Origin of the sequence: Aequorivita sp. CIP111184 (assembly GCF_900489465.1) — a bacterium.
Taxonomy (GTDB): Bacteria; Bacteroidota; Bacteroidia; order Flavobacteriales; family Flavobacteriaceae; genus Aequorivita.
This window is the reverse complement of record NZ_UEFQ01000024.1, coordinates 230,686-288,356: the sequence shown is the minus strand read 5'-3', so window position 1 is coordinate 288,356 and position 57,671 is coordinate 230,686. Positions and strand designations below refer to the sequence as shown.

The window sequence follows — 57,671 nt, the reverse complement described above, 5'->3', positions numbered from 1 at the left end:
TTACTCAAATTATGCCAATGTACACGATGCGTGCAATTGGAGGAACATTATATATTACAGGAGCTTTTATCTTATTATACAATATTGTAATGACGGCTAGAAGAGGTAGCAAGGTTACTGATGAACTTGCAGAAGCTGCACCTTTAGCACCGGTGACTAAAAAACAGACTTCCGGCGAAGGCTACCATACTTGGTTGGAGCGCCGTCCTGTTAAATTGACAATTTATGCAACCATTGCTATTTTGATTGGAGGGATGGTACAGATTATTCCTTCATTAATGGTAGATGATTATGTGCCTGTAATTTCTAGCGTAAAGCCTTATACACCACTAGAGTTGGAAGGCCGAGACATATATATTCGAGAAGGTTGTGTTTCCTGTCACTCACAGATGATTCGTCCTTTCAGAAGTGAAGTAGAGCGCTATGGTGAATATTCAAAATCTGGCGAATATGTTTACGACCACCCATTCCTTTGGGGAAGTAAACGTACAGGCCCCGACTTGCATCGGGTGGGTGGAAAATATTCAGATAACTGGCATTTGAACCACTTGTATGATCCACAAAGTACGTCTTCCGGTTCCATTATGCCTTCTTATAGATGGTTGGTGAATTCAGAATTGGACAAATCAGACACAGAGGCAAAAATGCGCGTAATGGTTACGCTGGGAGTTCCCTATACTGAAGAAGAAATAGTAAACGCTCAAAAGTGGATGGACGAACAGGGTGCCAAAATAGAGAAGAATCTCTACAGTGATCCTGATTTTGTAAAAACCTACGAGGCAGATATGAAATACGCCAAAGACAATGGTGAGGATTTCATAGAAATGAAAAATCGCGAAGTAGTAGCAGTAATAGCCTATTTGCAACGTCTGGGAACTGATATTAAAGTAGATAACGCTGAAAATACTTCAGCTAAAAACGAATAGTTATGTTAAGATTTATAAAAGGAAACCTCGAGAACATTGATAATGTTCAAATATATCCACTGATTTCACTTTTAATATTCTTCATCTTTTTTGTGGTGCTTTTTTATTGGGTAATCACTGCGAAGAAAGCACATATTACCGAAGTGAGCAATATTCCATTGGAAGACGATACTAATAACCAAAACGAAGAAATACTATGAAAACCACAGCCTCTTATTTAAGAGTCATAGGCTTTATGATTCTCGCCTTTTTTTTACTGGAACTCACCGTTGATTCTGGTGAAGATTGGGCAATAGTGAAATATCCAATAATTTGGGCCGTGTTGGGAATGGTTTTTTTCTTCGCCATTGCTTTGGAAATTGTTGCCTCAGCTCTGCAACGAATTCTTTTTGGTGGGCTTACCGAAGAAGCGAAAGCACGTTACATTGCCGCTGAAACGTTACGTGAACAAAACAGATTTGGATGGTTCAAAAGAAAATACACAGAAATGCTTGGCTCCAAACCAATGGAGAGCGAACAGGAAATTGTTTTGGATCATAATTATGATGGCATACGCGAATTGGATAACAAACTTCCACCTTGGTGGGTATATATGTTTTATGCTTCTATAATTTTTGCAGCTATATACTTGGTACGTTTTGAGATTTTTGATGGTCCCAACCAAATAGATGAATATGAAACTGAAGTTGCACAGGCAAAACTGGATGTTGCGGAATTCAAGAAAAATAACAAAGATTTAATTGATGTAAACACCGTTGAACTCTTAACCGAATCTTCTGACCTAGCAGCAGGAGAAGCAGTATTTACCGCAAATTGTGTGGCCTGTCACAAAGTAGGTGGAGCCGGTGGAATTGGTCCAAACCTAACGGATGATTATTGGATTTTAGGCGGTGGCATCAAGAATGTATTTCACACCATCAGCGAAGGTGGCCGTGCCGGAAAAGGAATGATATCTTGGAAAACAGATCTTAAACCTAGCGAAATGGCACAAGTGGCCAGCTATGTTTTGAGTCTTCACGGCACCAACCCAGTAGATCCAAAAGATCCCGAGGGTGATATTTGGGTAGATGAAAATGCTCCGGTTGATAATGTGCAGGTAAAACAAGTTGATTCTACCGAAATTGAAGTGAAAATAACAAACGATCCTGTAATTGATAATATAGAATCAGGTAAATAATTACAGTTAATATCAAATCAATAACATTTAAAATCTAAAAATTGGATACTCCAGAAAACGAAAGGTTTCGCGACAGTATAGGAACGGTAACGGAAGAAGGTAAAAGGGCATGGGTTTATCCTAAAAAACCCTCGGGCAAATTATACCAATACAGAAAATACGTAAGCTATTTTCTGCTCGCCTTTTTGTTCGCTGCGCCTTTTGTGAAAATTAACGGCAATCAATTTTTGCTGTTCAATGTGTTGGAGAGACGTTTCAATATTTTTGGATTTCCGTTTTGGCCACAGGATTTTTATCTTTTTGTAATAATGATGATCATTGGCGTGGTTTTCATTATCTTTTTCACCGCAGCCTTTGGAAGGATTTTCTGTGGATGGATCTGCCCGCAGACCATTTTTATGGAAATGGTTTTCCGAAGAATAGAATATTGGATTGATGGTGATCGTGGGGCACAGATTCGTTTGGACAAACAGAAGTGGAATGCCGAAAAAATTAGAAAACGTGTATTGAAATGGATCGTTTTCTTTATCATTTCATTCTTGATTGCGAATATATTTCTGGCTTATTTTATAGGTAGCGACAGACTGTTACAATATGTTTTTGAAGGTCCGCTGGAACATATTAGCACCCTTATTTCGCTGTTTGTTTTTACTGCGGTTTTCTATTTCATTTTTGCGTGGTTCCGCGAACAGGTCTGTATTATAGCTTGCCCTTACGGAAGATTGCAGGGCGTTTTGCTCGACAATAAATCCATCATTGTGGCCTATGATCATAAACGGGGCGAAAAGGAAGTTGGCCGTGCTAAATTCAAGAAAAATGAAGACCGCGAATCTTCCGGAAAAGGAGACTGCATCGACTGTTTTCAATGTGTAAATGTTTGTCCAACAGGAATTGATATTCGAAACGGAACGCAGTTGGAATGTGTAAACTGCACAGCCTGCATCGACGAATGCGATAGTATTATGGAAGCCGTGAATCTTCCAAAAGGATTGATTCGCTACGCCAGTGAAGAAAATATTGAAAAGAAAGCACCATTCAAGTTTACGCCACGATTGAAGGGTTATATAGCAGTTCTGGTTATTTTAATTGGTGTGCTTACAGGAATGTTGTTTTTAAGAAGTGATGTAGAAGCAAATATTTTACGTCTCCCCGGCCAGTTATACGAACACAAGGCAGACAACATTATCAGCAATGTTTTTACTTATAAATTACTGAATAAAACCACGAAGAATATTGAAAATATTCACTTTAAACTGAAATCCCCAAAAGGAACAATCCACGCCGTAAAGCAGGGAGAAATTGTAGTTCCCGCGCAAGATTTGGCAGAAGGAACGCTCTTTATTGAAATAAACAATTCAGTTTTAAGCGGCGATAAAAATCGTGCGGTGATTGAAGTCTACAGTGGCAAAGATTTAATTGAAACTACGAGTGTTACCTTTTTGGGACCAAGAAGTTATAAATAATTCAACTATAAAAATTATGAAAATAAATTGGGGCACAGGATTAGTAATTGTAATGGCGCTTTTTATAACATTCATAATGTATTTCGTTATAAAAATAAGTACCGACAAAAAGTATGATTATGATTTGGTAACCGAAGAATATTATAAAAAAGAAATGGTTTACCAAAAAGAAATTGATGACGAAGAAAATTCCAATTCGTTGGAAAGTAACATTTCTGGAGAAAAAACCCAAGAAGGTTGGATGCTTACCTTTCCGAAAAATATAGATTACACAAAAATAGAAGGTACCGTATTCCTTTATAGAACCTCCAACAAAAAACTGGATTTTCAACTTCCTTTGAAACTTTCAGGACAAAACTTATTAATACCGGATGACCGGTTAGTAGCGGGCAGATGGAACACAATAGTTCAATGGACCTATGAAGGAAAAGATTATCTGTATAAAAACGAGATTTTTTATTAAAAGAAAAACCTAAAATTGAATACTAAAAATGCTTGCAACCGCACTTATATTCGGATTATTGGGAAGTTTCCACTGTGTGGGAATGTGCGGGCCTATTGCTTTTTTGTTGCCGGTTGATAGAACCAATAATTTCAAAAAACTTGGGCAGATATTTCTTTATCACTTTGGAAGAATTTTAGCATATAGTTTACTAGGATTGGTTTTTGGATTGGTCGGCAAAAGCTTAAACCTGTTCGGGTTTCAGCAGCAATTATCCATTATCATTGGAGTATTGATGATAGGGGTTATTTTTCTTCCGCAGAAAACTTTCAATAAATACAATTTTTCGAAACCGGTTTTTAAAATTATTTCAAAAGTAAAATCAGCTTTAGGAAAAGAACTCAAAAAGAAAACTCCCGATACTTTTTTAACTATCGGATTTTTGAACGGGTTTCTTCCATGCGGCTTAGTTTATATGGCTGTTTTTGGAGCTATCGCTTCCGGAAATGCACTACAAGGTAGTTTATATATGGCGGTTTTTGGTCTTGGAACTATCCCGCTTATGACTTCTGCCATTTATCTAGGCAATTTTTTAAATGGCCAAGTACGTCAGCGTATTCGCCGTGCGATTCCAGTTCTTGTTGTAGTTATAGGATGTCTATTCATCGTAAGAGGTTTGGGATTGGGTATTCCATATATTTCGCCTAAACCGATGACGGAAAAGATAGATTCTAATTATAATTGCCATACAACAGCTTCAGAAAATAAACCAATCAATAACAATTAAAATAATCAGATTATGACAAATTCAATCTTACCACTTGCTAATTGGGGAATGGGAACTGCAATTATTATTTTCTTCGCAATCCTTTGCGTTGTACTTTCAGCGATGGTGCTTAGCTTTGTTTTTAGCGGAAAAAAGAAGAATGATGATGAAGTAACACCTTCCGAAAAAGATAATTTATAGAACTTCTAAGGCTCTTTTATTTTAAGAAATTATTTCGTCAAATCAATAATGGCCTGTACTGTTTCTTTATTATTCACTCCCAAACCTTCCTGTTGATGTGCAAGTTCGCCAGCTTTGTTAAAAACACTTATAATGTTTGAGTGCGAAAAATCCATTGGTGAAATCTGTTTGTAGTTTACTGCCAAAACAGCTGCAAATTCACGAGTATCATCCTCGCTACCGCGCAGAAAAAGCCATTTGGCATCTTCCATTTCATTTTCTTTTGCAAAGGCAGTCAAACGTTCTGGCGTATCAGTTTTCGGATCAATACTCACAAAAACATATTGAATTCCGTCTTTTTTATTTTCAGGAATTTGTTTTTCAATATTGCGCATATCGGCCACCAATCGCGGGCACGCAGCTTGGCAAGATGTGTAGATCATAACCATTACGAGCACTTTGCCCTGTAACTGTTTCAGTTCAATTTCGTTGCCGTCCTGAGTTGTCCATTGGGAGGGAAGGTTGTAAATGGACATATCTGAAATTTTGTTATCCGTGCTGTTTTCAGAACTGTTTTCTGCTGTTATTTCAGTATCTTTTTTTGAAGTGTCGTTGCAAGAAATTGCGAACAGCGAAAGTGCAATTAATATATATTTGAAATTTTTCATAACAATTTATTTTAGTTTTCTAAATTCTTTGCGCATCGAAAACCCAAATTTTGGGAAGAGTAGCGCGCTTTCATACTTCCGCGGAATGCATAGCGCATAAAGGCGGCATAATTCATTAAATCTGAAGCGCCAATTGCGGCACTTCCGCAGAAAAGATTAGAATCTTTATCTACATCTTTTCGGGATTCGCCGGAGATGAGTACTGTGTTAAAATCCTGCGTCCATTCCCACACCAAGCCGTGCAAGTCATAAATTCCCCAATAATTTTTAAAAGTTGAACCAACCGTTTTATTGAAGGTTTTTGGAGTTTCGTACCAGTTCAAAATATATTGGTTATAGGATTCTACTTTTCTTGCATCGGGTACATTTTCGTTCGCCATTGCAGCATATTCCCATTCGTCCATTTTTGGTAAACGTTTGCCTTGACATTCGCAGTATTTTTTTGCGGCAAACCAAGAAACGTTTGTTGCTGGAGCATTTGGAAGACCGCTGAAATTTTCATCAGTGGTCCATTTTGTTAGATAACTTTCATCTGCAAAGAGTCTCTTTATATTGCTTTTTTTCCATAGCGGATTTTCTTTTACAAATTTTAAAAAGTCAGCATTTGTAACGGGATAGACATCCATCATAAATGAATCTACTTTTACAGTTTTGTCTGCAGTGCCATAAAGCGGAAGATAAACACCGCCCTTTACGGTAGCCATTTCATTATTTTGGGCTGTGACTTTACAAAATAATAGGGTACTGACTAGGAAAAGTGCGGTGTTAAATAATTTCATAGTATACAATATCTATTTATTTCTAACGGCTTGAACCATTTCTGGCGTAACTTCTTTTTTAGAATTACCCCAGCTGTTATAAACGTAAGTAAGTACGTTGGTAACATCTTCGTCAGAAAGTGCTTGGGCAGTCATTACACTGTTGTATTTCTTGCCATTTACTGTTATTTCTCCAGTTTTTCCGTGTAAAACAATATCGATAGCGCGGTTTACATCGGCATTTAAGTAATCAGATTTTGCCAAAGGAGGAAAGGCTCCGGGAATTCCTTGGCCATTTGCTTGATGGCAGGCAACACAAGTAGCTGTAAATTTGTCTTTCCCGAATTTCATTCGTTCTTCAAAAGTAAAAGCTTTCACTTCCTCTTTTTCCTTTTTTACACCATCTGTAGGCATGGATTGAATTGCGCCACCTTCCGGAAGATAAATACCATCACGAATCTCTCCCGAATAAATTGCTTTGTTTTCTTCACCTTCTACTTTAAGCATCGCCAAAGCGCCTTTGTTAAAAGCTCTGAAAATAGAGTGGTCAACCAATATAAATGTTCCGGGAACATCTACGCGAAATTCTACAATTGCAGCACCTCCCGCGGGTATCATTGTTGTTTGAACATTTTCATTAATCATGCTTCCACCTTCAATATGAACTTTATCAAAAATTTCTCCAATTACGTGGAAGGATGAAACAAGACCAGGTCCGCCATTACCAACAAAGAGACGTATTTTTTCACCCACTTTTGCAGTAAGTGCATTATCGCCAGTCATAGCACCAACGTGGCCGTTGAATACTACATAGTCCGGAGTTTCGTTGATTGCTTTCTGCATATCGAAAGCTTGCAGGCCACGTTCGCCATATTTTCCTTCGGTATAAAAATCACCTTGCATAATATAATATTCTTTATCAACTGGTTCCAAACCCCCTTCAGGCTCTACTAAGATAAGACCATACATTCCGTTTGCAATGTGCATTCCCACAGGCGCGGTTGCACAATGGTAAACATAAAGTCCAGGATTAAGTACTTTAAAAGAGAACACTTTTTCGTGCCCCGGAGCAACAAATGAAGATTCTGCACCACCACCTGGACCGTTCACTGCGTGAAGGTCAATGTTGTGGGGAAGCTTGTTGTCTGGGTGATTTTTCAAATGAAATTCCACTTCATCGCCTACACGGGTTCTTATGAAACTACCAGGAACAGTTCCGCCAAACGTCCAATAAACATATTTAACGCCGCCAGTCATTTCGCCTTCACGTTCTTGAATTTCAAGATCGACGATCAGTTTTTTCGCCATACGTTTTCCAACCGGAGTTGGAACAAATGGCGGTGAGGTTAGTTCCGCAATCATTTCTTGATTCACGGGAATATCTACCGTATCATTGTATTTTTTGTCGGATTGGTCGTTTACACAGCCTGAAAGGAAAACCACTCCTCCTAAACAGAGAAGCATTTTTGTTACAAGATTTTTTTTGAAAGTTAATGTCATAGCTTAATGTTTAATGTTGATTTATTGGTTTTGATTGTTAATTTGTTCGTCTTGTTTTTGCCAAGTAAAAAGCACAGGATCAATGGTTAACATTGCCCAAGCCCAATTATTTGAATTACCGTCAAAATTATTTTTTACGGTTTCGATGCCGTTTGACGCAAAAAATTGAGAATATCCGGCTTGAACAGCAACAAATTCACTCAATTTATGTGAAATTACTAAATCTATTTCATAACCCAAATTTTTTGAGTTTTCGTTTAAAATCTCAGCAGCGGCCAAAAACTTGTGAAGCCCTACAGCTAAGTTTGATTTTTTATTGAAGGAGTATTTTAAATTTCCGTAAAAATCCACCAACCCAACATTGTCAATATGATTGCCAACATAGTAGTAATCCATAAATCCATTGAATTTGTGATTTGTTCCATATAGCGGATTGAAAGCTTTATTCTTTCCATTTGAAGGTGCGCCAAAATCATTTCCGCTTTGTAGCTCACCACCTAAAGTGAAATTGAGATTTTCCATTGCAGAATAATTTGCTTCCAACGAAACCAAATAAGCGCTCAAATCATTATTGGCGATATCTTTTCCAAATTGATAATATAAATTTGAAGCAAAACCGAATTTATTTGCCTTCGCCTTTAAGTGAATTCCTGCGGTTTGGCTATAGCGTGTGTCGTTTTTAGATTCATCAATTTCATCAATATATTGCAGGCCATTATTTAAGAATAGAAAACTGGCTGAAAGTTTTTCCCAATCCTTATGAAACCATAGATATTGAAAACTTTTGTAAGTATTTTTAGTTAGCACATTTCCAGTCAAAGCTTCGCCGTTTTGATTGTAGGCTGCTCCAAAATGAAGTTCCATGAAATTTGGCTCAAATTTTAAAATTGCCGCATCATGGCTTCGGCCTTGCTGCGCCCAGTCTACATTTCCGAAGAAACGCTGATCGTCATAAACAATTTCCTGTCGACCTATTTTTAAGTTGAGATCTGAAATTAACTGTATTTCTGCCCAAGCTTGATGAAGGGAAAAACCGTTTTCATCTGCTATGTTAAGTTGCGGTACATCACCCCAAACCCGAACGTCCTGCGGACTTAAATAGAACTGAAGTTTTTCGGTTTTATAGCTAAAATTTAATCTTGTTCTTTGTGAAACAAAAGCAGCTGGATTTACATCATTTGGGAAAAGCGTTTTGTAACCGTGACGAAACTCAAAACGTGGACGTAGCTGAGTCTCTACCGTAAATTGTGAATATGTGATGTTTATTGAAAAAAATAAAATTAAAACTAAAGTACATTTTGCCAGTTTCATTGAACTATAATTAATTTAGGATACAAATGTCTTATTTGCTGTTTTTATAAAATATGACCAAAGTCACAATGTGAAGTTTTCTTGAAACTTTTTACTTTAAATAGTCATTGAAAACAGTTGCGTTTCTGGTTTGCTTCGTTGTAAAAGCACATCAAAAGCCATGCAGACATTACGAACAAAAGGACGCCCTTTTTCGGTTATTTGAAGTTTTTTGGAACCGAATTGTAATATACCATCATCTTCCATTTCTTTTAATTTAAGAAGAACTTCCGGCAACTCATCAAATAGGAGGGAGTCATCTTCCCAAGAAGTTTCCAAACGGCACATCATATTCAGAATATGTTTACGGATAATAAGATCTTCCTCGTTCAACATATGGCCTCGATACACGGGAAGAATTCCTTGTTCCACCAATTCTTGGTATTCCTCCACATTTTTTGAGTTTTGACCAAAACTGTACCAGCTATCTCCAATTGCAGAAACACCTAAGCCGATCATTAATTGAGTTTTGCTATCTGTATACCCCATAAAATTACGGTGCAGTTTTTTTTCTTCTAGCGCATTGTATAAGCTATCGGTTTTTAGGGCGAAATGATCCATCCCAATTTCAATATATCCAGCTTCTTCGAGCATGCTTTTACCAGTTTCGTACATATTGCGCTTTTCTTCGGCACTGGGCAAGTCTTCATCTTTAAAACCACGCTGGCCGTTTCCTTTTATCCACGGAACATGTGCGTAGCTGTAAAAGGCAATACGGTCTGGCATTAGTTCTTTTGTCTTTTCAATTGAATGGATTACGTGCTCCTTTTTTTGAAATGGAAGTCCAAAAATAATATCGTGGCCTACAGAAGTGTAACCAATTTCACGGGCAGTTTCGGTAACGCGTTTTACATTGGCAAATGGTTGCAGTCTGTGTATAGCAATTTGTACCGTAGTATTATAATCCTGCACGCCGTAACTAACCCGGGTAAATCCACAATCAAATAGCGTTTGTAAATGTTCTTCTGAAGTATTGTTTGGATGTCCTTCAAAACTGAAGGAAGGGTTTTCAGCTATGGTTGCATCGTAAAAAATTTCCCGTAAAAGCAATTTTAAATTTTCAGCCGAAAAAAAAGTGGGTGTGCCACCGCCAAGGTGTAATTCTTTTATAATTGGACGTTCAGGAAAGAGTTTCAAATAGAGTCGCCATTCTTTTAGAATAGATTCTAAATAGGGAGTTTCAACACCGTGGTTTTTGGTTATTCGTTTATTGCATCCACAAAAAGTACAGAGACTTTCGCAAAACGGGAGGTGGATGTAAAGACTTATGCCTTCTGTAGAATTACTTTCTGAAAAACTTTGAACTACATTTTTCTTCCATTCACTTAACGAAAATTTTTCGTTGTTCCAGTACGGAACTGTGGGATAGCTTGTATATCGCGGACCGGGAACGTTGTATTTTGAAACTAAACGACTTTGCATGGCTTTAAATTTATGAGCCAAAAGTACCTTTGTTGCGTTTTTTATGAAATGATAAATATCACCTTGTCAATTCTCAAAAAAAAAGACATCAATGAAGCTATCTTTTTAAAAGTCGAGATGAACTTGCTTGGGTAAGTTGAACGGCACAATGAAACCACTTTTATGGTGGTTTCATTGTACCACCCCAAATAAAAAAAAGACACCCGAAAGTGTCTTTTGTAAGTCGGGATGACAAGATTATCTAATTGTATTCAAATAATTGATTGTCAATAGATTGTGCTGTTACATTTATTGAATTAACCGAACTCTAAACTCGGTTCAAATTAGCACATTTAGTTGCAAATTCTATACGTCTTTTACTTTATAAAAATACGAAAATAATTGGATAATATATTCTTTATTCTGTTAGTCAAACTTTTCTCTTCTGTGAAAGAGGAACTATCCAATATTTTAAATTTATAGTATTTAAAGGGCTTCCCAAACTTCTCTAATTTTATACGCACCGAATTACGCACCTCATATCAAAATTTAACATATTTCATTTATTCCATGTTAGATTTTTTGGATTACTCTATAATTTTTTTAACCTTCAATTCTCCTTTTACCTCTTTAAAGAATAAATATTCAATGCGTATGGAAAAATTGGTAATCACACTTCCGTAAGTTATCCTCGTCTCTCTAATTTAGGAATTTCAAATATTATTTTAGTGTTTGACCAAACAGTGTTGTTATGTTTATTTACGATCGGTTGTTTCTAACCATACAGTATCGGGTCGGCACCTTCAATATTCATCGTTCTTTGTAATTATCCTATATGGAATATTTAGGCTTTAGAATTGAGTTAGTTATCAATAAGTGCAACACTTGGTTGGTCTTTTTTATGTTCGTAGGAATTCTTAAGAAAGAACACAAAGCCAATAGCAACCAAGGTTATGCTTCCAGAAATTATGAATGGATAGTAAAAACCACCAGCAAGAAGCCAAGTTCCTAAAACGGGACCTAAAATCTGACCAATACTATTGGTCGAGCTCTGTATGGATATATTTCGACCCGTATTTTTTTTAGAAGTTAATGAAACGGCTGATAATAAATTAGGTATTACCATAGCAATACCAGTAGCAAAAACAACGATTAGTCCATATACGAAAAATTCATTTGTAAAAAATGGAAAGATGATCAAGGAAATTCCAGATATGAATAATCCTAGAGTGATTTGTTTCTTTGTGGATAAAAATTTCTCTCCGTAAGTAGCAAAAACGGGCTGTAGAACAGCCATTATAGCGCCGCATAACATAAAGCCAATACCCACTTGATTGCTGTTAAAACCTAAGTCATCTTTTCCGTAAATTGAAAAAACCGTTTCAAATAAGGTCAATATAAATTGGATTATAAAGGATACTATCAGTAATACGATAAAGTATTTGGAAAATATGAATCGCAAGCTTACTTTCTGTGTCGTGAACTTATGTACACGAGTGGTGTTTTTAAGCCATTTCATCACAATAGATAGAACAATCAATCCGAGTAGGGCAGCGAATAAAAATGGTATTGAAAATCGGTCTAAATGTAGCAAACCCATAGAATATTGTAAATGAAAATCAGTCTGGGAAAGAAAGCTTCCAATAACGGGGCCGAAAATAACTCCTGAACTAATGGCAACACCAGACCAGGCCATTATTTTTGTTCTTCGTTTTTCAGAAGTAATGTCACTTAAATATGCGTTGCTGACAGGAATAACCGAAGAAGTGAATATACCACCAAAAATCCGAGCAACATATAGCATTGTCAGAGATGTGGCTAAGCCCGTCAGTAATTGCATAACTACAAAACCAATGAGTCCACAGATGATAATAGGTTTGCGACCATATTTATCTGAAAGCTTTCCCCAAACTACTACAAAGAGTAGTTGAAAAAAAGGATAAATACTTGTGAGCAATCCTATATGAAAATTGATACGGTCTGGATCGAGATTACCTGCTAATGCTAATCTTTCGGTATAGTAGGGAAGGGTTGGCAGTAATATACCATAGCCCAACATCACTACGAATAAACTCAACAGGATTAAAAATATCCTGTTGATTTTTTCTTTCCTTTTCATTTATTTTTTACCAATTTTCCGCTTTAATAATTGGGCATTAATAGCTACAATTATGGTGCTCAAACTCATTAACACAGCTCCTACCGCTGGTCCTAAAACAAAGCCTGAGGAATATAATACGCCAGCAGCTAAAGGAATGGCCACAACATTATATCCTGTTGCCCATATTAGATTTTGAATCATTTTGTTGTAGGTCGCCTTACCGAATAAAATTAAATTGGCAATATCCTGTGGATTGCTATTTACCAAAATAATATCGGCTGTTTCAGCGGCTACATCTGTACCTGACCCAACGGCAATACCAACGTTTGCTTGTGCCAAGGCAGGCGCATCGTTTACACCATCTCCCGTCATAGCCACAAACTCACCTTTTCCTTGTAATTCTTTAACTAGTTCAACTTTCTGATGAGGTAAAACTTCTGCATAGTAGCCATCTAAACCAAGCTTATCGCTCACTGCTTTGGCTGTTATTTCGTTGTCTCCTGTTGCCATTATGACTTTGATATTGTTCTTCTTGAATATTTTAATAGCTTCAGCAGATTCTGGTCTTATTTCATCAGCAAGAGCAATGTATCCAGCTAGTTGCCCATCAATCAAAACGAAAACAACCGTTTCAGCAGCATCACTAAAAGCATCTTTTGGAATTTCTATTTTTTCATCTCTTAAGAAGCCTGGACTAACCACTTTTACTTGCTTTCCTTCTACATTTGCCTCCACACCTTTACCGGTAATCGCATTAAAGTTTTCAAGTTTTGGGATGTCAATTTTGTCTTCTCTAACTTTTTTAATAATTCCTACAGCAATAGGATGTTCTGAACTTTGTTCCAAGGCACTGGAAAGTCTCAAAATTTCTTCGTTTGAATAAGATTCATTTACAGATTCTATTCTGGTAACGCCGAAATCACCTTTCGTCAATGTTCCTGTTTTGTCAAAAAGCAGCACTGAAATTTTACGTGATTCTTCAAAAGCCGTTCTATTACGAATCAATAATCCATTTTGTGCTGATACTGAGGTAGAAATAGCAACTACTAAAGGAATTGCAAGACCAAGTGCATGTGGACAAGCAATGACCATTACAGTAACCATTCGTTCCAATGCATATACAAATGGGAAGCCTAAAATCAACCAAACTGCCAATGTTCCAAAACCGATCCCCAAAGCAATATATGTCAACCATTTTGCAGCCCTATCCGAAAGGTTTTGCATTTTGGACTTGGTTTTTTGAGCTTCCTCAACCATTGTGATTACTTTGTTGAGATAGCTATCTTTACCTGTATGCTCTACTTTTACCTTTATGCTGCCATTACCGTTTACTGAACCTCCTATTACTTTATCTTTTTCCTCTTTTTTTACTGGTTTCGATTCTCCGGTAAGCATAGATTCATTTAAATAGCTTGAGCCTTCTACAATAATCCCATCGGCAGGAACTTTCTCTCCGGGCTTAACCAATATCACATCATCTTTCAATAAATCTTCGAGAGGAATATCTTCAATAGTATCGCCTTTTACGCGATGTGCTTCAGCTGGCATCATACTTACGAGAAGCTGTAGGGCTTTTGAAGCACCCAAAACACTCTTCATTTCTATCCAATGCCCAATGAGCATAATTGCGATAAGTGTAGCCAGTTCCCAGAAAAAGTCGACACCTTCTAAACCAAATACCGTGGCGGAACTATATACATAAGCTACGGTAATTGCCATAGATATAAGCGTCATCATTCCTGGTGCACCACTCTTTATTTCTGAAACAATACCTTTCAGAAAAGGCCATCCACCATAGAAATACACAATAGTAGAAAGAGCAAAAAGTATATATGGATTACCCGGAAGTAAAAATTCATATCCGAAAAATCCTTGGATCATTGGCGAGAATATCAATATGGGAATTGTAAGTACAAGCGTTACCCAAAAGCGTTTCTTGAAGTCGGCAATCATCATTTTATGATGGTCGTGGCCAGCCATTCCCATGGGTGCATTACCGTCATGATTGGAATGATCTATTCCTGCCCGACCGGCAGGCGGGTTTGAATGGTCCATTTCTTCGTGTTTTTGATTTTCCATTATAGTGTTGTTTAAGTGTTATCGTAATTTTTTCCGCATTGCTTCTGAAATGTTTTCTGCATACACACCGTAGGCATCTACCAAAAGTCCTTTAATTCCATCTTTAGAAGATATTGCATATAAAATACTATTGTCATCAGTGCTGCTCATTCCCTCAAAGCGATAGGTTTTATCTACTTTAAAATCTTCTGGCCGGATTTCAATTTTTAGGGTAGCGCATTCCAAACATTCAGGCGTTAAGTTGAAATCATAGGTGTATTCATTTGCCTGTAGATCGTTAATAGCTTCTGAAAGTGTATCGTAATTTTTCATTTTTCTTTATTTATAGTTCATTGTAAAATAACTACCATCGGCTTCGGTGAATCTCTGAAAGGTCAATAAACCGTTATCGTTTAATTTTTCATTGACAGAATAGTTGAGTTGCTTAATGCGAATTCCCCACGCATTGGCCTTAATATTGATCTTTGATTTGATATTATTTCTATTGCCGTCCAATTTTCTATCATAAATTTTGATACTGCTTTTTGAATCAAAAAAATTTAATAAGCCTGAGTCAAAACTCATTTCAAGTTCAATATCTCTTAAGTTTTCCAAGTCGTATAGTTGTTTGAAATTTTTAGAAGTCGTGCTGATTTCGGTTTCCTTGGACTTTGGGTTGAAAAACGGAAAAGCTATTATCATTATATTTCCATCTTCTGGTTTGCAGCGGTAGGTTGTGGTGTATTTGTCGGTAGATTTTTTGTTTTTGTCAAACAATTCTGTGATTACCTCAATTTCATAATATCCATTTTTAGTGGTAATTTTTCCAGCTTCAAAAGTTTGTTTGTTTAAAAAAGCATCTTTTTCATCAAAATTCTCCCGAACGACAAACCTCCCTGAAACCTGCCCAATGAGCATTTCGTTTTGGGCCATTATACTTGTGATACCTAAAATAAGATAGAATAATATTGCAGATAACATTATAGATTTAGTATATGATCTATGATGTTTTGCATTAAAGTTGATAAATATTTTCATCGTTATTCGAAATAATTTACTTTATAGATTAAATCTAAATACAGGTTCAATTATCTTTATAATCATTGCTATTATATATTATTCAAAATAAATTCTACACGTTCATTTGGCGGTAAAACCGGAACAAGAATAATTGGAAAACCCAAAGACGTGTAAACCTTTATTATTAATTGATGTATTTTCTTTTGATCTTCCTCATCTTCGGTTCTTGCATAGTCTTTGATGAATGGCAATCGGTCTAAAATGAATATTTTTTTATAACAGGTATTTTTAACTGCATTAAGTAATTTCTCATCATAGTCCAGCATTAGAAATTGATAGTATGCCATAGCATCTGGTATGGCCCTGTCCAAAAAAACTAAAGCCTCTGGCTGGATGGCGTTTTCTTGTTCTATTTGCATATCCAAAACACCAAATTGAAATTTTCTTTTATTGTTTTTTATGACTTCGACCGTTTGACCTTCGATACGCATGGTGTCTATATAGTGCCTCGCATGCTCAATAGTTGTATTGTAGCCTCTTTCATCTAACATATTTATTACAGTAGTTTTTCCAGTGCTCGGCCCACCAGTTATAACATGCCAGTTGGTGTATGCTCTCTTTATTTGCATTTTTGTATGATAAAAAAGTTATACATTTTCGATAGTATATAATTGCGGGATTTCAGCATCCCAACCATAGGTTTCTTTGATGCCTTTTTGAACGGCTTCTGCGCCTTCTTTCTCGCCGTGTACAATAAATATCCGTTCGGGTTTATTTTTTATTTTACGCATCCAATCCATAAGTTCAGCATGGTCTGCGTGTGCTGACAGGCCTTGAATTTCAGCTACCTCCATATTAAATGGCACCCATTTTCCATATACCTTTAATTCTTTATCGCCTTCCAATAATTTTCTTCCGCGAGTGCCTTCAGCTTGATAACCCACAAAAAGCAAAGTATTATTAGGATTTTGGGCTTGGGTTTCAAGATAGTTGAGCATTCTTCCACCAGTGAGCATTCCACTTCCTGCAATCACTATTTTTGGTTTATTATCAGCCCGTAGTTCCATAGTTTCACGATAGCTGCTTACGACAGTAAAGTGCGAACACATTTCATCGCATTCATTGTCTTCCAACCTATGCCAATCCCTTGTGCGGTGGAACAGTTCTAATACACTAGCGCCCATTGGGCTATCCATAATCATCTGTACTTTGGGTATTTTGTTCTCCTTGAGTAATTTCCAAAAAATAAGCATCATCAATTGTGCACGCTCTACAGAAAAGCTTGGGACAAATAGGCTGCCACCTCTATCAAAAGTGTCTTTGACTAATTTTTCAATCTGCGGAATAGCTTCCACTTCATCAGGATGAAATCTTCCTCCGTAGGTAGATTCAATGAAAAGAACATCTGCCTTTTTTGGTTTTAGAGGTGGATAGAGCAATAAATCATTTGTTCTTCCGATATCACCTGAAAAAACGAAGCGTTTTCCGTGTACATCTAACTCGATGTAAGTTGCACCCAGAATATGTCCGTTATATTGAAATCGAGCTCTTATACCATCAAACAATGGAATCCATTGTGCTTGCGGAACGCCCTTAAAATGTGGAATGGTTTTTTCCACATCCTTCAAGTCGTAAAGTGGTTCAGCAGGACTGTGTTTGGAATAGCCTTCTTTGTTGGCACGTTCGGCTTCCTGTTCCTGGATTTTGCCACTATCATTAAGTATGATCTTTGCGATGTCCAAGGTTGGATTGGTGCCATAAATAGGGCCTTTAAATCCTTGTTTGACCAGTCTTGGTAAATATCCTGTGTGGTCTAAATGGCCGTGTGTAAGCAAAACCATATCAATTTCTGAAACTTTCACAGGTGGATATTCCCAGTTTTTAAGACGTAATTCTTTCAACCCTTGAAAAAGTCCGCAATCTATCAGTATTTTTTTCTCTCCCGTGTCCACAAGATATTTTGAGCCGGTTACTGTACCTGCTGCACCCAAAAAGTGGATGTTTATTTTATTGTTTTTCATTTTTATAGAATTTATTTAATGGCCACCACAACAAGAGGACGTGTTTCCTTTGTCTTGGCTCGATTGGTTCATTTCCGCTATTTCATTGTATAGATTACGGGAGTCTTCTTTGATAAAAAGCGCTAACTTCTTTATGGATTTAGGTTCAAAATTTACCATCCCCAATAATATTTCAAGGGCCTCTTCAAGTAATTTTGGGTCATCTTCCAAGGCTTGGTAAAATGGTTCGAAATCTATGCTGTTCTGTTGTTTCAATTCTTCAGTTTTCATAAGTTTTGTTTTTAGGATTGTTGCGCTTTTTATCATTATTCATTAAGTGCTTTTACATAGTGCTTCTGAATCATCTAATATCTTTTTGTGTCTCTTTTCACTAATTCCTATTTGGTTTAATAGCATTGGGTTTTCGTGAAGCTCTTTGCAGAGCACAATGCCTTTATCCAATAATTTTATTTTTTCGGCTTTTGTTAGAGTTGTTAAAGCGGTTAGTGGGTGGAAGCCAGACTTATCTATTCGTTCTTTAAGACCATTTCCCTTTGGATAATTCCAACTTGTCAATAACAATCCCACACACTTACCGTATTGTATCGCATCTGTTGTAAATCGTGTATTGGTGTACAAACCTCCTTTATGAATTTTAGCCTCGTGGCCTTTTTGATGTTCCCACTTCGTTTTAACATCCAAAAATCTAGACTGGATATAGAGTGGGATTTTCACATTACAAGTCCTTCTTTGATCGCTATGATATTTACATTCAATCATATAATGTTTGTTATCTTTTTGTGCTATCACATCTATTTCGTGCTGGACACAATTTCCCTGTAGAATCACGCCAACTTTTGTTGTATATCCTTCGTGCGCAAATAATTTTCCCACAAGGTTTTCAAAAGGAAAACCTGTTGGGCCCAGTTCCATCAAGGCTTTTTTGAGTTTGTACTTTGAAGCACTTACTCTGGATTTTCCCTTTAGCATTTTAAATGCCATTTGATAGATTTTTTTGGTGGTCATTCCCTCTTCGAGTTGCTCTTGTACCTTATGGGCTATATCCTGAACAATGTCTTCCTCTGCTTTTGAACGGTGTAAGGAGTTGATGAGTTTGTTGACATCAAAGGCCTGGAGCTCACCGGAATATTTTTTTATTAGGACTGATTCATTCATCGTTATACTTTAATGGTCATCACGGGCAATTCGGAATGATTTGTTACACCTTCAGCTATACTTTTGGAGAACAAGCTTAAAAAACCAGTACGTCCGCTGGTACACATAGCAATCAAATCGGCATTTTTGTACTTTAAGAAGTTGTTTATTCCGGTTTCCACGTCAGGCTCATTATATACATTCATTGAATACTTATCCAAATCGGGGAACTTTTTCAGGAACTCCTTTATGGGGTTTAAACCTTGATCAATACTATTAAAGTCTGTGTCAGTATTGACTCTCAATAAATGGATATTCGCTTCGCATTTATCGGCTATCGAAATGACCTTCTTAAATGCTTCGTTCACATCTTGAAGAAAATCTGAAACAAATACGATATCCTTGAAAGGAAAGGATACTTCTCGGTCCTTAACCACAATTACTGGAACATCAGCTTTTCTTACAATTTTTTCTACGTTGCTTCCAAGTAACTCACGTACTCCTCCTCTGGCACCACTACTTCCGGTAACAATAAAATCGTGATGGAAGTGACCAGAATGTTTTAGGATATTTTCCTGTCCGACATCAAATGTCAAAAAGGTTCTGCATTCAAGCCCTTCACGTTCCGCTTCTTTTTCCAGTTCGCGTAAAGCTGCTTTAGCGCTCCCAATTTGCTTCACTGTTTCGGGGTACTGCATTTCTTTTTGTTTATCCAACTTTACCCATTCAACAGGGGTTTTTATCAAATGAAAAAAATGGATTTCGGAATTATAAAGCTTAGCTAATTTAATTCCGAGTTCTGCTGCTTTATTGCAGTTTTCTGAGAAGTCTGTAGGTACGAGTATGTTTTTCATAGTTTATTGATTTTTAGGTGTTCTGCGATACTTAATTTTTTAGATTATTATTAGGCTACTGTGATGCTATTTTCCAGATATACCTGTTGCACCGTTTGCAATAATTCAATTCCTTTACTAAAAGGTTTTTGAAACGCTTTTCTACCCATAATCAATCCGGATCCTCCAGCTCTTTTATTGATGACGGCCGTTGTCACAGCTTCGGTCAAATCTGATTCCCCTTTAGAACCTCCTCCTGAATTGATCAATCCTATTTTTCCCATATAGCAATTGGCCACTTGTAATCGGCATAGGTCAATGGGATGGTCTGTGGTAAGCGTTTTATACATTGCATCATCGTATTTTCCAAACCCAATTTCTTTGAACCCGAAATTGTTGGTTGGTAATTTTTGTTTGATGATATCTGCCTGAATGGTTACCCCCAAATGATTGGCCTGTCCTGTTAAATCGGCAGCCGCGTGATAATCTATTTTTTCTGTTTTGAAGGCTTCATTACGCAAATAGCACCATAAAATTGTAACCATTCCTAGATTGTGGGCTTCTTCAAAGGCTTCGGCTATTTCCTTAAGCTGTCTGTTGCTTTCAGCTGAACCAAAATAAATAGTGGCACCTACGGCAACGGCTCCCATATCCCAAGCATTTTTTACCTTGCCAAAAAGGGTTTGGTCATATTTATTGGGATAGGTAAGAAGCTCGTTATGGTTAATCTTTACGATAAACGGAATTTTATGGGCATATTTTCGGGCATTGAGCCCCAAAACGCCAAAGGTGGACGCCACACCGTTGCATCCAGCTTCAATAGCGAGTTTTATAATGTTTTCAGGGTCAAAATAATCTGGGTTTTTATAAAATGAAAATGCGGCACTATGCTCAATGCCTTGGTCCACAGGAAGAATACTTAAATAACCACTACCACCCAGATTTCCGTGATTGTATAATTGGGCAAGACTTCGAAGCACCTGTGGATTTCTGTTGCTGTTGGCAAATACCTTTTCAAAACTATTTTTGCTCGGGGTTTGCAGTTCGTCCTTTGTAATTTTTTCACAAACGTGGTCTAAATAGAAGGAAGCCTTGTTCCCTAAATTTTCAACTATATTTTTATAAACATCCATAACATAATTATTTATTAGATTCCTAAACTTTTATTGGTCTTGGCGATGGATTTTTTACCATCGGTCTCGATTCCGGTAAGTGCTCTAATGGCATCGATAGTTTCCGGTATAACAATAGCTTGGTTATCCACCACATAGGCATAGAACAGTTCATCGCCCACTACTTTCAGCATATCTTCCCAAAGGGCAACTTCATACATATCGCCCCAAGGCCTTCCCATATCCAAGAACATTTCCTTAATGGTATTGTTGGAAACCAAACCTTGGTCATATTGAATCAATTTAATACGGCTGGAGGTTTTAAAAGCCTTTAGTACTTCTTCCTTTGTGGTCTGCTTTTTTAATTTTACATTCCAGTAATGCAAATGACTTAAGGTTTCGGGTACTTTTACTGCGGAAGTGATTACATCTAAATCTGGATCGACACTTTGAGCATCAGGACCTTGATGGCTCGGAATATCTCTTTCGGGAACCATTGTGTTCATAATGCCTCCTAAATGACTTTCCCAAGGATCTGTAGCTCTTCTTAGAAGTGTACCTCTGGCATAATCCAATAATTCGGCTCTCTTTAAAGCGGTCAATGTTCTTAGGATAGAGGTGGTGTTGCAGGAAACAACCCTTGTAGCATTTATATTTATTGCTGATTCATAATTGTTTTCGGCACTAAAGGAATGGCCTGTAGTTTCGTGTTTTTCGCCACCCTGAAGAATAAATTTGATGCCTTTTTCTTTATATATTTCTACATTTTGAGCCGCAATTTTTTTAGGCGTACAGTCCACGACGAGATCTGATTTGTTTAAAAGTTCCTGCATATTGCCTTTTACTGAAATACCTTCGGACTTCATTTTATCAGCTGCATCTTCGGTAGCTGCATAGATGTCATACTTCTTTCTTACGGCATTTTGAATGCGCCAATCGCTAATGATATCGCACACTCCCACAAGTTTCATATCGTCTTGTAGATTGATGGCGTCGGCTACTCTTTTTCCTATGACTCCGTAACCTATAACTGCTATATTTTTCATGTATTCTTAATTTTAATTGACTAAAATTTATGTTACTGTTTCAATACGTTTATTCTGATGGGTTTTGATTTTAAGTTATCTATTACGGCCTCCATCAATAAGAGGCCGAAGTTTCCAGAACTGACAATTATCCACAGCATCCACCACCAGATTTTTTTTGTTCATTGGCCGCTTGGGTTCCTTCAATGCTATAATTGCCGGCTTTTGATAATACCGCCTGCAATTGCGCCATACTGATGGCGCTATCTGCTTGTATCACTGCTTGTGGTGGGGACAGGCTTACCGATACTGCTTTTACCCCTTCTATTTGACTCAATGCTTTTTCAACGGTCTTTGCACAACCGCCACAGGTCATTCCTTTAATTGCTACTTGTTGTTTCATAATCTTGATTTTTTAATTGTTATTATTGTTATTATTACTCGTAGTTTCCATTCCCATCGGCATATTACCTTCATCGTCTGTATGTGAAATCATAAATAAACGTTCCGCAACAATTATTAAAATAATCCCAATAGCTGCAACGATAAGAACCAATGGATCGTTCAAGTATTTTAAATATAGAAAGGCAGTGAGCACCGCGATATCCATTACTATGGCTATTAAGGGAATGAGAGGTTGAAATTTCACTTCTTTTTTTAGGTGGCGGAAAAGCCCCCAGTGAATTGCAATGTCCATAATGAGATAGAATATAGCTCCTATGGAAGCAATCCTTGTTAAATCGAGTAGCGCAGTGAGTAAAATGGCAAGTGAAACCGTGAATATGAGGGCAGGATTTTTAAAGTTCCCCATTCTTTTTAAGGAAGGTACTTGCTTCATATTGCTCAACATAGCCAACAGGCGCGATGATGAAAAAACACTGGCAATAACACCAGATACTGTGGCAATTATTGCAATGCCAATGGTAAACCAAGAACCCCATTCCCCAAAAACAGGTTTCGCGGCCGCCGCAAGGGCATAATCTTTTGCAGCAATAATTTCAGGAATGGTTAAGCCTCCGGCCACTGCCAAAGCCAGTGCTACATAAATGATCGTACAGATTAGAATAGAAATAATAATGGATCGTCCCAGGTTTTTATGTGGGTTTTTAATATCCCCACCCTGATTTGTAATGGTTGTAAACCCTTTATAGGCGAGGATTGCTAATGCCAATGCAGCTACAAAGCCTAATCCTTGTGGCAATGCTTCGGTGTTTTGAGGAATGTAATTTCCTGTAATATCTGCAAATCCGGAAGCTATAAGACCTGCAATGGCGAGCAATGCAATACCCAGAACTTTGATAATTGCTGTAAAGGTGGCTGTTGCGCCAATTACTTTATTACCTAAAATATTCACGATATATGCTGTTACCAAAAGCAGAATACCAAGAACCGATGCGTAACCGGCAAAACTCTCTGGAAACAACCGAAGTGTATATGCGCCGAAAGTGCCTGCTACCAAACTTTCTGAAACCACCATAGAGACATACATCAATAAAGAAAAAACTCCTGTTGTTGTTCCTGGCCCGTAAGATTTATTTAAAAATTTGACGACCCCTCCAGAGGAAGGAAAAGCGCTTGAGAACTTTACATAGGAATAGGAACTGAAACCTACCACAATGGCACCAGCTATAAAAGCAATCGGGAATAAATCGCCTACCAACTCTGCTATTTGTCCCATAAGCACGAATATGCCAGCGCCAATCATTACGCCTGTACCAAGAGATATGGAACCTATTAGGGATAGCTTATTATTTTCGCCTTTGCTTTTTTTCATAGTTAAATTATTTCTTCGTGTTCTTAACTGAAGCTTTTGGTTTAAAATTTCTAATAATCACACGGTTGCTCTTTTCGTAACTGAAATAGCTAACTGTCCAATTAAAACCAACCATCAATCTATTTCTAAATCCGCTTATGGACATAAGATGAACGATTGACCATAGCAACCAAGCGAAATAACCAGCAAACTTGAACTTGCCCAAATCAGCTACTGCCTTACGTTTTCCTACTGTTGCCAATGAACCTTTATCTTTATATTCGAAAGGTTTTATGGGCTCATCTTTCATAAGTTTCAATAATGTGTCGCCAAGATATTTCCCTTGTTGAATAGCGGCTTGTGCTACTTGCGGATGCCCTTTTGGCGTTTGCTCTGTAATTATAGCCGCTATGTCCCCTATGGCAAAAATGTTTTCGTAACCTTCTACTTTTAAATTAGCATCAGTCTTGATGCGGTTACCTCTAACCACGTGTTTTTCATCAATCCCTTTTGGGAACTGTCCTTTCACACCAGCAGTCCAGATTAGGTTTTTGGCTAAAATAGTTTTACCACTTTTTGTAGTGACTTGTGTGCCATCGTAATCACTCACTGATTCATTGACTAATACTTGTACATCCAAGTCTTTCAAATATTTTAGGGTCATTGAAGATGCTTTGTCAGACATCGTGCTTAACAATTCATCAATGGCCTCTATTAAATAAATATTCATAATGGAAGAGGGGTACTCTGGATAATCCTTCGGTAGAATGTATTTACGGAATTCAGCCAATGCCCCAGCCATCTCTACGCCAGCAGGACCACCACCGACAATAACAAAATTGGTCAAGGCATCCCGTTCTTTTTCATCGCAGGTAATGGCAGCCTGTTCCAGATTCTGCAACATCAGATGGCGGATGTTGAGGGAATCACGGATATCCTTCATCCCAAGACTGTGGGACTCTACGTTATCCATTCCAAAAAAATTTGTGGTTGTTCCCGTTGCCAATATGAGGTAGTCGTAATGAACCTTTCCCTTATTGGTTATAATGGTGTTCGATGAGGATTGAATTTCTTCAACTTCAGCTAAACGAAACAATACATTTTTGTATCCGTTGATTTGTTTTCTGAAAGGAAAAACAATACTGTCCGGTTGCAGGGCACTTGTTGCCACTTGATAAAGTAAAGGTTGAAATTGATGGAAGTTGTTTTTATCAAACAAAATCACTTGCAATTCTTTGTTCTTCAATTTTTCTACCAATGCCAAACCTGCAAAACCACCACCAATGATAACCACACAGGGCAATGTTGAATCTGGAAGGCAGATTTCATCTGCTATCTTGCAAGTGGATTCTTCTATATTGTTTTTCGCGTGTTTCATTTTTATATACCTTTATCGGACACGTATAGACCTGTCCAAAGAGCAATAATAATTAGCGCCTATATGAACCAGGCATACTGCATAAATGCTAAAAAGCACCTCTATTTTTCAACCTTTATTTGAGCATTGTAAAAAGCTGCAATGCAAGCACCAATCAACCAGCCCAGAATGAAGGTTTGAACGATACCAAAGAAGGCTTCCAATAAGTGAACGTCCATTCTGATGAGATTTGAAGTGTCTAGGCCGTGCAATAGGCTGTTGAAAAAGATGATTGTCCCTTCCTGTCCTGCTGTTGCCATTACTATCATACAGCCTAAATAAATTATAGCACCTGTTAGCCCGAAGGCAAAACCGAGTTTTTTTATGTTTAATCGATACATAGTTTTATGTTTTTGAGTTAGTTTTCTGATTTTAAAATCGTTTTTGATTCTTCAAATTCTTCCTTGGATATTTTGCCTTGCACAAATCGCTTTTTTAAAATATCCAATGGGCTTTCCTTCTTTATTTTTTGATAAGGTATGTCTGTGGGAATGAAAAATATCCAGGCCAAGAAAATGAACCAGACAATCCACCATGTAAAATGCATACCACCGTAGTGATCCATAATATTAGTTTTTAAGAATTAATGTTTTTAGTACTGCCTGAAGTCAAAATCTTTTTTGACACTTCAAATTCTTCCTTGGATATTTCGCCCTTGGCAAAACGCATTTTCAAAATATCCAGTGGGCTTTCTTTCTTTGATTTTTGATAAGGGATGTCTGCTGGGATAAAGAATATCCAAGCGATTAATATGACCCATATAATCCACCATATTAGGTGCATTCCCCAAAAACTTCCGTCGTAATAGTGCATAATTTTTAGTTTTAAATTGTTATTGATTTGTTTCAGTTATTGTATATCCGTCAAGGTCACTGAGCTGTTTTTGTAGCTCAGCTACTGAAAGAACTTCTTTCATTGTGATAAGTGTAGCACCTTTTGGCGCCAGGAAAATCTCGACTTTCTCAATGCTGGGGTGTTCTTCTAAAGTCTTTTTGACCCTAGCGACACAACCGCCACAACCGATTCCGTTTATTTGAAATTTTTGTTTCATTGTTTTGTTTTTAATGATGATGGTCTTTGTGTTCTGGGTCATCCTCTTTTCTTTTTCTGTTCATATTTTCATCAGACAACCCGTGGGTATGGCCGCCGTGTTTCATTGGCATCATTAAGTGAAAGGCAAACATCACTATGAAAAAAGTAAACAGTGCCGTGCCACCTCCAATACCCAATGAAGGGGCAAGGAATATAAATAGGAGTGGTAATCCACAACCCAGAACCATCCATAACCAGTGATTTTTCATAATTTTAGTTTTTTAAGTTGTCATAAATTAATGATGCTCGGTATGATCGTCTTTGGTTGGGCTATTCATATTGTCGCTCATATTCATTCCTTGCATACCTGTCTTGCCGGCAGGCAGGTCCATACCTTTTTCAGCCATCATCTTCTTGCAAGACTTCATGCAATCTTCGCTCATCATGCCTTTTTGGTGCATCATTTTCATCATAGTTCCCATCATTTTTCCGTCATTCATCATTCCGTTCATCATTGAGCGCATCATTGTACTGTCTTTCATCATCATTTGCATTCCTTCTCCCTTCATCATAGAGCCCATCATTTTTTTATTGCCCTGCATCATTTGCATTGTGTGTTGGTTGTCCGGCATACTTTCCATAAACTCGGCCATATAATCGTCATTTTGGGTAATGGTATTAAAAACCTCCGAACGAGTTTCAGGATTATCCATTAATGATTGAGGGTCTGTTTCTTGTTTGCAACTGTTTAAGCTTAAAAGTCCAATTGTCGATAAAATAATTGCTAGTGTTTTCATAGTTGTTTGTTTTAAATTTATTAGTTAAAATTATTTATTTTGAATTTTTATTGTCTGCATAACTTTCGTTGTTATCTATATAATTTCATCATAAAAATTCCGTTTCCAATTTTCCGTATTTTTATAATCGGTCATACTCACTCCAATTATTTCTTTAAACTGTCTGGACAAATGGTTGACACTGCTGTAGTCCAATAAGTATCCTATATCTGAAAATGAATGTTGTTTAAGCTGAATGAGCTCTTTGACTTTCTCTATCTTAAGTTTGATAAAGTATTTTTCGATGGTTGTCTTTTCATTGGCAGAAAATAATTTGCTTAATGCCTTGTAATCCTTATGAAGACTTGATGCCAATAGTTCAGATATTTTTACCTTAATGTGTAGTGGTAACTCTTGTAATTGTTCAATTAGAATAATCTTGATTCTTTCTGTGAGCATTTCTTCTTCATTCTGCACGATTTCGAAATCATTAGCGTGTAGTACAATTGTTACTGCATCGAGGATTTCATTGTTGGTTTTTTCTGGTGCTTCTACCAATAGTCTTCCCAACTCCAACGAAAGTACGGTCACTCCAAGTTCCTGTAATTCCTGTTCAATAACTTTAAGGCAACGATTACAGACCATATTTTTAATCCAAAATTCTATTGATTTGCTCATAGTAATGAATGTGTTGTCATTGGGTTTTAAGCCAATGGTTTAATGTCCGGGTTTGTGATGGAGGTTTGTTGAGAATAGGGTACAACAAATGTTAGCCAGAAGTGATACTTTGGCTATAGAGGTGGTACAGATTAAATTTAACCTGCGATGTAGAATTTTAAATTAAGAAGGTCTCGTTGAGAATAATTATATCTAAAGATAGGAGAGGCGGCCTATAGGTCTGAAAAGAAATTACATTTCTATCTAGTCCCTCAAAGAGATTGATATAGGTATAAAAGAAAGTATTGATGAAAACGAGAGTCTCGTTTTCTAATATGGTATTTGATTTTTTGAAGGTATCATCTCCTTGCTTCAACAAAGTCTGATTATCACAGCATTCTTTTTCTTGCATTGAATTGCATTGCTTGGAGGTATTATCTTTTATATTAACAATGCCCTTACAAGATTCTGCTTTACCAAAAAAAGCCATATCCACCAATTCATTACAACAAAAGTGCATATCTACCGAGAAAGAAGAGGTAGAGAACAGTATGAAAACTGCTAAAAAGAAGGATAATATTCTAGTAAATAAAGGTTTCACGTTTTAAAGATATGGTATTTTATTTAATATTCAGCTTTTTTAAATTTCGTATGATTTTTCAATTAATTAATTTTCAATAGTTTGCGGTTAGTTTATAAAATTAGTGTCTGCTAAGATAATTTTAAAGTTTCGACTAGTATATGACCTTCGTCATATACTTTTTCTTGACAAACCTATAGAAGCCTCACGACGGAATACTTATGTCCTTAAATCCGAAAAAAGTGTTAAACGTACGCTGGTATATTTTTTTTATATACATTTGTAGTATTAATGAAAGAGGTTCTCCATAAAATATTATCTTTTAGTATGGCACTTATAGTGCTGCTATCAACTGTGTCTTTTACTGTTGCTAGTCATTATTGTGGCGATATTTTAGTTGATTCTTCTTTATTTGGACACGTTGAGACCTGCGGAATGGAGCAACAACAATCTGAAAATGATTGTAAAAGTAAAGTTCAGGATGATTCATGCTGTTCAGAAACGCAAGCAGTTATTGAAGGTCAAGATGACTTAAAAATATCTTTTAACACATTAAATTTTGAGCAACAAGTCTTTGTTGCAACTTTTTTCCATTCTTATATTAATCTCTTTGATGTTCTGGATACGAACATCGTTCCTTTTAGAGATTATGCAGCTCCCTTTCTCATACGGGATATACAAAAGCTACACGAGACTTATTTAATTTGATTTTAAACAGTTTCCGATAACTATCGGAAAGATTATCCCAATGGTTATCACCATTCTGGGGTCATTTCGTTGTGTTTAATTTTCTGATTGCATCAGAATGTTACACCAAGTATAACTGTTTAAAAATCAATACCAATGCTAAATAAAAGCATAAAATTTCTCATAGAGAATAAACTTGTAGCCGTTTTACTACTTGTTTTATTTGTGGGTTGGGGTGTTATAAATGCCCCGTTTGAATGGAATACTGGCTCGCTTCCACGTAACCCTGTAGCCGTTGATGCCATCCCTGATATAGGCGAAAATCAACAAATTGTATTTACAAAATGGGATGGTCGTTCCCCACAAGATATTGAGGACCAAATTACTTATCCTTTAACCACTTCGCTTCTTGGGATCCCGGGAGTCAAGACCATACGTAGTTCTTCTATGTTTGGCTTTTCTAGTATCTACATCATTTTTGAAGAAGATATTGAATTTTACTGGAGCCGAAGTCGAATACTAGAGAAGTTAAATTCCTTACCAGCTGGACTCCTACCTGAAGGAGTGAATCCAGCATTAGGGCCAGATGCAACTGGTCTGGGGCAAATTTATTGGTACACCCTTGAAGGTCGTGATAAAGACGGAAATGTAACTGGTGGATGGGATTTACAGGAATTGCGAAGTATTCAAGATTTCTACGTGAAATACGCGTTGTCTTCGGCAAGCGGAGTTTCTGAAGTAGCTTCTATTGGTGGCTATGTTTTGGAATACCAAGTAGATGTCAACCCAGAGTTGATGAAACAGTATAAGATTGGTTTAAACGAAGTTGTTAAAGCAGTTAAACAAAGTAATAAAGATGTTGGGGCGCAAACCCTAGAAATAAATCAAGCAGAATATCTTATACGTGGCTTAGGATACGTCAAATCCATTGCTGATCTAGAAAATGCTGTGGTTACCTCAGAAAATTTCACCTCAATACGCTTAAAGGACATTGCAAAAGTTTCTCACGGACCTGCCACTAGGAGGGGACTTTTGGATAAGGAAGGAGCAGAAGTTGTTGGTGGTGTTGTGGTGGCACGTTATGGGGCAAACCCTATGGAAGTCATCAATAACGTAAAAGAAAAAATTAATGAATTAAGTTCAGGTTTACCCTCTAAAACATTGAGTGATGGTAGAACGTCGCAGCTTACAGTTGTACCCTTTTATGACAGAACAGAACTTATTCAAGAAACATTGGGGACACTAAACGAGGCACTATCATTAGAAATCTTAATTACCATTTTCGTAATAGTCATAATGGTATTCAATTTAAGAGCTTCAATATTAATATCTGGTCTCTTGCCAGTAGCGGTATTAATGGTTTTCATTTCGATGAAACTGTTTAATGTAGATGCCAATATTGTTGCACTATCTGGTATTGCAATTGCTATTGGTACTATGGTTGATGTGGGTGTTATTCTCACGGAAAATATACTGCGGCATATTGATGAAAACGATGAGAACGTGCCAATGAACACCGTCGTTTATAATGCGACTGCCGAAGTCTCTGGAGCTATATTGACGGCGGTTATGACCACTATTATAAGTTTCATTCCTGTATTCACAATGATTGGAGCTGAAGGTAAATTGTTTAGGCCATTGGCATTTACCAAAACTTCTGCTTTAACCGCCTCCCTAATTGTGGCCTTATTTTTAATTCCACCGTTTGCAGCTTATTTGTTTAAAAAGCGTAACATAAAGACATCCTTTAGTTATATGTTAAATGGGGCATTGGTCATTCTAGGTATTTTGGCAGTTGTTTTTGGATACCCCCTAGGATTAATATTGGTGGCATTTGGTGTAGTTGGTATCCTCTCGTTAAAGGAAAAGATTACCCCAAAACGTGCCAATATCATTAACATATTTGTGTCTGCCTTTGCTATTATATTTTTATTGGCTGAGTACTGGAGACCATTGGGAGTAGATCGAACCATTTTTATAAATTTTATTTTTGTAGGTCTTATCTGTTTTGGTCTTTTGGGAGTGTTTACACTTTTTAGAAAGTATTATGTGCGAATCTTAAATTGGGCATTGCGGAATAAGCTGTTATTTCTTTCCGTACCTACCGTCATTATAATTTTAGGGGTGTTGATTATGCGCGATACCGGTAAAGAATTTATGCCTTCTCTTAATGAAGGTTCCTTTCTGTTGATGCCCACATCAATGCCACACGCTGGAGTTGAAGAGAATAAACGTGTTTTACAGCAACTGGATATGGCAGTAGCAAGCCTTCCAGAGATTGAAACAGTCGTTGGTAAATCAGGTCGTACAGAATCGGCATTAGATCCAGCACCTTTATCGATGTATGAAAACATAATTCAATACAAATCAGAATACAAACTAAACGACAAAAGAAAAAGACAGCGCTTTAAAGTAAATAAAGATGGATTATTTGTTCTCAAGGATGGAAGTTTGGTTACAAATCCAAATAACGAAATAGAGGATAACAATTCTAATTACGAAGCATCCAAAATTAAAAACCCTTTCTCTGTGACTAATTCACAACTTATTCCAGATGATGATGGGGAATACTTTAGAAACTGGAGGCCAGAAATTAAATCCCCAGATGATATTTGGAAGGAGATTGTTAGGGTTACAAAGCTTCCCGGAGTTACTTCAGCACCTAAGTTACAACCTATTGAAACACGATTAGTGATGTTGCAAACAGGGATGCGAGCACCAATGGGAATTAAGGTAAAAGGGCAGGATTTAAAAGAAATTGAAGCCTTTGGACTGAAGTTGGAAGGATTATTAAAACAAGCAGAAGGTGTCAAGAATGAAGCCGTATTTGCTGATCGTATTGTAGGTAAACCATATCTATTATTGGATATAGATAGAGACCGACTTGCCCGATATGGAATTACCGTAGAACAAGTGCAGCAAGTTATACAGGTGTCCGTGGGAGGGATGGTACTAACACAAACCGTAGAAGGAAGAGAGCGTTATGGTATCCGAGTGCGTTATCCAAGGGAGTTGCGTGCCAATCCAAATGATCTAAATGACATTTATGTTCCTGTGGAAAATGGAAGTCCGGTTCCACTAAGTGAGCTTGTTACTATTAGATATGAGCAAGGGCCGCAAGTAATAAAGAGTGAGGACACTTTCCTAGTTGGATACGTTCTTTTTGATAAAATTGATGGGTTTGCTGAAGTGGATGTGGTGGAAAATGCACAAGCACTTATTCAAGGGAAAATCGATTCAGGAGAATTGATTGTGCCTAAAGGTATCAACTATCAGTTCACGGGAACGTATGAAAACCAATTACGAGCAGAGAAAACCTTATCAGTTGTTGTGCCTTTAGCGTTGGCGATTATCTTTTTGATTTTGTATTTCCAATTCCGCTCTGTAGCAACCTCCTTAATGGTTTTTACGGGCATTGCCGTAGCATTTGCAGGTGGTTTTATAATGATTTGGTTCTATGGACAGGGTTGGTTTTTAAACTTTAATTTCTTTGGAGAAAATTTGCGAGACCTCTTTCAAATGCACACTATAAATTTAAGTGTTGCCGTTTGGGTTGGTTTTATTGCTTTGTTCGGTATTGCAACAGATGATGGGGTTGTAATGGCAACTTACCTGACCCAAACCTTTGATAGAAATACACCCGAAACAAAACAGGAAATAAGAGCCGCTGTAGTTGAAGCTGGAGAAAAACGTATTCGTCCTTGTTTGATGACCACCGCAACAACCATATTGGCACTATTGCCGGTTTTAACATCCACTGGGCGTGGAAGCGATATTATGATTCCTATGGCAATTCCAAGTTTTGGAGGTATGCTAATAGCATTGATTACCTTATTTGTGGTTCCGGTATTGTATAGTTGGAGAGCCGAAGTTAAACTTAAAAACACAGCAAAATGAAACGTATAATAATTTTAATCTGTGTGTTGTTTGTTTCAACTTTCGCAAAAGCACAAGATTTAGAAAACCTTATTCAGGAAGCAATATCCAATAGTCCAGAGATTCAAAAGTTTGATCTTCAGTATAAGATTGCTTCTGAAAAAGTAAACGAAGTTAACACTTTACCAAATACCGAATTTAATTTTGGTGTTATGGCCATCGCTCCTGAGATGGATATGCCTATGGAACGTTTTAAAGTTTCCGTAATGCAAATGTTACCGTGGTTTGGGACTATTTCCGCAAGGGAAGATTATGCGTCGTCAATGGCAGACGCTCAATTTGTGGAAGTAACTATTGCTAAACGAAAGCTCGCGCTTTCCGTTTCACAATTCTATTATCTCCTCTATGATATCAGGGCCAAACAGGAAGTGCTTGATGAAAACATAACACTCTTGGAGACCTATGAACGCCTTGCGCTCACTTCTTTAGAAGTGGGTAAGGCTTCGGCAGTGGATGTGTTGCGATTACAGATTAGACAGAACGAGCTAAAACAGGAAAAAGATGTTTTAATTCAACAAAACAAGGGCATACAGGCAGCTTTGAACAGTTTAATGAACCGCCAATATGATAAAGATGTCTCAGTGGTTTCCGCTCTGGAGATTCCAGAAAACGACAATTTTTATAGCTACGAGAGCTTGGCTGTAAACCCAGAGTTGCTTAAATATGATAAACTTTATGAGTCTGTTGAGCAGTCAGAGTTGTTAAACCAAAAGGAAAGTGGTCCGATGATAGGTTTTGGAGTGGAGTATATCAATCAAGAAAATAGTCCAATGATTACCAGTTCTTACAAAGATATGATAATGCCAATGGTGTCGGTGTCAATACCAATTTTCAATAATAAATATAAATCACAAACCAAACAGAATGAACTGCGCAAACAGGAAATACAATCCCAAAAAGATGAACGCCTGAATGTGCTTAGAGCGGATTTGTCTAAAGCCATATCGCAACGTAACCAGTCCCGAATCAAGTTCAACACACAAGAGAATAACCTGAAACAAGCTGAAGACGCCGAAGAAATCCTCATCAAAAATTATGAAACTGGAACTATCGATTTTAATGATGTTCTGGATATTCAGGAACTGCAATTGAAGTTTCAAATGGGACAGATAGAGACCATAAAACTTTATTATGTTCAATCTGCTCTTATTAACTACTTGACCAACTAATTATGAGTGTTGTATAGTAAATAAAACATCAGAACAACGTAAATTTATAATCAATAAACTTGATAAAAATTTTAAAAATGAAAAATATCCAATTAGTTATAATTCTTATCGCAATCACTGGTCAGACTCTCTTTGCGCAGTCGGTAGAAGGCAATGTTGATAATTTACCGGTTCACGAATATACATTGACTCTTAAGGAAGAAATGGTAAACAAAACTGGAAAGGAAGTTATGGGAATGACCGTAAACGGAACGGTCCCCGGGCCAACACTTGAATTTACTGAAGGCGAATATGCGGTCATTTACGTGAAAAACGAAATGAGCGTTGAAACTTCGGTGCATTGGCACGGATTACTATTGCCCAACTTTTTTGATGGAGTGCCCTATTTAACAACGCCACCCATAAAAGCCGGCACCACCTTTAAATATGAATTTCCTATAAGACAAAATGGAACGTACTGGTATCATTCGCACACCATGTTTCAGGAACAAAGTGGTGTTTTTGGGTCTCTTTTAATCAATCCAAAAGAAAAAACATTGGACTATGATAAAGATTTGGTGTTGATGCTTTCTGATTGGACCAACGAAAATCCTAAAAACGTTATGCGTAATCTTAAACGTGGGAATGAATGGTATCAAATGAAAAAGGGTACTTCCACACCCTTGAATCAAGTTGTTGCCCGAGGAGCATTTGGGGCACAGCTCGATTTTTGGCGGCAACGGATGGAAGGCGCGGACATTGCCGATGTCTATTATCCCGCATTTTTGATTAATGGAGAAGAATCAGTGGAATACCCGGAATTTGAATCAGGCGAAAAAGTACGGTTGCGGATTATAAACGGTTCGGCATCTTCCCAATTTTGGATGACCTTCGGTGGCGAAACCCCAATGTTGGTTTCATCCGACGGAAAGGACGTTGTTCCCGTTGCCCACAATAAAACGTTTATCGGCACCGCAGAAACCTACGACTTTATAGTAACCATTCCACAAAACGGAAAGATTGAGTTCCGGGCAATGGCGCAGGATGGTTCGGGAACTACCACAGCATATATTGGAAAGGGCAAAACCCTTCCGGCGGAAGTCATTCCGAAACCCGATAAAATCAAGATGATGCAGCAAATGGCAAAAATGGATATGAAGATGGGTGCACACGCCTTAAAATTCCAACCTAAAAAAGATGAGCGTTATGAGATGAAGGAAGAATACGGAATGAAGATGGATATGGATAATGGTAAAATGGACCACTCACAAATGGAACTGCCTGCCGGCAAGGCAGGAATGAAGAAGGATTCATCTACAAATATGGATGGTATGATTATGAAGAAAGATGATATGCAAATGGATGGAATGGACCCGCCTGCCGCCCGCCTGAATGACTCCGTCGGGCAGGGACGGGCAGGTATGTTTTCAGAATATAATTACGATTATCTCAAAGCACCAGAAAAAACTTCCTATGATCAAAATCTTCCTGTAAAGGAAATACTGCTGAACCTTACAGGAAATATGAACCGTTATATATGGAGTATGAACGGTGTTCCGTTGAGCGAGACCGATAAGATAAAGATAAATGGCAACGGAATAACCAGAATTACTTATAACAACCTAACGATGATGCACCATCCTATGCACTTGCACGGCCATTTCTTTAGGGTCATCAACAAAAACGGCGAGTATTCTCCCTTAAAACATACGGTAAACGTACCTCCAATGCAGGAAGTTACCATAGAGTTTAGTGGCAACAATGGTGATGAATACGGCGATTGGTTTTTACATTGCCACATCCTCTACCATATGAATGCGGGAATGGACAGGATCATAAGTTACGACACACCACGCGATCCGAGAATGGAAAAACATCCTGTTTCAAAATTAATTAATGAAACGGATCCATTCTACGCTTGGTCATTGGTAGATGCTGCTTCACACAAGACATCATTTGATTTTGTTGCTTCCAATATTCGTAATCAATTTAATGTTTCGGCAGAATATGGCTGGAACCAAAACCTGGAATCTGAAGTGACCTACGAACGTTACCTTCATGATTATTTAAGGGTTTTTGGTGGTGTGAATATTGAAAATGATGTGAGAGATAGTATGGACGAGATAACAACGACTGCCATTGCGGGGATACGATTTTTAACCCCTTATCTATTTGATCTCGATGTGCGAATCGATAATAAATTAAGACCACAGATTAGTTTGAGCCGTGAGATTCTCATATTTCCACGAACGGCGATCTTCGGAAAGTATGAATATCAAGCAGATTTTGGATGGGTGGATGATCTTCCCGCAGGAGATAATTTCTCCAAGGAAATTACTTGGAGTGCCGGTGTAGAATATTTTTTATCGCGCAACTTTTCATTGATGGCAAGCTATGATAACCGTTTTGGTGCAGGTGGAGGACTATCCGTGAGATTTTAATTAAAAAGGATTTGAAGATGAAAGACAAAAAACAATATACCAGAAGAAATTTTGTAGGGACTGTAGGTCTTGCAACAAGCGGTCTATACTTTATGCCATTAATTAGCTCCTGTAGATCCGATACGGCTTCCGCTCATCCCAATGTTGGAAACGCTGTCAATAACGATTTCAATCCCGACATCGATATACAGTTAAAGGCGGTGCAGTCAAGTACTAAAATTCTATCCGACAAAAATACGGATACCTATTCATACAAGGGTTCTTTAATAAAAGGGGGTAAACAAACCTTACAACATTTAGTAGGAAGTGCTCTCGGCCCCATAATACGGGTAAATAAAGGAGACAGAGTACGGATACGGTTTGAAAATGAAATTCCCGCCAAATCCATAATTCACTGGCACGGGCTGCACGTTTCGCACGAGAATGACGGTCATCCGGAACACGTAATAGACAAAGGGGAAACTTATATCTATGAGTTTGAAGTTATGAACAGGGCGGGCACCTATTGGTTTCATCCGCATCCTCACGGTCATACTGGAGAACAGGTTTATAAAGGGCTGGCAGGTTTGTTCATCGTTACGGATGAAGAGGAGAAAGCCTTGAACCTGCCAACTGGGGATTTTGATATTCCTGTTGTTATTCAGGACAGAACTTTTGATGAAAATCACCAATTGGTCTATTTGCCAAATGGAAGAATGGATCAAATGCGCGGCTTTTTGGGTAATCGGATACTTATTAATGGAAAAATAGACAAAGGTCTTTCTTTAAATAAAGATGGAAAATATCGTTTACGACTGCTCAATGGTTCTAACTCCCGCGCTTACAAATTGGCATGGAATACAGGAGAATCCATTACCGTTATTGGTGTAGATGGTGGGCTCTTGGCGAGTCATAAAACATTACCTTATTTATTGTTGGGTCCCGCTCAACGGGTTGACGTTTGGCTCGATTTATCTAAAAAATCCGAAAATGAGGAGTTAAAGTTAGTCCACCTACCCATACCATTAGACACTATGATGGGTAGTGGGATGATGGGTGGTGGAATGATGGGAAACCAAAGTGATAATTCGCTGCCTTACAACAGTCAATTTGATGTTCTCAAAATCAATGTAGGAACTTCAAAAAAGAATGATGCCAGCCTGCCAGATGAATTATCAGCTTTTACAACTTTGAACCTAGCCGATGCAACGAACAGGACTTTCCCAAGAACATTCAATTTTGGAATGGAGGGAATGATGAAATGGACAATAAACGGAAGAACCTACAACGGTATGGAAGTAGCGGATGATGAAATCGTAAAGCTAAATACAACTGAGATTTGGCGAATTAACAATGGAGGGAACATTTCTATTGAAGGTCAAAATGATGGAGGTGGTATGATGGGAAACAATCGTGGTATGGGGAATATGATGCAGATGCCACATCCTGTGCACATTCATCAATTGCAGTTCAATATTATAAACAGAAATATTGAAAATGTTGACCAAAACCTATGGAATGCCGTTAAAGACGGGTTCATAGACGAAGGATGGCAGGATAGCGTGTACCTACTACCTGGAATGTACATGGATCTCGTAATGCGTTTTGAGGATTTCAAAGGATTGTTCCTATATCATTGCCATAATTTAGAACACGAAGATATGGGAATGATGAGGAACTTTAAAATTGAATGAAATAAATCAATTCCCAAAAAATAAAAAATCAGTTTAAAATAAATGTTTAATTATCTAAAAATGAAGAATATGAAAACAATTGTAAAAACCTTAATGATTATCGGAGCAATAGCCACGTTGGTTAGCTGTAAATCAACATTTAATGCCACTGAAACAATGGAAACTCAAGCCAATCGAAATGCGGTGTACCAGGAAATAATTGCGAACCCAAGCCAACTTAGTGAATTTATCGCCTTGGCACAACAAGATGAAGGGGCACAAAAGATAATGATGCAGCAACATATGGAAAAGATGGAATCCGGAAACATGAAAATGATGATGGACAAAAACCCCGAAATGAAGGGAAAAATGCAAGCCCATATGCAGATGATGATGGAAAAAAATCCAGAAATGATGCAAATGATGCAATCCAAAATGCAGATGATGATGGAGAAAAACCCTGAAATGATGCAAAAGATGCAATCCAAAATGCTCGGTAAAATGATGGAGAATGAAGAGAGCCGTAAAATGCTGATGGATGAAATCCAAAACAACAAAATGATGAAAAACGAGATGAAAGCAAAGATGGTGCAAATGATGTATGAAAACCCTGAAATGATGGAAGAAATGATGCAGAAAATGATGGAGAAAAATCCTGAAATGATGAAGAAGATGAAAGGGAAAATGAAAAATAAAGAATAATAGACTCAACTCCTGCCCTAAGGATTTGGGCAGGCTACAAATGAAACGGAACATTGATTCAAAAAACGAATAAACAACAATTTTATATAAAAGAGTATTAATCTAAATTCAAAATAAAATGAAAACAATTGTAAAAACCTTAATGATTATCGGAGCAGTAGGCACATTGGTTAGCTGTAAATCAACATTTAATGCCACTGAAACAATGGAAACTCAAGCCAATCGAAATGCTGTGTACCAGGAAATAATTGCGAACCCAAGCCAACTTAGTGAATTTATCGGCCTGGCGCAACAAAATGCAGGGGCTCAAAAGATAATGATGCAGCAACATATGGAAAAGATGGAATCCGGAAACATGAAAATGATGATGGACAAAAACCCCGAAATGAAGGGAAAAATGCAAGCCCATATGCAGATGATGATGGAAAAAAATCCAGAAATGATGCAAATGATGCAATCCAAAATGCAGATGATGATGGATAAAAACCCTGAAATGATGCAAAAGATGCAATCCAAAATGCTCGGTAAAATGATGGAGAATGAAGAGAGCCGGAAAATGCTGATGGATGAAATCCAAAACAACAAAATGATGAAAAACGAGATGAAAGCAAAGATGGTGCAAATGATGTATGAAAACCCTGAAATGATGGAAGAAATGATGCAGAAAATGATGGAGAAAAATCCTGAAATGATGAAGAAGATGAAAGGGAAAATGAAAAAATAAAGGATCATAAATTCCTGCCCTAAGGATTGGGATATTTACAAATAAAAACAATTAGTTAATTACTAAAACGATACAATTATGATGATGTGGTCGTGGATACTGATACCAGTTGTGCTTGTATTGGTCGTATTTCTGTATAATGGAAGAAATAGACAAAATACAGGGAAAAGAGAAAATCCTATGGATACTCTGGACAACCGATTCGCCAAGGGCGAAATATCCAAAGAAGAATATGAAGAACAAAAACGAACGTTGAACACTAAAAATTAAAAAATTATGAACTATTATTTTAATAAAAATGTAAAAGGCACTTTTGAAGAAGTAATCGATAAAGTTACAAAAGGATTGAAAAGATGAAGGTTTTGGTAAACTCACAGAAATTGATGTAACCGCAACCTTAAAGAAAAAATTGGATGTGAACTTTAAAAAGTATAGGATCCTTGGAGCTTGTAATCCGCCATATGCGCATAAAGCCTTGCAGGCAGAAGATAAAATTGGAACGATGTTGCCCTGCAATGTCATAGTACAGGAAATTGAAGATGGAGTTATTGAGGTAGCCGCGGTAAACCCAATGGCATCAATGCAGGCTGTAGAAAATGAAAAATTGAACGATGTTGCCAATGAAATAACTTCAATGCTAGAAAATGTAATTAAAAAATTATAAATCCTTTTAAAGAATAGATAAACAACAAATTATAATCATAAACTTAAATCAAGACAAAATGAAAAGGGTAAAATTAACAATAACAATTATGGTAATGGTTTTTGTAAGCCTAACAGCAATGTCTTGTAAAGACAGTAAAAAAGAGCAAAGCAATGCTCAAAACAAACAGTTAACGGAATCTGATGAACTTTTACCAATCATGTATCGACTGATGGCAGACATGAAACAGATAAACGAAGGTGTTTTTATAGAGAATTATCCTATGATTGACAGTGCGGCTTACCGTATAAGCCACCATTTGGAAATCAATCCCGGACAGATGCAAATTATCAAAAAGAACTTGGGAGAAGATATACAGGAGTTTGTACGAATTGATATGGTGGTACATGATCGTGCCGCAGCTATCAGTAAGGCCGCACAACAAAATAAAATGTCGGAAATATTGAGTCAATATGATATCCTCCAACAAAGCTGTGTTAATTGCCACAACCAGTTTCGGTCCCGACTTAGAAATAAGCTCCAATAAATTACGCATGACAAACCAATCAAGTAAATGCCGTTTCGCATTTGGAATTTAAGTGATTTTAGAGTTAGTCGTTATCTGGTCTATGGCGGACAGATTTTTTCGGTTTACTTGTTTGAACAATTAAAAAAAACTTCCCCGGCATTTGAGCTAAGGTAAACCGTTATAGCCAATGGCATTGCAGGCTGTAGAAAATAAAAAATTGGACGATGTTGCCAATGAAACCACTTCAATGCTAGAAAATGTAATCGAAAAATTATAAGGCTTTTTAAAAATGGATAAACAACAAATTATAATCATAAACTAGAATCAAAACAAATTAAATAAATAGTAATCTAAAATTAAATATTATGAAAACACTAGTAATTATTTTATCCGCAATTGGGCTTTTAAGCTTAAACAGTTGCAAACAAGATACAGGTGTACACACAATGATGCACAATAACGGAGATTACTATTACTGGGGAATGCATATGGGCTGGTGGATTGCCATACCTCTAATTTTAATAGTACTGATGGTAATATTTTTCAATTACAAAAAGAGAAAATGACCAATAGATTTTGACATTGAAAAAGACATTCCATGGATAGAATGGCCTGAAAAATCAAGTTATAGCTGAAAACTTGAAATTATGCCGTAACAAAAGAATTTGACATAAAAACACCCATTAAAGAAAATAGGCAGTATTAATTTTATTAATGGATAATTCTTGAAAGCCAAAATGCACGATTCATCGAAATACTAGAGATATAAAATTTAAAATATTTTTAACACTAATTAATTAAAGAAAACTTTTATGAAAATTTTAATAGCAGCAACAAAAACCTGTCCTCATAGACCTTCGCTTGAGAAATTGTTTCAAGAAGCTTGGTTGCCCTACAAAGTAAATTATTTTGAGGATCATCCCGAGATATTTGAAAAATATCAATTAAAACACTCACCGTTATTGATTGTAGATGAGAAAGTAGCCTCTGTTGGTATGCCCGAAATAGCTATAATAAATGATCTAAGGGCAAAAATTAGGGATATATCAGAGATTAGAACCCCCAAAAGAGATAGGAACCATATGATTCCCAAAAATATAGGAACAGAACCTGACTTAGTGGAAGTTGATACAACATGGGGCAGTATTCAATCGATAAAGGCAGCACAATCCGTGCATACGGTTGGTGAATTAGAAGTATATCAGCACCACATGAAGGGTTTGCCCATTATCGATGCGCGAAAACCTGATACCTCTGATGGCGTAACTATTCCGGGCTCAAAAAATATTCCCTATGACGAGTTGGTAGGAAGAATGGATGAATTGGACGAGAGCAACCCCAGTATATTTTTTTGTAATGGCCCACAATGCCCTCAATCATCAACAGCTATAAAGAACCTTTTGGATGCAGGTTATCCAGCTAATAGGATTTTATATTACAGGGGAGGAATGCATGACTGGATCACGTTAGGTCTTCCACTACAAAAAATCTGAAAGTAGCAATGCCTAATTTTCATGAGCCAATGAATTTAAGAACCTTTGAAAATTGGTTGAAACAGGGTAAGAATAAAAAATGTATATAAATAATTTAAAATTAATAAAAATGAAAAATACAAGAACAACAACAGTAAAAATTTTAATGGTAATCGGATTAGTGGGAACAATGATCAGCTGTAAATCAACATTTAATGCCACTGAAACAATGGAAACTCAAGCCAATCGAAATGCTGTGTACCAGGAAATAATTGCGAACCCAAGCCAACTTAGTGAATTTATCGCCTTGGCACAACAAGATGAAGGGGCACAAAAGATAATAATGCAGCAACATATGGAAAAGATGGAATCCGGAAACATGAAAATGATGATGGACAAAAACCCCGAAATGAAGGGAAAAATGCAAGCCCATATGCAGATGATGATGGAAAAAAATCCAGAAATGATGCAAATGATGCAATCCAAAATGCAGATGATGATGGAGAAAAACCCTGAAATGATGCAAAAGATGCAATCCAAAATGCTCGGTAAAATGATGGAGAATGAAGAGAGCCGGAAAATGCTGATGGATGAAATCCAAAACAACAAAATGATGAAAAACGAGATGAAAGCAAAGATGGTGCAAATGATGAATGAAAATCCTGAAATGATGGAAGAAATGATGCAGAAAATGATGGATAAAAATCCTGAAATGATGAAGAAGATGAAGGGGAAAATTAAAAAAATAAAGGATAATAAATTCCTGCCCTAAAGATTGGGATATTTACAAATAAAAACAATTAGTTAATTACTAAAACTATACAATTATGATGATGTGGTCGTGGATACTGATACCGGTTGTGCTTGTATTGGTCGTATTTCTGTACAATGGAAGAAATAGACAAAATACCGAGAAAAGAGAGAATCCTATGGATATTCTGGACGACCGGTTCGCCAAGGGCGAAATATCCAAAGAAGAGTATGAAGAACAAAAACGAACGTTGAACACTAAAAATTAAAAAACAATGAAATATTATTTTAATAAAACAATCAAAGGCACTTTTGAAGAGGTCATTGATAAAGTCACACAAGAATTGAAAGAAGAAGGTTTTGGGATACTTACAGAAATTGATGTAACCGCAACTTTGAAGAAAAAACTGGATATAGACTTTAAAAAGTATAGAATACTTGGAGCGTGTAATCCGCCATATGCGCATAAAGCCTTGCAGGCAGAAGATAAAATTGGAACGATGTTGCCTTGCAATGTTATAGTACAGGAAATTGAAGCAGGTGTCATAGAAGTTGCAGCTGTAAACCCAATGGCATCAATGCAGGCCGTAGAGAATGAAAAATTGGATGAGGTTGCCAATGAGATAACTGCAATGCTTGAAAATGTAATTGAAAAATTATAAAACACATTTCACAAATTAATAATAATAAACACAAACTTAAATTAAACAAAATGAGCAAATTAAAATCAACAATAGGTATAGTTGCGGTTGCATTTATAACCTTAACGGCGGTGTCTTGTAAAGACAGCAAAAAGGAACAAAATAACGTAGATGGAAGCTTCTCTGAAATGAGTGACGATGAAAATCATTCAAACCTGCCTGCCGGCGAGGCAGGAATGAATCACGATAATAGTGATGGTCATCATGATGTCGATAGAAAAGAAATGGCAATGAGTGGCGATGGCGATTCGGAATTGATATTGAAAGATTACTTCAATCTTAAAGATGCCTTGGTTGCAGATGATAATGCTAAAGCCAAAGAACTTGGGGCAACTCTTGTGACGAGTTTAGGAAATCTTGATATTTCATCAAATTTTTCGGATACTCAAAAGACCGATTTAAAAGATATTATTGAAGATGCTTTAGAACACTCAGAACATATTTCTAAAAACGACATTGGACACCAGCGAGAACATTTTAAAATATTGAGCAAGGATGTAACCGATATGGTTGCTATTACAGGAACTGAAAACACTCTGTACCAACTTTTTTGCCCAATGTACGATGGGGGTAGTGCTTGGTTGAGTAAGAGCAAGGAAATTAAGAATCCTTATTATGGAAGTAAAATGTTGGATTGTGGCGAGGTACAAAAGGAGATTAACTAAATGAGGATTGTTAAGATCATAGTATTAGTATTACTGGTAGCTTTTGTGGGAATTCAATTTATTCCTACAACACGTAACCAAAGTGATAGTGTACCGTCAACCGATTTTATGCTGGTCAATGATGTTCCAGAAACTATTCAAAAAAAATTACAAGTATCCTGCTATGATTGCCACAGTAATAATACTCAATACCCTTGGTATAATAAGATTCAACCAGCTGCTTGGTTTTTGGAGGATCATATAAAAGAAGGGAAGGACGAATTGAATTTTAATGAATGGGATTCCTTATCCAGTCGAAGAAAAGCAAGTAAGTTACGGTCTATTGTCAAGCAGATTGAAAGTGGCGAAATGCCTTTGGATTCTTACACTTTGATTCATACGGATGCGAAGTTTTCAGAAGCTGAAGCAGAAGAAATGATCAATTTTATTACACAATTAAAAGACAATTTATAAACAATAATTAAATATAATAAAAATGAAAAATCTAAAAATGAGTATAGCAGCAATGCTATTGTTAGTAGTTTCTTTTACCAATGCACAAAGTAGTGATGTAAAAGCAGAAGCTATATTAAGTGATTACTTCAGTTTAAAAGATGCCCTGATAGGAGATGATACCAAAAAGTCAGCCCAAGAAGGGTCAAAATTGGTAGCTTCTCTTAAAGCTTTTGACGCCAGTAGTTATTCAAAAGAAAATCAAGAAGAATTGGCAGATATTATAGAAGATGCTACCGAGCACGCCGAGCATATTTCGGAAAGTGCCATAGACCATCAACGCGAACATTTTAAAACCTTAAGTAAGGATATAGCAGATTTGGTTTCTATTACGGGAACAAAAAGTACGCTTTACGAACAGTTTTGCCCAATGTATGATAAGGGTAGTGCGTGGTTGAGTACAAGTAAAGAAGTGAAAAACCCATATTACGGAAGCAAAATGCTTAAATGTGGAAAAGTTCAAAAAACTATTCAATAGATAATTCCTTGTAAAAAAAATCTTCTCGATGTTCTGGTTATTAGTTAACAGAAGGTTGTAAGATGATAAGGGTCTCTGAATAGTTATTAAGTCCTGTCGTGGGAAGAAAAACAAGTTTAATAGGTAGTGAAATCCTTCCCGTGTCAGGCACAATGAAATTTGAAAAAGAAAAGTTAATTTGGTTAAGAGCAGTCTGAATAAGGGAGAGAGATTAAGTCCCTAAAACATAGCGTCTCTCTTCCTATGTTGGGCAATTAAAAATTTATGATGAAGAGAAGTTTAGTGAAGAGTACTTGATTTTAAGGGGTAAACATTTTAGTTGATTGATTAATAGTAGTTTGCCTCTTATTTTCAAGTATTATTGATAGGATTTAGTACATAAAAAAAGAAAACAGAATTTAGAACAATGAAAGAATGCTGCAAAAACGGTTACCAAAACACAACAGAAAAGTCTGTTGTCTGAAATTGGTTCAATTATATAGTATATATGATACTAATCTTAATGGTTGGTCGTGCATTGGCGCTTCAATTATTTAGTTAAGAGCATAATTTAAAATGGATAAAGAAAACAAAAAAGAAAAACCTGAAAGCACAGGCTTTTACAAGCAACTGTTTAAAAAGGTATTGCTTACTGCAAGTGTAGTGATTGCGCTATCCTTAAGCTACATACTATGGGCAGATGTAGATTCAGATGGCCTATTTCTATCTTTTTTAATTGTTGGTTTAGCTTTGGTCAAAACCGTTTTTATCGTCAGGCTCACTTTTATACAATTAAGTAAAATAATAGGCGAAAGTCATCAGCTTACACACGTTCTTACTTTATTTAGTGTATTAATTATCCTGATTATACTTTCGTTTTCAGCAGATTATCACGCACTATATATTTTGAGTTCAGAAAATTTTAAATCCACAATTTTACTCAATAGTTCATTTTCAATACAGTTTTTTGAGTTTCTATATTTCAGCTTAATCACTTTTTCATCAGTTGGCTTTGGAGATATAGTGCCATTAACAGTCGCAGGTAAACTTTTGGTAATGATGGAAGTTTTCTTGAGCTTTTTAGTCTTGGTGTTTGGTATTGCAAATATTAATAGAATACACGTCGAGAAATAAATCTTAAAAACTAATATAATGAAAACGCATTCTTTCTTAAGAAATAATAAATAGCAGCTAATGGTAGGTAGGAAAACAGCGCTTAAAATTAGAAAAACACATCGGTATTTAGGCCTTTTCATTGGCATTCAATTCTTGATGTGGACTATAAGCGGTATGTACTTTAGTTGGACGGACATAGATGAAATACACGGCGACCAATTTAAGAAAGAACAACCTAAACAGGCATCGTTCATAAATTTGTTGGGTACGAATAAACTAAAAAAAGAGCAACCCATTCAAACTTTGGAATTACTGGAAATAGCTGGTAAACCTTATTATTGGATTAATGAGACCACGCTTTTCAATGCGAGTACTGGAGATATTAAAAATGGTATTACTAGAGATGAAGCAAAACAAGTGGGCACTACATATATGTTATCAGACCTCAAAATGTCAGGTATTGAACTTATTGATGAAGTTGGAGACCATCACGAATACCGTGGTCGTCCACTTCCAGCTTATGAGATTTCGTATGAGACACCACAAAATTTAAAGGCCTATGTGGTTGTTGAAAATGGTGCTTTTCAAACTGTAAGACACAGAGATTGGAGATGGTTCGATTTCCTGTGGATGACCCACACTATGGATTATCAAGGACGGGATAACTTTAATACCATAGTACTTCGAGCGTTTTCATTATTGGGTTTGATTACGGTATTAAGTGGTTTTTTACTTTGGTATACATCATCGCCTACAATTAGAAAAATAATAAAAAAGAAAAAAAATAAGTAACTCTAAACTCAACATAAAATGGAAAATTCACATCAAAATTCAAAGAAAAACAATTACACAAAATTTGTAGGGATGCTCGCAGCGTCGTTCGTGGCAATGTACATTACAATGTACCTTAACTCTTATCAATTAGATCACGTTTATTTTAGCCTAACACGATTTTATATGAGCTGCTTGGGTATCGCTGCGATGGCCATTATAATGTTTGTGGCTATGCGTAACATGTACCAAAACAAAAAGAAGAATATAGCAATTGTTTTGTGTAGTATTATTCTTTTTGCTGGTGCGTTAGGTCTTGTGAGAGCCCAAGCCCCAATTATTGGCGATGTACTGTGGATGAAGGCTATGATTCCGCATCACTCTATCGCCATTTTGACCAGTAAGCGAGCTGATATTAAAGATCCAGAAGTTAAGAAATTAGCTGATGATATAATTAAAGCGCAAGAAAAGGAAATTGCAGAAATGAAAACAATGATAAAACGATTAGAGAATAATAAATAAAAATATAAACGATGAAAAAGAATATCATTTACATAGGTATTGCCGTAATAATTGGTCTGTTAGGAGGTTTTCTGCTATTCAGCGATGTGACTACAAATAACGTCAAAGACAACCACGATCATTCAGAAGAAATTGCATCTAACCAAATGTGGACTTGTTCAATGCATCCGCAAATTATGCAACCAGAACCGGGGGATTGTCCTATTTGTGGAATGGACTTGATTCCAGCCGAAACTGGTGCCGATGGTCTCAATGCTAACGAAATAAAAATGACAGATAATGCAATGGCTCTGGCCAATATCCAAACTTCGGTTGTAGGACAAGGACAAATGGGCAATAATACCTTAAAATTGTCTGGTAAGATAAAAGCTAATGAAGAGTCCAATGCTGTACAGGTCACGTATTTTGGTGGAAGGATAGAAAAACTATATGTTAATTCCACTGGAGAGCGTGTTGGCGCAGGTCAACGATTGGCAACTATCTATTCGCCAGAATTGGTTGCAGCACAGCAAGAACTACTTACCGCTTCATCCTTAAAAGAATCGCAACCAGAATTATACAAGGCAGTAAGAAATAAGCTAAAACTTTGGAAGCTTTCAGAAAAGCAAATTAACGCAATAGAATCTGCTGGAAAGGTGCAAGAAAACTTTCCAGTATATGCAACAGTATCGGGAACTGTAACTGATAAAATGGTAGAGGAGGGGGATTATCTAAAACAAGGACAGCCCCTGTACAAAATTGCCAATCTCAATACTGTATGGGCAGAATTTGACGCCTACGAAAATCAAATCGCTTCCTTAAAAAAAGGACAAACCATCAAAGTGACGACCAATGCTTATCGCAATGAAGTTTTCGATGCAAAAGTTTCATTTGTTGACCCCTTATTAAATTCAGCAACTCGAACTATCATTGTTCGGGCGGTTCTGGATAATAAGAATGACCTCTTTAAACCGGGAATGTTTGTAGAAGGTATTATCGAAGGCACCCAAACGAAAACCGAGAATACAGTTTCTGTACCGGCAACGGCTGTTATGTGGACTGGTGAACGCTCTGTAGTATATGTAAAAACAAATCCTAACGAGGCTATTTTTGAAATGAGGGAAGTTCTATTGGGCAACGCTAATGGAGACTCCTATGTTATACTTGGAGGTCTGGAAAATGGTGATGTAGTAGTAACTAACGGAACCTTTACAGTGGATGCCGCCGCACAGTTGCAGGGCAAAAAATCAATGATGAACAAAGAAGGAGGAAAATCAACGACAGGTCACGAAGGTCATTTGGGAATGCAGGAAGATAGCTCGGGAGAAAATGCTGGTAAAACAGATCATTCAGAAATGAAAGAAAGGATAGATGTTTCCAACAAATTTAAGATCCAGTTAAAGCAGGTTTTTGATAGCTATATCCTTTTAAAAAATGCTTTGGTAAATGATGATGCCGAAACTGCACAACAAGCAGGAAAGCAAATAAGCGAATCGTTGAAAAAAGTAGATATGAAGTTGTTATCTGACGAAGAAGCCCATAATCATTGGATGACTATACAGAAGGAATTAAAGAACTCTGCTAATGCCATTGGGAACAGTTCGGATATTGCAACGCAAAGAGGTCATTTCAACCATCTTTCTGCCCATATGATAAGTAGTGTGCAGCTTTTTGGGATTAACCAAAAGGTGTACCTCGACTTTTGCCCTATGGTGAATGATAACAAAGGAGCATACTGGTTAAGTTTAGAAACTGAAATTCGCAACCCTTATTATGGAGAAGCAATGCTAACCTGTGGGGAAGTAAAGGCAACCTTGCAATAAAATACATTATGGATTAATCGAGTAAGCTTATTTAAGCCATAAAGTACTCTTGGTTTTATAAAGCAGGAACGAGGATGAGTAAAGGCAGAAGAAATAGAAGGAAAAAGCATCAACCAAAAAGTGATATTTCAAAAAAGGATAAAATTATAGCTTTAGTTGTAATTGTTATGGTTTTTGTGGCTGCTGTTATAGCAGCTGTTTCTTATTCACTATTGAAATCGGGATTAATATGATGTTTCTATCATATTGGGTTTGGTTGTAATTCTGCCGTTCGTTGTTCATTTTTATAAAAAAGCAAAACGGCAGAGTGTTCAGCCTTTTACAGCGTATTGGCAAAAAGCACTAATGGAGAATGTTCTTTACTATTGAAACCTTTTAAAAGATAGGCAACCTGTTTTACAACAAAGGATGATGTGATTTTTAAGTGAGGTTTATATAAACATTATGCTCCATTTAGAACAGACAGACCAATCTTATCAATAGAATTAACTATGTAACTTCAAAACCAAAAGAAATATCACTGTCTAAGTTCAAGTTATAACTGCAACTTAGAAATCCATTTTTTAGCTTGCTTTTTTTCTAATATTTTAAAAAACTTAATTTCAGTCCGATAAAACCTAATTGCTGTTTTTTGCATATCTTCTATGGATTCATCGCGACTTACAATTGCTATTTTTTTGATATTTTCTTTAAATTTGAATTTGATTTCCTGTAACAATTTAGCTCCTTCAAATTCATTCAGTTCCAAATACAAACTTGTATCAAAACCTTCTTCAATTTTTGATTTTAGAAAGGATAATGCCTTATTACAATCCTGAATGGTAAGCTTCTCTTTAGCAATCATATGGACCGCCTCTTTATTTGAATAGAGTAATATCAAAACAAGTTCAAGTTTTAAATTTTATTGTGTTTGGATTGCTGAAATACGACAAAATTGAGATAGTGAAACAAGGATTTCTTTCCTAGAAATATATAGACATATATTTTTTTCGTCATATTTGTTGCTATCCTATTCTTCGTTTATGTGTCTATAGTTAGATATGTACAAAGTATTTCAAGAATTTTAAAAACAGCACAAATCAAATTAACAGGATAAAAATAATTAGGATAGTAATCCAAATTATTTTATCATTTTTAGAAAAAGTGTTTTTTACAGGCTCTTCCTTCTTAATCTTCTTGTAGCGTCTTTTACGTCGATTTTCTGACATAATATGGCATTTCAATTGTTACTACTTCCTTTACTTCCATTCAGTTATTTGGAAATTTTGCCTCGTTAGTTCCAACATATCCTTGTTATAAATATCACCGTCAATAAATTGTTACTTTCTTGGGATTTTCTTTTCGTTGCACATAACATTTTTTAATACTGAATTATTTTTTTTTTCTATTCTATACTTAAAGTATAATTTGTGCCTGCTAATGGAGGGTAGCTATTAATCGTATAAACAAAGGGACTCAACCCTCCATTACAGGACTTAAAATTATAATGTATATTGACCTTTCAGCCTTAAATTTACTACAACGTCCTCATCTCCGGTATTCCTAAAAAACCATCCGTGTTTTCCTTCGTAGGGCGCTAAAAAAGTACCTACTATATTATTAGAATTGGCAATTGTGTAACTTTCGAAATAAACTTCCTTTACCTCTTTTTCTTGTTTTACTTCACCGTGAAAATCGAAATAGAGAATCTCCCCATTCGAGGTAGTCCATTCGTATTTCATTTTGCCGTATTTGAGCATATCTATTTTGAATTCGATTCCTTTTCCTGCTGGAACAACCACTTTGGTTTCATCTTCACGTGAACTTAATTGTGTGGTTGGAGGTGGATTATCTGCCTCTACGGGTCTTTCTACTGTAGGTCCTGAGCCTGCTTTTTCGAGTTTGATTATTGGAGTTGAAGAATTTGACACCATAGCTCCCAGACTCGTGGTTCCGGCGTCTTCTGGAACGTAAAGTTTGCTAAATCCAAACAATTCTCCGGCACCCGTTGGGTCCATTCCATATTCTGCGGGTAATACCGCTACAACCAATAATACAGCACCTACAATAAGTGAAATGATTGTTGCTTTTATAATTTTACTTTTTTCCAATATTGGATGTTTCATTTCTGACATAGTTATATTTTTTTAAGATGTAAAGTAGCCTGTTAATTGAAAGCCGAGCAGTAAAAACCCAGCGGCCATAAGAGCTGTATTTGTAATTGTTGAAAATTTCATAAAACTGGGTTGTCTTCTCCATACCGTTATAAGAATCAATACTACCGCCAAAGCAATGAATTGTCCTATTTCTACACCTATATTGAAACCAATTAGGTTCGTAAAAAGACCTTCTTGGTCAAATTTGAATTCTTGTAACTTACTTGCAAGACCAAAACCGTGAAATAATCCGAAAATCAAAACTGCTGCTTTGGTGTTGGGCTGTTTTCCGAAGAATCGTTTAAACCCACCTAAATTATCGAAACCTTTATACACGATAGATAGTGCTATAATTGCATCAATTAAGAACGCATTAATATTGATATCGGCTAAAACGCCTAACAGTAGGGTAGTACTGTGCCCAATTGTAAAAAAACTAACATATAAGAGCACTTCTTTTGGCTTGTAAAGGAAGAATATAACCCCTACCAAAAATAACAGGTGGTCATAACCCGTGATCATATGTTTAGCTCCTATATAAAGAAATGGTCCAAATGCCACACCGCTGTTTCCTAACAGAAAAGTTTGCGTGTCTTCATCTACTCCGTGCGCAAATGCAGTAGTACAAAGTGCGCAAACAACAGTTACTACCAAGAAGGATATTATCTTTTTTATGTTCATAGTAAATTTGATTTAATCCCATTACACCTTGCGATACAATGATATTGTAATTATTAATGGGCGTGCCCGTGGCTTTGTACTTGTTGTACGCTATCCTTTAAGCGATTTTCTTCTCTTACCATTTTCAGGCTATCCTCTTTTTGACGCATCTCTTCTGGACTTAAGGTAGTTTCAGTATTTTGAGTTTCTACGTTTTCATTTTTTTTGTTGTCTCTGCAAGATGCCAATAATGTTAGGCTGATAGTTGCGATAAAAAGTACTTTTTTCATAATGTTTGATTTATATAGTTATTGATTTAGATTTTAATTTTTAATAATTTTATTGAGTTTATAAAGACCAAGGTATCTGGTAATAAATGAATTGCAGCAGCTTCAATAGGCCCCAATATTCCCAATAATACTAGTGTTATTCCAATGACGTGTACAACCCCGACACCTACAATAATATTTTCTTTAATGGTACGGAAAGCTCTTTTACTGATAGCTCGTGCTCTTTCAATTTTTTCTAGTTTATCCTGCATCAATACAATATCTGCTGCTTCCATCGCCGCTTCAGTACCCATTGCGCCCATAGCTATACCAATGTTTGCTTGAACTAACGCAGGCGCATCGTTTATGCCATCACCCACCATCGCTATTTTTGCCCCTTGACTTTGCATTTCTTTTACAATTCTTATTTTGTCTTCTGGAAGTAAATTTACTCTGTAATCAGAAATACCAATTTGCCCTGAAACGTGTTTTGCTGTTACTTCATTATCTCCTGTTAGCATAACGATATTAGTAACACCACTTTTTCTTAAAGCAGCTATCATTTCTTTAGCTCCGGGTCTGATGGCATCGGATATGTATAAAATTCCAGCTAATGAAGTATCGACTGCTAGAAAAATGGCGGTATCGGTTTCATTTGAGACGGTCTCTGTTATCGGAATATCATTTTCCGACATAAAAGCCTTATTGCCCAGCAGCAACTTTTTATTTTCAAATATCGCTGAAACACCTCGGCCTTTTATCACATCGAATTGAGATGGCTCTCCAAATTCAACTTTCTTTTCTTTAGCATAATCCAAGATGGCTTTAGCCAATGGATGACTTGACCGTCTATCTGCTACCGCTGCCAATCGAAGCACTTCTTCCTCGGTATAGTTATCATCAATCACAGAGATTTGATTCACAGTTGGACTTCCCACTGTAAGCGTTCCAGTTTTATCAAAAATTATGGTAGTTACCTTGGCCAATTCTTCCAAAAAGCGTCCTCCCTTAACTAGTATACCTTCTCTTGCCGCTCTTGCAATAGCCGCAATGGTAACCAATGGTGTTGCTAAACCGAGTTCCGCAGGAGAGGTAAAAATGAGCAGTGCAATAACTAATTTCACATCTCTAGTAAAGAAATAAACAGCTCCAACAAAAATAAAAACGACTGGAATTAAGTACGCGGCGACTTTATCCGTTAGTTTTTCAATAGGTGCTTGTTGACTTTCCGCTTCTTCAACCAACGTGATAATCCGAGAAAAAACAGTATCTGTACCAGCTTTGGTCATTTGGATATCAAGAGCTCCTAGTTCGATTATCGTACCTGCAAAGACATCACTTCCCGCTTCTTTTTCCTGGGGTACACTTTCTCCCGTTATTGGGGCTTGATTTACGGATCCAGAACCTTTAGTTACAATACCGTCAACAGGTATTTTTTCGCCTGCTCTCACTAGAACTATGTCGCCAACTTTAAGATCTTCGATTTTGACGGATTGTTCTTTACCATCCTTCTTAAGGATAGCTGTATTTGGTACAGAACCTATGAGGTCTTTTATCGATTGTCTTGCACGTTCACCACTGGCGCTGGCAATATATTCGGCAATTAAAATAATCATTAAAACCACTGCACCAGCTAAATATTCCTGACCTACAACCGAAATTATGACTGCAACAGTAATAAAAAGTTCTGTTCCAACTTTACGTTCTTTTACAAGATCAAGTACAGCAATTTTTATCAATGAATACAAACCAAAGGCCATTGCTGCAAGCAAAATTGGCAATGAAATAACATCAAAATAAAAAAGCAAACTAGCTATCCCTACTGTAATTATCCGCAAAATCTCCCAGAGAAATTGACGTGAAAAAAATGTTTTTGATAATCCCATCATATTGAGTTCTAAAAATTATTCTTCTTCTTCAGAATTTCTTAACGCAGACAAAATGGAATACGCGTTTTTAACTACAGGTTTAAAATTTTGAACCGTAGCAGCTTCAGCAAAAGTTATGGCTGTGTATCCTTCCTGCACAATTCCTTTTTTAACCTGTTCCAATTTAAATATATATCCGCTTTCCATTTCTTGGGTTTGTAGAATTACATAGTCTTTCCCTTGATATTGAACGATAGCTTCTGAAGGGATTGCATTTTGCTTATCTGTACCGCTTTCTACCCAAGCCTTTACGTACATTCCTGGCAAAAGACCTTTTTGGTTCTCTTTGTTTATATGGCAATGAACTGGTGTCAAACGGTCACTACCTGTGGCTTTTCCAATTAGGAAAACCTCGGCAGTACGATTGAAAGTATTATCGTCGGAAAGTGAAAATTTAACGGTTTGACCAATCTCCAACTTTCCCAAATCTTTTTCAAAGGCATTCAAAGCCAAATGAATATCGTTTAAATCGATAATTTCAAATAGAACATCCTGTGGTGATACATAATCCCCAATATTTACGTTGCTCGCTTTTATAAAACCCGAAATAGGGGCATAAAGATTTGCAGTTCGGGTTATATTTCCATTTTGGACAGAACTTCTACTTATTCCTGCAAGGGCGAGCTGTTGTTCATAAGCCTTAACTCTTCCTTGCGTAATTTTATAATCAGAAGAAACCTGTTGAAACGTTTTTGCGGAATTGATGTCTTCCTCTCTCAATTTCTTTTGTCGGTTAAATTCTTCTTCAAGAAATTGAAGTTTGCTTAAACTTTCCAAATAGCCTTGTTGGATTGTGATAAATTCAGGATTCTCAATGGTTGCCAAGACTTGCCCTTTTTTAATTTCTTCACCAGGCAACCTACCAGCAGTTTTCAAATAACCTCCTAGTGGTGCAGATACAGAAGCCATACTTTCAGGCTCCACGTCTATGGTGCCATTTAGTTTTATGATGTTGCTTAAATTCCGCATTTCAATCGCTCCGGTTTCAATTCCGGCGAGATTGTATTGGTCTTTTGTAAAAGTGATTTGTTTGGCTCCATTTGCAACTGGTTGCTCTTCTTTTACAGAAGTTTCTTCGGAAGCTTCCGTTTTTTCAGAATCCTTGTTGCCACAAGCCACCATCAATAAGGTGGATAAAACGAGTAGCGAAATTTTTATATTAAATTGAATTTTCATTTTTTTATATTTTAATTTGAAATCAATAGTTTTTTACAAACCCAATAAGGCTTCAATTACTATGATAGACTGGTTATATTGATATAGTGTGTTTAAATACTCCGTTTGAATACTATTCGCTAAAGTGAGGTTTTGTAAATATTGCGCGTAAGAAACATTCCCGCTTTTAAAGCTCTTTTCTGAATTATCAATGATAAGTTCCGCTTGTGGCAGGGCTTCATTTTGATAATAATCCAAAGTACCTTGAAGTTTGTAATATTCTTGTAGCAAATTTTGAAGTTCGCCTTGCAGCTGTGTCTTATTTAACTCAATTTGAGACTGAACAATATCCTCTCCAATTTTAGCCGCCTGAATTTTGGCACGATGCCCACCAGGAAAAATAGGAATTGCAACACCTACGTGAAAGAATGAAAATCGGTCATTGTCATTAAAATTTTGGTTTTCTATACCACTATTTTGAACCCCATTAATGGTTTGGCTATTATAGCCGAACATTATATCAGGCAATCCCTTGTTCCTTTCCACATTCGTCTCTCGTTTCCTTACTTCCAACTGTTGTTTTAAATAAACGAAAAACGGGCTTTGCTCCACAGATTGGCTTTCAATATCTAAATCTATTTCACGACGAACCAGTTCACTATCTGTAATACTAATCTCATCATTCGTATTCAAAACAACCTGAAGCTGTTTTTTTGCGATTCTCATATCGGCTTCATTTTGTTGAAGCTTGTTTTTTATCTGCATCGATTGAGTTGCCGAGGTTACACTTTCCAATTTTGTGGATTCGCCAGATTCATAACGCATCGAACTTGAACGGTTTAGATTACCATACAAGCTATCTTGACGCTGCAACAATTGTTTATTCTGCATTAAAAACACATATTTTGAATAGGCAGCTTTTACATCAGCAATTAGGTCATTTTCTTCTATAATCTTTATTTGCTCACTGCTACTAACTCTTGCTTTTGCGAGCTTGAATTGGCTGGTGTAAACAGTTGGGAAATTTATTCGCTGTGTAACTGCGTATACATTATCCTTTACATTAGGCGTATTAAATTCGCCACTTTGATATGAAAATTCTGTTCTCGGAATAGTTATAGCACCGTACTTTCCTTTTTCTTCAACCTCGATTTCATATTGAGCAATCTTAATACGGTTATTGTTTTGAAGTGCCATTTCAATAGCCTGCTGCAATGTAATTGTACGCTCTTGCATCATACTTGTTTCTTGTGCTTGAAGTTGCATTGCCGGAAAGAATAGACCACCAATCACTATTAAAGTGGCAACAATTTTCTTACTTCTAAAATTTAATTTCACTTTTCCTTCAGTAAAATAGATATACAAGACTGGCAGAACGATTAGAGTTAATGCAGTTGCCGTAATTAAACCACCTATTACCACAGTAGCCAATGGTCGCTGTACCTCTGCACCTGATGAATTTGACAATGCCATTGGTAAGAAACCTAAAGCAGCAACGGTAGCGGTCATTAATACCGGTCTCAGTCTCACGCGTGTCCCTTGAAGGACTCGTTCATAAATATCGGTTACACCTTCTTTTTCCAGCCTGTTGAATTCTGCAACCAATACAATACCGTTTAATACGGCCACACCAAATAAGGCAATAAATCCGATTCCTGCTGAAATACTGAATGGTAAGTCTCTTATGATTAGTGCAAAGACACCTCCAATAGCAGATAACGGGATTGCTGAAAAAATGAGCAAGCTTTGTTTCATTGATCCGAAGGCGAAATAAAGCAGTATTAAAATTAGCAATAACGCTATTGGTAAAGCAATCATTAATCGTTGATTTGCCTCTTGCAAGTTCTGAAATTGCCCACCATAGGTTACATAATAACCTGCGGGCATATCTACCTTCGACACCATAATTTGTTTGATATCGGTAATGATACTTTGAACATCCCTGTCACGTACATTGAAGCCAACAATAATTCGACGTTTTGCATTATCACGTTGAATTTGAACAGGTCCTGGTTCAAATGAAACATTGGCTACCTCACTAAGTGGAATTTGTCTGCCCTCTGGGGTACTGACATATAAATTCTGTACATCGGTTATATCAGTTCGGTAGTCTTTGTCCAGTCTCACTACAAGATCAAAACGCCGTTCCCCTTCATAAACCAAT

63 protein-coding genes and 1 pseudogene (2 of these 64 only partly in view) are annotated in these 57,671 nt (G+C 36.8%); 30 read left to right on the top strand and 34 right to left on the bottom strand.

Going from position 1 to position 57,671, the window contains the following annotated elements; genetic code table 11:
• The 7 genes in view from ccoN to AEQU1_RS10535 are tightly spaced (at most 41 nt apart) and all read left to right on the top strand, a layout consistent with a single transcriptional unit that may run on beyond the window.
• A protein-coding gene (gene ccoN / locus AEQU1_RS10565; RefSeq protein WP_111880981.1) for a cytochrome-c oxidase, cbb3-type subunit I crosses the window boundary here: on the top strand, positions 1–926 show its end. It extends 1,276 nt beyond the left edge of the window; only the last 926 of its 2,202 coding nucleotides appear in the window; the start codon falls outside the window, past its left edge; the stop codon is at positions 924–926.
• 2 nt (positions 927–928) lie between these two features.
• Positions 929–1,126 (top strand): CcoQ/FixQ family Cbb3-type cytochrome c oxidase assembly chaperone, encoded by a 198-nt coding sequence (locus AEQU1_RS10560; RefSeq protein ID WP_111880979.1) that lies wholly within the window; start codon positions 929–931, stop codon positions 1,124–1,126.
• Positions 1,123–2,103, top strand: a complete 981-nt coding sequence (locus tag AEQU1_RS10555) for a cbb3-type cytochrome c oxidase N-terminal domain-containing protein (RefSeq protein ID WP_111880978.1) — start codon at positions 1,123–1,125, stop codon at positions 2,101–2,103. The genes AEQU1_RS10560 and AEQU1_RS10555 overlap by 4 nt, the downstream gene beginning before the upstream one ends.
• 41 nt (positions 2,104–2,144) lie before the next feature.
• Positions 2,145–3,566, top strand: a complete 1,422-nt coding sequence (gene ccoG / locus AEQU1_RS10550; protein ID WP_111880976.1) for a cytochrome c oxidase accessory protein CcoG — start codon at positions 2,145–2,147, stop codon at positions 3,564–3,566.
• A 16-nt stretch (positions 3,567–3,582) separates the two neighbouring features.
• Complete coding sequence (locus AEQU1_RS10545; RefSeq protein ID WP_111881401.1) at positions 3,583–4,029, top strand: FixH family protein; 447 nt, start codon at positions 3,583–3,585, stop codon at positions 4,027–4,029.
• 28 nt (positions 4,030–4,057) lie between these two features.
• Entirely contained in the window at positions 4,058–4,795 is a 738-nt protein-coding gene (locus tag AEQU1_RS10540) for a sulfite exporter TauE/SafE family protein (RefSeq protein ID WP_111880975.1), read from the top strand.
• Positions 4,796–4,807: 12 nt separating this feature from the next.
• Complete coding sequence (locus AEQU1_RS10535) at positions 4,808–4,975, top strand: hypothetical protein (RefSeq protein ID WP_181566753.1); 168 nt, start codon at positions 4,808–4,810, stop codon at positions 4,973–4,975.
• A 29-nt stretch (positions 4,976–5,004) separates the two neighbouring features.
• Here AEQU1_RS10535 and AEQU1_RS10530 read toward each other — a convergent pair whose 3' ends face one another.
• The 27 genes from AEQU1_RS10530 to AEQU1_RS16440 all read right to left on the bottom strand — a co-directional run bounded on the left by AEQU1_RS10530 (position 5,005) and on the right by AEQU1_RS16440 (position 28,171).
• A complete protein-coding gene (locus tag AEQU1_RS10530) occupies positions 5,005–5,622 on the bottom strand; it encodes an SCO family protein (RefSeq protein ID WP_111880973.1) in 618 nt (205 codons plus the stop codon).
• Between the two features lie 11 nt (positions 5,623–5,633).
• Positions 5,634–6,401: a formylglycine-generating enzyme family protein gene (locus AEQU1_RS10525; protein ID WP_111880972.1), complete on the bottom strand. Its 768-nt coding sequence runs from the start codon at positions 6,399–6,401 to the stop codon at positions 5,634–5,636.
• A gap of 12 nt (positions 6,402–6,413) precedes the next feature.
• Entirely contained in the window at positions 6,414–7,880 is a 1,467-nt protein-coding gene (gene nirK / locus AEQU1_RS10520) for a copper-containing nitrite reductase (protein ID WP_111880970.1), read from the bottom strand.
• A gap of 21 nt (positions 7,881–7,901) precedes the next feature.
• On the bottom strand, positions 7,902–9,191 hold the full coding sequence (locus AEQU1_RS10515) for an alginate export family protein (protein ID WP_111880969.1): 1,290 nt from the start codon (positions 9,189–9,191) through the stop codon (positions 7,902–7,904).
• A gap of 96 nt (positions 9,192–9,287) precedes the next feature.
• Positions 9,288–10,652 (bottom strand): oxygen-independent coproporphyrinogen III oxidase, encoded by a 1,365-nt coding sequence (gene hemN, locus AEQU1_RS10510; protein WP_111880967.1) that lies wholly within the window; start codon positions 10,650–10,652, stop codon positions 9,288–9,290.
• An 841-nt stretch (positions 10,653–11,493) separates the two neighbouring features.
• Entirely contained in the window at positions 11,494–12,750 is a 1,257-nt protein-coding gene (locus AEQU1_RS10505) for an MFS transporter (protein WP_111880965.1), read from the bottom strand.
• Entirely contained in the window at positions 12,751–14,811 is a 2,061-nt protein-coding gene (locus tag AEQU1_RS10500) for a copper-translocating P-type ATPase (RefSeq protein ID WP_111880964.1), read from the bottom strand.
• A gap of 18 nt (positions 14,812–14,829) precedes the next feature.
• A complete protein-coding gene (locus AEQU1_RS10495; protein WP_111880962.1) occupies positions 14,830–15,123 on the bottom strand; it encodes a phosphoribosylpyrophosphate synthetase in 294 nt (97 codons plus the stop codon).
• 6 nt (positions 15,124–15,129) lie between these two features.
• Positions 15,130–15,828, bottom strand: coding sequence for a hypothetical protein (locus tag AEQU1_RS10490; RefSeq protein ID WP_258455276.1), 699 nt, complete (start codon positions 15,826–15,828; stop codon positions 15,130–15,132).
• 71 nt (positions 15,829–15,899) lie between these two features.
• Entirely contained in the window at positions 15,900–16,439 is a 540-nt protein-coding gene (locus AEQU1_RS10485; protein WP_111880959.1) for an AAA family ATPase, read from the bottom strand.
• Positions 16,440–16,457: 18 nt separating this feature from the next.
• Positions 16,458–17,831 (bottom strand): MBL fold metallo-hydrolase RNA specificity domain-containing protein, encoded by a 1,374-nt coding sequence (locus AEQU1_RS10480; RefSeq protein WP_111880957.1) that lies wholly within the window; start codon positions 17,829–17,831, stop codon positions 16,458–16,460.
• 15 nt (positions 17,832–17,846) lie between these two features.
• Complete coding sequence (locus AEQU1_RS10475; protein WP_111881400.1) at positions 17,847–18,101, bottom strand: hypothetical protein; 255 nt, start codon at positions 18,099–18,101, stop codon at positions 17,847–17,849.
• 42 nt (positions 18,102–18,143) lie between these two features.
• The gene (locus AEQU1_RS10470) at positions 18,144–18,986 is read right to left on the bottom strand and encodes a restriction endonuclease (protein ID WP_111880955.1); all 843 of its coding nucleotides are present in this window, start codon (positions 18,984–18,986) and stop codon (positions 18,144–18,146) included.
• 2 nt (positions 18,987–18,988) lie between these two features.
• Complete coding sequence (locus AEQU1_RS10465) at positions 18,989–19,819, bottom strand: universal stress protein (protein ID WP_111880953.1); 831 nt, start codon at positions 19,817–19,819, stop codon at positions 18,989–18,991.
• A gap of 50 nt (positions 19,820–19,869) precedes the next feature.
• On the bottom strand, positions 19,870–20,931 hold the full coding sequence (locus AEQU1_RS10460; protein ID WP_111880951.1) for a class I fructose-bisphosphate aldolase: 1,062 nt from the start codon (positions 20,929–20,931) through the stop codon (positions 19,870–19,872).
• A gap of 14 nt (positions 20,932–20,945) precedes the next feature.
• Positions 20,946–21,956 (bottom strand): type II glyceraldehyde-3-phosphate dehydrogenase, encoded by a 1,011-nt coding sequence (locus AEQU1_RS10455; RefSeq protein ID WP_111880950.1) that lies wholly within the window; start codon positions 21,954–21,956, stop codon positions 20,946–20,948.
• A gap of 127 nt (positions 21,957–22,083) precedes the next feature.
• Positions 22,084–22,338 carry a heavy-metal-associated domain-containing protein gene (locus tag AEQU1_RS10450; protein ID WP_111880948.1) on the bottom strand — a complete coding sequence of 85 codons (255 nt, stop codon included), beginning with the start codon at positions 22,336–22,338 and terminating at the stop codon, positions 22,084–22,086.
• 12 nt (positions 22,339–22,350) lie between these two features.
• On the bottom strand, positions 22,351–23,709 hold the full coding sequence (locus AEQU1_RS10445; protein ID WP_111880947.1) for an APC family permease: 1,359 nt from the start codon (positions 23,707–23,709) through the stop codon (positions 22,351–22,353).
• Between the two features lie 7 nt (positions 23,710–23,716).
• Positions 23,717–25,066: an NAD(P)/FAD-dependent oxidoreductase gene (locus AEQU1_RS10440; RefSeq protein WP_111880945.1), complete on the bottom strand. Its 1,350-nt coding sequence runs from the start codon at positions 25,064–25,066 to the stop codon at positions 23,717–23,719.
• A 101-nt stretch (positions 25,067–25,167) separates the two neighbouring features.
• The gene (locus tag AEQU1_RS10435; protein WP_111880944.1) at positions 25,168–25,446 is read right to left on the bottom strand and encodes a DUF5676 family membrane protein; all 279 of its coding nucleotides are present in this window, start codon (positions 25,444–25,446) and stop codon (positions 25,168–25,170) included.
• A 17-nt stretch (positions 25,447–25,463) separates the two neighbouring features.
• On the bottom strand, positions 25,464–25,670 hold the full coding sequence (locus AEQU1_RS10430; protein ID WP_111880942.1) for an SHOCT domain-containing protein: 207 nt from the start codon (positions 25,668–25,670) through the stop codon (positions 25,464–25,466).
• Between the two features lie 11 nt (positions 25,671–25,681).
• On the bottom strand, positions 25,682–25,918 hold the full coding sequence (locus AEQU1_RS10425) for an SHOCT domain-containing protein (protein WP_111880940.1): 237 nt from the start codon (positions 25,916–25,918) through the stop codon (positions 25,682–25,684).
• Between the two features lie 19 nt (positions 25,919–25,937).
• Positions 25,938–26,156 carry a heavy-metal-associated domain-containing protein gene (locus AEQU1_RS10420; RefSeq protein WP_111880939.1) on the bottom strand — a complete coding sequence of 73 codons (219 nt, stop codon included), beginning with the start codon at positions 26,154–26,156 and terminating at the stop codon, positions 25,938–25,940.
• 10 nt (positions 26,157–26,166) lie between these two features.
• Complete coding sequence (locus AEQU1_RS10415; protein ID WP_258455275.1) at positions 26,167–26,406, bottom strand: hypothetical protein; 240 nt, start codon at positions 26,404–26,406, stop codon at positions 26,167–26,169.
• 27 nt (positions 26,407–26,433) lie between these two features.
• Complete coding sequence (locus AEQU1_RS10410; RefSeq protein ID WP_111880936.1) at positions 26,434–26,934, bottom strand: hypothetical protein; 501 nt, start codon at positions 26,932–26,934, stop codon at positions 26,434–26,436.
• Positions 26,935–27,009: 75 nt separating this feature from the next.
• A complete protein-coding gene (locus AEQU1_RS10405; RefSeq protein ID WP_111880934.1) occupies positions 27,010–27,591 on the bottom strand; it encodes an AraC family transcriptional regulator in 582 nt (193 codons plus the stop codon).
• Between the two features lie 157 nt (positions 27,592–27,748).
• Positions 27,749–28,171, bottom strand: a complete 423-nt coding sequence (locus AEQU1_RS16440) for an HYC_CC_PP family protein (protein WP_111880933.1) — start codon at positions 28,169–28,171, stop codon at positions 27,749–27,751.
• 270 nt (positions 28,172–28,441) lie between these two features.
• Between AEQU1_RS16440 and AEQU1_RS10400 the strand changes: the two genes are divergently transcribed.
• From AEQU1_RS10400 to AEQU1_RS10290, 23 genes and pseudogenes are all read left to right on the top strand, one after another.
• Complete coding sequence (locus AEQU1_RS10400) at positions 28,442–28,858, top strand: HYC_CC_PP family protein (protein WP_111880931.1); 417 nt, start codon at positions 28,442–28,444, stop codon at positions 28,856–28,858.
• Between the two features lie 135 nt (positions 28,859–28,993).
• The gene (locus AEQU1_RS10395; RefSeq protein WP_111880929.1) at positions 28,994–32,734 is read left to right on the top strand and encodes an efflux RND transporter permease subunit; all 3,741 of its coding nucleotides are present in this window, start codon (positions 28,994–28,996) and stop codon (positions 32,732–32,734) included.
• Positions 32,731–33,942 carry a TolC family protein gene (locus AEQU1_RS10390; protein ID WP_111880928.1) on the top strand — a complete coding sequence of 404 codons (1,212 nt, stop codon included), beginning with the start codon at positions 32,731–32,733 and terminating at the stop codon, positions 33,940–33,942. Before AEQU1_RS10395 ends, AEQU1_RS10390 begins: the two co-directional genes overlap by 4 nt.
• Before the next feature lie 77 nt (positions 33,943–34,019).
• Positions 34,020–36,362, top strand: coding sequence for a multicopper oxidase domain-containing protein (locus AEQU1_RS10385; protein WP_111880926.1), 2,343 nt, complete (start codon positions 34,020–34,022; stop codon positions 36,360–36,362).
• A gap of 17 nt (positions 36,363–36,379) precedes the next feature.
• Positions 36,380–38,035, top strand: a complete 1,656-nt coding sequence (locus AEQU1_RS10380; protein ID WP_111880924.1) for a multicopper oxidase family protein — start codon at positions 36,380–36,382, stop codon at positions 38,033–38,035.
• 69 nt (positions 38,036–38,104) lie between these two features.
• On the top strand, positions 38,105–38,716 hold the full coding sequence (locus AEQU1_RS10375) for a hypothetical protein (RefSeq protein WP_258455274.1): 612 nt from the start codon (positions 38,105–38,107) through the stop codon (positions 38,714–38,716).
• A 118-nt stretch (positions 38,717–38,834) separates the two neighbouring features.
• On the top strand, positions 38,835–39,440 hold the full coding sequence (locus tag AEQU1_RS10370; RefSeq protein WP_181566752.1) for a hypothetical protein: 606 nt from the start codon (positions 38,835–38,837) through the stop codon (positions 39,438–39,440).
• A gap of 78 nt (positions 39,441–39,518) precedes the next feature.
• Positions 39,519–39,710 carry an SHOCT domain-containing protein gene (locus AEQU1_RS10365; RefSeq protein ID WP_111880923.1) on the top strand — a complete coding sequence of 64 codons (192 nt, stop codon included), beginning with the start codon at positions 39,519–39,521 and terminating at the stop codon, positions 39,708–39,710.
• Between the two features lie 6 nt (positions 39,711–39,716).
• A pseudogene (locus AEQU1_RS10360) lies at positions 39,717–40,104 on the top strand (DUF302 domain-containing protein).
• Positions 40,105–40,162: 58 nt separating this feature from the next.
• Complete coding sequence (locus tag AEQU1_RS10355) at positions 40,163–40,630, top strand: cytochrome c (protein WP_111880921.1); 468 nt, start codon at positions 40,163–40,165, stop codon at positions 40,628–40,630.
• Between the two features lie 347 nt (positions 40,631–40,977).
• Entirely contained in the window at positions 40,978–41,178 is a 201-nt protein-coding gene (locus AEQU1_RS10350) for a hypothetical protein (protein ID WP_111880920.1), read from the top strand.
• 246 nt (positions 41,179–41,424) lie between these two features.
• Positions 41,425–42,105 carry a rhodanese-like domain-containing protein gene (locus AEQU1_RS10345; RefSeq protein WP_111880918.1) on the top strand — a complete coding sequence of 227 codons (681 nt, stop codon included), beginning with the start codon at positions 41,425–41,427 and terminating at the stop codon, positions 42,103–42,105.
• Positions 42,106–42,214: 109 nt separating this feature from the next.
• Complete coding sequence (locus tag AEQU1_RS10340) at positions 42,215–42,856, top strand: hypothetical protein (protein ID WP_111881395.1); 642 nt, start codon at positions 42,215–42,217, stop codon at positions 42,854–42,856.
• Positions 42,857–42,911: 55 nt separating this feature from the next.
• On the top strand, positions 42,912–43,103 hold the full coding sequence (locus tag AEQU1_RS10335; protein WP_111880916.1) for an SHOCT domain-containing protein: 192 nt from the start codon (positions 42,912–42,914) through the stop codon (positions 43,101–43,103).
• Positions 43,104–43,109: 6 nt separating this feature from the next.
• Complete coding sequence (locus AEQU1_RS10330) at positions 43,110–43,496, top strand: DUF302 domain-containing protein (RefSeq protein WP_111880915.1); 387 nt, start codon at positions 43,110–43,112, stop codon at positions 43,494–43,496.
• Between the two features lie 50 nt (positions 43,497–43,546).
• On the top strand, positions 43,547–44,200 hold the full coding sequence (locus tag AEQU1_RS10325) for a DUF3347 domain-containing protein (RefSeq protein ID WP_111880913.1): 654 nt from the start codon (positions 43,547–43,549) through the stop codon (positions 44,198–44,200).
• Complete coding sequence (locus AEQU1_RS10320) at positions 44,201–44,653, top strand: heme-binding domain-containing protein (protein ID WP_111880911.1); 453 nt, start codon at positions 44,201–44,203, stop codon at positions 44,651–44,653.
• A 22-nt stretch (positions 44,654–44,675) separates the two neighbouring features.
• Positions 44,676–45,170 carry a DUF3347 domain-containing protein gene (locus AEQU1_RS10315; RefSeq protein WP_111880910.1) on the top strand — a complete coding sequence of 165 codons (495 nt, stop codon included), beginning with the start codon at positions 44,676–44,678 and terminating at the stop codon, positions 45,168–45,170.
• A gap of 555 nt (positions 45,171–45,725) precedes the next feature.
• Positions 45,726–46,283 (top strand): potassium channel family protein, encoded by a 558-nt coding sequence (locus tag AEQU1_RS10310; protein ID WP_111880908.1) that lies wholly within the window; start codon positions 45,726–45,728, stop codon positions 46,281–46,283.
• Positions 46,284–46,343: 60 nt separating this feature from the next.
• The gene (locus AEQU1_RS10305) at positions 46,344–47,057 is read left to right on the top strand and encodes a PepSY domain-containing protein (RefSeq protein WP_111880906.1); all 714 of its coding nucleotides are present in this window, start codon (positions 46,344–46,346) and stop codon (positions 47,055–47,057) included.
• 18 nt (positions 47,058–47,075) lie between these two features.
• A complete protein-coding gene (locus AEQU1_RS10300; protein WP_111880905.1) occupies positions 47,076–47,558 on the top strand; it encodes a DUF305 domain-containing protein in 483 nt (160 codons plus the stop codon).
• Positions 47,559–47,569: 11 nt separating this feature from the next.
• Positions 47,570–49,360: an efflux RND transporter periplasmic adaptor subunit gene (locus tag AEQU1_RS10295; RefSeq protein WP_111880903.1), complete on the top strand. Its 1,791-nt coding sequence runs from the start codon at positions 47,570–47,572 to the stop codon at positions 49,358–49,360.
• A gap of 74 nt (positions 49,361–49,434) precedes the next feature.
• A complete protein-coding gene (locus AEQU1_RS10290) occupies positions 49,435–49,593 on the top strand; it encodes a hypothetical protein (RefSeq protein ID WP_181566751.1) in 159 nt (52 codons plus the stop codon).
• A gap of 302 nt (positions 49,594–49,895) precedes the next feature.
• Here AEQU1_RS10290 and AEQU1_RS10285 read toward each other — a convergent pair whose 3' ends face one another.
• The 7 genes from AEQU1_RS10285 to AEQU1_RS10255 form a co-directional block, all read right to left on the bottom strand.
• Positions 49,896–50,204 (bottom strand): STAS/SEC14 domain-containing protein, encoded by a 309-nt coding sequence (locus tag AEQU1_RS10285; protein ID WP_111880901.1) that lies wholly within the window; start codon positions 50,202–50,204, stop codon positions 49,896–49,898.
• Positions 50,205–50,841: 637 nt separating this feature from the next.
• A complete protein-coding gene (locus tag AEQU1_RS10280) occupies positions 50,842–51,474 on the bottom strand; it encodes a hypothetical protein (RefSeq protein WP_111880899.1) in 633 nt (210 codons plus the stop codon).
• Between the two features lie 12 nt (positions 51,475–51,486).
• Complete coding sequence (locus AEQU1_RS10275) at positions 51,487–52,176, bottom strand: HupE/UreJ family protein (RefSeq protein ID WP_111880897.1); 690 nt, start codon at positions 52,174–52,176, stop codon at positions 51,487–51,489.
• A 53-nt stretch (positions 52,177–52,229) separates the two neighbouring features.
• A complete protein-coding gene (locus tag AEQU1_RS10270) occupies positions 52,230–52,445 on the bottom strand; it encodes a hypothetical protein (RefSeq protein ID WP_111880896.1) in 216 nt (71 codons plus the stop codon).
• 26 nt (positions 52,446–52,471) lie between these two features.
• On the bottom strand, positions 52,472–54,313 hold the full coding sequence (locus tag AEQU1_RS10265; RefSeq protein WP_258455273.1) for a cation-translocating P-type ATPase: 1,842 nt from the start codon (positions 54,311–54,313) through the stop codon (positions 52,472–52,474).
• A 15-nt stretch (positions 54,314–54,328) separates the two neighbouring features.
• Positions 54,329–55,528, bottom strand: a complete 1,200-nt coding sequence (locus AEQU1_RS10260; protein ID WP_111880893.1) for an efflux RND transporter periplasmic adaptor subunit — start codon at positions 55,526–55,528, stop codon at positions 54,329–54,331.
• 33 nt (positions 55,529–55,561) lie between these two features.
• On the bottom strand, positions 55,562–57,671 hold the 3' portion of the coding sequence (locus tag AEQU1_RS10255) for a CusA/CzcA family heavy metal efflux RND transporter (protein WP_111880891.1). Its footprint extends 2,291 nt past the window's final position; only the last 2,110 of its 4,401 coding nucleotides appear in the window; the start codon falls outside the window, past its right edge; the stop codon is at positions 55,562–55,564.

Excerpts from the sequence above, each read along its gene's own strand:
- AEQU1_RS10560 (WP_111880979.1), top strand. The coding sequence starts at position 929 with ATGTTAAGATTTATAAAAGGAAACCTCGAGAACATTGATAATGTTCAA.
- AEQU1_RS10555 (WP_111880978.1), top strand. The coding sequence starts at position 1,123 with ATGAAAACCACAGCCTCTTATTTAAGAGTCATAGGCTTTATGATTCTC.
- AEQU1_RS10545 (WP_111881401.1), top strand. The coding sequence starts at position 3,583 with ATGAAAATAAATTGGGGCACAGGATTAGTAATTGTAATGGCGCTTTTT.
- AEQU1_RS10540 (WP_111880975.1), top strand. The coding sequence starts at position 4,058 with ATGCTTGCAACCGCACTTATATTCGGATTATTGGGAAGTTTCCACTGT.
- AEQU1_RS10535 (WP_181566753.1), top strand. The coding sequence starts at position 4,808 with ATGACAAATTCAATCTTACCACTTGCTAATTGGGGAATGGGAACTGCA.
- AEQU1_RS10530 (WP_111880973.1), bottom strand. The coding sequence starts at position 5,622 with ATGAAAAATTTCAAATATATATTAATTGCACTTTCGCTGTTCGCAATT.
- AEQU1_RS10525 (WP_111880972.1), bottom strand. The coding sequence starts at position 6,401 with ATGAAATTATTTAACACCGCACTTTTCCTAGTCAGTACCCTATTATTT.
- nirK (WP_111880970.1), bottom strand. The coding sequence starts at position 7,880 with ATGACATTAACTTTCAAAAAAAATCTTGTAACAAAAATGCTTCTCTGT.
- AEQU1_RS10515 (WP_111880969.1), bottom strand. The coding sequence starts at position 9,191 with ATGAAACTGGCAAAATGTACTTTAGTTTTAATTTTATTTTTTTCAATA.
- hemN (WP_111880967.1), bottom strand. The coding sequence starts at position 10,652 with ATGCAAAGTCGTTTAGTTTCAAAATACAACGTTCCCGGTCCGCGATAT.
- AEQU1_RS10505 (WP_111880965.1), bottom strand. The coding sequence starts at position 12,750 with ATGAAAAGGAAAGAAAAAATCAACAGGATATTTTTAATCCTGTTGAGT.
- AEQU1_RS10500 (WP_111880964.1), bottom strand. The coding sequence starts at position 14,811 with ATGGAAAATCAAAAACACGAAGAAATGGACCATTCAAACCCGCCTGCC.
- AEQU1_RS10495 (WP_111880962.1), bottom strand. The coding sequence starts at position 15,123 with ATGAAAAATTACGATACACTTTCAGAAGCTATTAACGATCTACAGGCA.
- AEQU1_RS10490 (WP_258455276.1), bottom strand. The coding sequence starts at position 15,828 with ATGAAAATATTTATCAACTTTAATGCAAAACATCATAGATCATATACT.
- AEQU1_RS10485 (WP_111880959.1), bottom strand. The coding sequence starts at position 16,439 with ATGCAAATAAAGAGAGCATACACCAACTGGCATGTTATAACTGGTGGG.
- AEQU1_RS10480 (WP_111880957.1), bottom strand. The coding sequence starts at position 17,831 with ATGAAAAACAATAAAATAAACATCCACTTTTTGGGTGCAGCAGGTACA.
- AEQU1_RS10475 (WP_111881400.1), bottom strand. The coding sequence starts at position 18,101 with ATGAAAACTGAAGAATTGAAACAACAGAACAGCATAGATTTCGAACCA.
- AEQU1_RS10470 (WP_111880955.1), bottom strand. The coding sequence starts at position 18,986 with ATGAATGAATCAGTCCTAATAAAAAAATATTCCGGTGAGCTCCAGGCC.
- AEQU1_RS10465 (WP_111880953.1), bottom strand. The coding sequence starts at position 19,819 with ATGAAAAACATACTCGTACCTACAGACTTCTCAGAAAACTGCAATAAA.
- AEQU1_RS10460 (WP_111880951.1), bottom strand. The coding sequence starts at position 20,931 with ATGGATGTTTATAAAAATATAGTTGAAAATTTAGGGAACAAGGCTTCC.
- AEQU1_RS10455 (WP_111880950.1), bottom strand. The coding sequence starts at position 21,956 with ATGAAAAATATAGCAGTTATAGGTTACGGAGTCATAGGAAAAAGAGTA.
- AEQU1_RS10450 (WP_111880948.1), bottom strand. The coding sequence starts at position 22,338 with ATGAAACAACAAGTAGCAATTAAAGGAATGACCTGTGGCGGTTGTGCA.
- AEQU1_RS10445 (WP_111880947.1), bottom strand. The coding sequence starts at position 23,709 with ATGAAAAAAAGCAAAGGCGAAAATAATAAGCTATCCCTAATAGGTTCC.
- AEQU1_RS10440 (WP_111880945.1), bottom strand. The coding sequence starts at position 25,066 with ATGAAACACGCGAAAAACAATATAGAAGAATCCACTTGCAAGATAGCA.
- AEQU1_RS10435 (WP_111880944.1), bottom strand. The coding sequence starts at position 25,446 with ATGTATCGATTAAACATAAAAAAACTCGGTTTTGCCTTCGGGCTAACA.
- AEQU1_RS10430 (WP_111880942.1), bottom strand. The coding sequence starts at position 25,670 with ATGGATCACTACGGTGGTATGCATTTTACATGGTGGATTGTCTGGTTC.
- AEQU1_RS10425 (WP_111880940.1), bottom strand. The coding sequence starts at position 25,918 with ATGCACTATTACGACGGAAGTTTTTGGGGAATGCACCTAATATGGTGG.
- AEQU1_RS10420 (WP_111880939.1), bottom strand. The coding sequence starts at position 26,156 with ATGAAACAAAAATTTCAAATAAACGGAATCGGTTGTGGCGGTTGTGTC.
- AEQU1_RS10415 (WP_258455275.1), bottom strand. The coding sequence starts at position 26,406 with ATGAAAAATCACTGGTTATGGATGGTTCTGGGTTGTGGATTACCACTC.
- AEQU1_RS10410 (WP_111880936.1), bottom strand. The coding sequence starts at position 26,934 with ATGAAAACACTAGCAATTATTTTATCGACAATTGGACTTTTAAGCTTA.
- AEQU1_RS10405 (WP_111880934.1), bottom strand. The coding sequence starts at position 27,591 with ATGAGCAAATCAATAGAATTTTGGATTAAAAATATGGTCTGTAATCGT.
- AEQU1_RS10400 (WP_111880931.1), top strand. The coding sequence starts at position 28,442 with ATGAAAGAGGTTCTCCATAAAATATTATCTTTTAGTATGGCACTTATA.
- AEQU1_RS10395 (WP_111880929.1), top strand. The coding sequence starts at position 28,994 with ATGCTAAATAAAAGCATAAAATTTCTCATAGAGAATAAACTTGTAGCC.
- AEQU1_RS10390 (WP_111880928.1), top strand. The coding sequence starts at position 32,731 with ATGAAACGTATAATAATTTTAATCTGTGTGTTGTTTGTTTCAACTTTC.
- AEQU1_RS10385 (WP_111880926.1), top strand. The coding sequence starts at position 34,020 with ATGAAAAATATCCAATTAGTTATAATTCTTATCGCAATCACTGGTCAG.
- AEQU1_RS10380 (WP_111880924.1), top strand. The coding sequence starts at position 36,380 with ATGAAAGACAAAAAACAATATACCAGAAGAAATTTTGTAGGGACTGTA.
- AEQU1_RS10375 (WP_258455274.1), top strand. The coding sequence starts at position 38,105 with ATGAAAACAATTGTAAAAACCTTAATGATTATCGGAGCAATAGCCACG.
- AEQU1_RS10370 (WP_181566752.1), top strand. The coding sequence starts at position 38,835 with ATGAAAACAATTGTAAAAACCTTAATGATTATCGGAGCAGTAGGCACA.
- AEQU1_RS10365 (WP_111880923.1), top strand. The coding sequence starts at position 39,519 with ATGATGATGTGGTCGTGGATACTGATACCAGTTGTGCTTGTATTGGTC.
- AEQU1_RS10355 (WP_111880921.1), top strand. The coding sequence starts at position 40,163 with ATGAAAAGGGTAAAATTAACAATAACAATTATGGTAATGGTTTTTGTA.
- AEQU1_RS10350 (WP_111880920.1), top strand. The coding sequence starts at position 40,978 with ATGAAAACACTAGTAATTATTTTATCCGCAATTGGGCTTTTAAGCTTA.
- AEQU1_RS10345 (WP_111880918.1), top strand. The coding sequence starts at position 41,425 with ATGAAAATTTTAATAGCAGCAACAAAAACCTGTCCTCATAGACCTTCG.
- AEQU1_RS10340 (WP_111881395.1), top strand. The coding sequence starts at position 42,215 with ATGAAAAATACAAGAACAACAACAGTAAAAATTTTAATGGTAATCGGA.
- AEQU1_RS10335 (WP_111880916.1), top strand. The coding sequence starts at position 42,912 with ATGATGATGTGGTCGTGGATACTGATACCGGTTGTGCTTGTATTGGTC.
- AEQU1_RS10330 (WP_111880915.1), top strand. The coding sequence starts at position 43,110 with ATGAAATATTATTTTAATAAAACAATCAAAGGCACTTTTGAAGAGGTC.
- AEQU1_RS10325 (WP_111880913.1), top strand. The coding sequence starts at position 43,547 with ATGAGCAAATTAAAATCAACAATAGGTATAGTTGCGGTTGCATTTATA.
- AEQU1_RS10320 (WP_111880911.1), top strand. The coding sequence starts at position 44,201 with ATGAGGATTGTTAAGATCATAGTATTAGTATTACTGGTAGCTTTTGTG.
- AEQU1_RS10315 (WP_111880910.1), top strand. The coding sequence starts at position 44,676 with ATGAAAAATCTAAAAATGAGTATAGCAGCAATGCTATTGTTAGTAGTT.
- AEQU1_RS10310 (WP_111880908.1), top strand. The coding sequence starts at position 45,726 with ATGGATAAAGAAAACAAAAAAGAAAAACCTGAAAGCACAGGCTTTTAC.
- AEQU1_RS10305 (WP_111880906.1), top strand. The coding sequence starts at position 46,344 with ATGGTAGGTAGGAAAACAGCGCTTAAAATTAGAAAAACACATCGGTAT.
- AEQU1_RS10300 (WP_111880905.1), top strand. The coding sequence starts at position 47,076 with ATGGAAAATTCACATCAAAATTCAAAGAAAAACAATTACACAAAATTT.
- AEQU1_RS10295 (WP_111880903.1), top strand. The coding sequence starts at position 47,570 with ATGAAAAAGAATATCATTTACATAGGTATTGCCGTAATAATTGGTCTG.
- AEQU1_RS10290 (WP_181566751.1), top strand. The coding sequence starts at position 49,435 with ATGAGTAAAGGCAGAAGAAATAGAAGGAAAAAGCATCAACCAAAAAGT.
- AEQU1_RS10285 (WP_111880901.1), bottom strand. The coding sequence starts at position 50,204 with ATGATTGCTAAAGAGAAGCTTACCATTCAGGATTGTAATAAGGCATTA.
- AEQU1_RS10280 (WP_111880899.1), bottom strand. The coding sequence starts at position 51,474 with ATGTCAGAAATGAAACATCCAATATTGGAAAAAAGTAAAATTATAAAA.
- AEQU1_RS10275 (WP_111880897.1), bottom strand. The coding sequence starts at position 52,176 with ATGAACATAAAAAAGATAATATCCTTCTTGGTAGTAACTGTTGTTTGC.
- AEQU1_RS10270 (WP_111880896.1), bottom strand. The coding sequence starts at position 52,445 with ATGAAAAAAGTACTTTTTATCGCAACTATCAGCCTAACATTATTGGCA.
- AEQU1_RS10265 (WP_258455273.1), bottom strand. The coding sequence starts at position 54,313 with ATGATGGGATTATCAAAAACATTTTTTTCACGTCAATTTCTCTGGGAG.
- AEQU1_RS10260 (WP_111880893.1), bottom strand. The coding sequence starts at position 55,528 with ATGAAAATTCAATTTAATATAAAAATTTCGCTACTCGTTTTATCCACC.